Here is a 57,671-nt window from a genome sequence, read left to right as displayed (position 1 = left end):
TCCACTCCAGGTGGCTGCCCATCTGCCGCCACAGGCCCATCAGCGAGGTCAGACCGCCTGCCATGACCTCACCGAGCCGATCGTCGTTGCCGCCGCGGACCCAGGCGTCAGCCTGCCATCCCTCCGTGTAACCGGTCTCCATCGCGTAGGCGCCGAAACCGTGCCGCTCGGTCAGGTAGCGCAGGAGGCGGTGGCGCAGTTCGTAGGACTCGCGGTTGTAGTGCGCGCTCTCGCCGATCGCCACCACCCGCGCGTTCCCGATCGTCTCGTCCAGCCATTCCAGGTCGTCCAGTGCGGCGGCCGGATCGAGCGTGCACAGGGGGATCACCGCTGCGGCGCTGAGTCGGGCCGGCGGTGTGGTCGTGTGCGTGGTCATCGACACCCTCTCCATTTGTACCAAGTTTGGGAACAGTACCATCTATGGGAGAATTGGCCTGTGGATACGCTTGAGCTGATCTTGCATCCGGTCCGGCTGCGCATCATGTGGGCGCTGTCGGGTGGGCGCACCCGGACCACGTCCGACCTGTGCGAGAGCTTGCCCGATGTGCCTAAGACCACCCTGTACCGGCACGTCGGCATGCTCGCCGACGCCGGGCTGCTGGAAGTCGCCAGCGAGCAGCGGGTGCGCGGGATGATCGAGCGCCACTACCGCCTCCGGCGCGATGCCCTTCACATCGACCCCGACACGGCCCAGGCCATGTCGAACGAGGACCACCGTCACGGGTTCGCGGTGGCCATGGCGGCGCTGCTCGCCGAGTTCAACGCCTATCTCGATCGGCCGGGAGCCGATCCGGCCGCGGATCGGGTGGGGTATCGGCAGGGGATGTTGTGGCTCAGCCCGGAGGAAATGGAGGAGGTGGCGGGTGAGTTGCTGGAGGTGCTCAGAGCCCGGGCGGGGAACGGGCCCGCACCGAGGCGTCGACCGCATGTGATCAGCGCGATCTTCTTTCCGACTGAACAGCGGAACCAGGACGACGGGGGCTTGTGAACTCCGACGATCGAGCCTCGCTGGCCGATTCGTCCCTGGAGGCTAACCCCCGGTGAGCGGCCGCTGTTGCGTTTTCAGGCGCACATCCATCACATTCGCGCTGGTGAGCCAGAGGGGCGTTCGCGCGAAACGTGGACAGTCACGGGGATGATCGGGTGGCGGCGGTGTCACGCGAGTGTGGGCGGGTGCCAGGCGTGCTTGGCACCCGCCCACTGGCCGGAGCAGCCCTGCGCGAGCCGGTTCCGCTCTTACGCGGTCACCCGGGGGTGTCGGTCTTCGGGGGCTTTCTCCTTGTCCGCCGAGGTGGCGGGCTTGTTCTGCGGGCCGCGGACGGCGGTGTAGACGAACAAGACGCCCATGACGACGACACCTGCCCACATGGCCTGCTGCCAGCCCTCGACGAAGGACTGCCGGGCGGCATCGACCAGCGCCTGTGCATGGGAGCCGGCAGTGCTTGCGGCCTCGATGGCGTTGGCGACGCCCTGGCGTGCAGCGTCCGCCGCGTCGTGAGGGATGCCGCCGAGCCTGTCATCCATGGCGCTGCGGTAGCCGCTCGCCAGGAGGGCGCCGAGCAGGGCGACGCCGAGTGCGGTGCCGAACTCGCGGGTGATGTCGTTGAGCGCGGAGGCGACACCCTGCTTCTCCCGCGGCAGGGAGCTGGTGATGGCCTCGGTGGAGGGGGTCATCGACAGGCCCATGCCGATGCCCATGGCGAGCATGCCGGGCAGGATGGACAGGTAGCCGCCGTCGACGGAGACGATGCCGGCCATGAGGGCCAGGCCGGTGCCGAACAACGCGATTCCCGCCGCCATGGTGAAGCGGGCGCCGATACGCGCCGTCAGCGTGTGCGCCAAGCCGGAGGTCATCATCATCAGTACGGCCATGGGCATCAGCGCCAGGGTGGACAGCAGTCCCGACCAGCCGAGGACGGCCTGGAGGAACGGGAAGAGGACCACGAAGACACCCGCCTGGACACCGAAGACCGCCAGCAGCGTGATGGAGCCGCCGGCCAGGCCGCGCTCGCGGAAGAGGCGCACATCCAGCAGGGAGGCGTCCCCACGGCGCAGCTCCCAGGCCATGAAGAGGATCAGGGCCACCAGACCGACGACGAGACCGGCCAGGGTGACAGGGTCGCTCCAGCCGCGCTCCGGGCCTTCCTGCAAGACGAAGATGAGGCCTCCCACGGCGAGGACGGAGGTCACAGCGCCCACGGCGTCGAAGGGGTGCGCGGAGTGCTCGCGGGAGTTCGGCACGGACCGCATCATGCCGAGCGAGACGAGGACCAGGACGACAGGCAGCACGAACAGCCACCGCCAGTCCGCCACGTCCACGAGCAGGGCGGACAGGAACATGCCGATGATGCCGCCGCCTCCGGCGACGCCGGTCCACACGCCGATCGCCTTTCCGCGCTGCTCGTCGGGGAAGGTCGAGGTGATCACCGCAAGGGTGATCGGCATGATCATCGCCGCGCCCACGCCACTGAGCACCCGGGCGGCGATCATGACCTCGGATGACGGGGCCAGGCCCCCCAGCGCGTTGGCGGCCCCGAAGACGATCAGCCCGGTGACCAGCATGGGCTTGCGGCCCAGCCGGTCACCGATCGTGCCGAGCGGAAGCAGCAGAGCGGCCAGGGCGAGGGTGTAGATGTTGATGATCCACAGGATGGTGGTCTGTGAGGCGCCGAATTCGACAGCCATGTCTGGCTGGGCGACGTTCAGCCCGGTCACCGAGGCGATGACCGCCATCAACGCGATACAGACGGCGATCAGGATGGTGCGCAGTTGGCGCGCGTCCGGCGCGCCCCCGCCGCTTGCTTCGGCGGTTGCCCCCTGTGCGGGCTGGTGCGTGCTCATGAATTCCTCTCGAAAAGGCAGGTCAAAAGGGCAGGCGAGGTCCGCGCCACGATGAGCCGGGGAAGGCGCCTGCGTCCGCGGATGCGCCAGGAGGATGGCGCGCCCGGCGACGCGGGCCGATCGGGGCGCGGACGTCAGACGGTGACAGGACCGCCCTCGACGGCGGCGAGCGCCGTGTCGGTGTCCGCGGTGGCCGGCAGGGCGTTGACGCGGGAGCCGGCCACGGCACAGGCGCCCACCTGGGCGGTCAGGCCGGTGGCGTTGCCGGCCACCCACACCCCCGGCACGTCGGTGTGGGGCGCCGTGCCGTCCAGCACGACGTGGACGGTGTCGGCCGGCAGTATGTCGGTCGCATATGCGGAACTCCGCACAGACATGTCCTGGCCCCCTCTCCTTCGTGCATGGCCCCAGCCGATCCGGGCCGTCTGCATGCGACGATAACCTCGCATTGCATCGCGAGCATAAGATGTTGCCTATGAAGCAAGAAGATGGAGACCTGGACAGCCTCGTACGCAAACGCATCCGCGCCCTGCGAGTCGCTCAGGGCTGGTCCCTGGAGGAGCTGGCCACCCGCGCCCGGCTCAGCCAGTCCTCACTCAGCCGCATCGAGAACGGCCAGCGCCGCCTCGCGCTGGATCAGCTCGTCACCCTCGCCCGCGCCCTGGACACCACCCTCGACCAACTGGTCGAGACCGCCACCGACGACGTCGTCACCAGCCCGATGATCGACGGCGCCCACGGCCTGATGCGCTGGCCCATCAAGGGCGTCCCCGGCATGACCGTGATGCGCCAGCGCCTGACCGAGCCGCCGCCCGACAACCCCGCCCGCATGCGCGCCCACCCGGGCCGGGAATGGCTTGTCGTCCTGTCCGGTACGGCGGTCCTCATGCTGGGCCACCGCCGCTTCCGCCTTGAGGCCAACCAGGCCGCCGAATTCCCCACGATGATGCCGCACGCCATCGGCGCCGAAAGCGGGCCGTGCGAGATCATGGGCATCTTCGACCGCGACGCGCGGCGCGGCCACCAGCGCGAGGACGGCGACGCCCAAGGGCGCTGTGACTGATGGCGTGAAGGTGCCCGGCGCCGCCGAACCTCGCCCGGGCACCTGCAGCGCAATCCGTGGCGGCGCCGTCCAAGCGCTCTGCCCTCCAACGCCAGGCTGGAATTCCCCGGCGGGCACCGCCGCCGCTGCTGACGCCACACCTCGCGCGGCCGACCTCGATGGGCGTGGAAGGCGGCCGACGCGGACGCCTTCTCCGCCGAGGCGCGATCACGAACGTCAGCCGTGCCACGCCGCAGCGGAGGACTGCGCTTCAGGCGCCCGCCGGTCCGCTGTAGTCGGTGACGGCATATACCTGTAGGAGCCTGTCGACTCCGCGCAGGAAGGTCTCGCAGATCAGCACCGGGTCGAACAGGCAGCCGGCGGCCATGGCGCCGTCGCGCATCATCACGAAGTGGCGGGCGGCGGGCTCGGCGCCGGTCTTCTGGATCTTGGCCAGCAGTTCCGTGACGGTGTCCAGGAACCATTGGCGGTGGGCGAGCACGGCCTTGTGCACCGAGGACTCGGGGTCGGGATACTCGGCGGCGGCGTTGAGGAAGGCGCATCCCCGGAAGCCGGGAGACTGGATGCTCTGGGCGATCGACTTGCTGAGGGCCCGGATGGTGTCGGCGGGCGGCAGTCCGGCGGCGACGGCCGCGTCCGCCTGACCCCGCATGGCCCGGTCGACCTCGTTCAGGTAGGCGAGGACGAGGTCCTCCTTGCCGGGGAAGTGCCGGTAGAGGGTGGCCCGCGTCACCTGCGCTTCGGCGACGATGCGATCGATGCCGACGGCGTGGATGCCCTCTGCGTAGAAGAGCCGGGTGGCCGTGTTGAGCAGCCGGGACCGCGCTTCGGACGGCCGGGCTTCGGGTCGGACGGACATGCCGCCATCCTAGTAGGTAGAACGTTCGGTCTTGACAGTTTGAGCCACAGGTCGCCATGCTGTGGCGAGACAGAACGTTCGGTCTCGCGGGGAGGTCCAGCGGCGGCTCGTCGTGTTCACGTACGCACCAGTGGCCGCCGCGAGCAGGGCGTCGCGCAGCGCCATCGGCGCTGAACCGCTTTCCGCATCACCCATCCACTGAAAGGCTCATCATGAGCACCATCGCTGCTTCGCCCGGTATCTCCGGGACCGCGTCCGCACTGCGGCGGCTGTACTTCGTCCGGTTCGCGTTCGCCATCGTCTGGGCCCTCGCGATGTTCACGACCGCCTCGAACCTGGGCCCGGTCGCGATCACTCTGCTCGTGCTCTACCCGCTGTTCGACGTGGCCGCTGCCGTCATCGACGCCCGCGCGTCGCGCGCCACCGGATCACCTGCCCTGCTGTACGTGAACATCGCGGTCAGCCTGATCACCGCCATCGGCGTGGCCATCGCCTGCGCCTCCGGTATCCCGGCGGTGCTGCGCGTGTGGGGCGCTTGGGCGGTCGTGGCCGGGCTGGTCCAACTGATCGTGGGCGTCACTCGCCGCACGATGGGCGGCCAGTGGCCGATGATCATCAGCGGCGGCATCTCGGTACTCGCCGGTGCGTCGTTCATCGTCGGCGCCTCCGCGGACAACCCGACACTGATCAACGCGGCCGGCTACGCCATCCCCGGCGGCATCTTCTTCCTCATCTCGGCCTTCCGCCTCGGCCGCGCCGCGAAGGGGAACTGACATGGACGGTAGTACTTACGGCAACACGTACGACGTCGTCGTCCTCGGGGCCGGACCGGTCGGGGAGAACGCCGCCGACCGGGTGGTGCGGGGCGGGCTCAGCGCCGCCATCGTCGAGCGCGAGCTCGTCGGCGGGGAATGCTCCTACTGGGCCTGCATGCCGACCAAGGCGCTGCTGCGCAGCGCGGCGGCGTTGCGGGCGGCGCGCCAGGTGCCGGGAGCGCGCGAGGCGGTGACCGGCGGTCTCGACGCGGACGCCGTGCTGGGCCGCCGGGATTCCTTCGCCTCGCATTGGAAGGATGACGGCCAGGTCGGCTGGCTCGATTCGGCCGGGATCGCACTGCACCGCGGTCACGGCCGGATCGTGTCCGCGAACGTGGTCGAGGTGACCGGCGACGACGGCGTCCCGGTCACCTTGACGGCCCGCCATGCGGTCGTCATCGCGACCGGAAGCGGCGCGCTGCTGCCGGACGTTCCCGGCCTGCGCGAGGCCGCGCCGTGGACCAGCCGCGAGGCGGCCGCCGCGAGCGCGGTCCCCGCCCGGCTCGCGATCATCGGTGGCGGCGTGGTGGCGTCGGAGATGGCCACCGCCTTCGCCGCCCTGGGGTCCTCGGTGACGATGCTGGCCCGTGACGGTGTGCTGCCGCTGGCCGAGCCGTTCGCCGGCGAACGCGTCACCGAGTCGTTGCGGGAGGCCGGTGTGTCGGTACGCCTCGGCGCGGAGGCCGCATCGGTGCACCGCGACGAGGCCGGAACGGTGCACATCACGATGACCGACGGCGAACAGGTCGAGGCCGATGAGGTTCTGGTGGCGATCGGCCGGACACCGAACACCCAGGACATCGGTCTCGGCGCCGTCGGCCTGACGCCGGGCACCTGGCTGACGGTGGACGACACGCTGCGAGTGCTCGGGGAGGACGGGAGGCCGATCGGCGACGGGTGGCTGTATGCCGCCGGTGACGTCAACCGACGAGTGCTGCTGACCCACCAGGGCAAGTACCAGGGCCGCGCGGTCGGCGACGTCATCGTGGCGCGCGCGAAGGGCGAAGCGATCGAGGACGACCGCTGGGGCCGGCACGTGGCCACGGCCGACGAGCGCGCGGTGCCCCAGGTGGTCTTCACGGAACCGGAGATCGCGTCGGTGGGGCTGACCGCGGCCGCGGCCGAGGCCGCCGGGGTACGCATCCGCGTCCTCGACTACGACCTGGGCGCCGTCGCCGGGTCCGCCCTGCACGCCGACGGATACCGGGGACACGCCCGCATGGTCGTCGACGAGGACCGGAAAGTGATCGTCGGCTTCACGCTCGCCGGCCCGGACGTCGCAGAACTGCTGCACGCCGCGACGATCGCGATCGTCGGCGAGGTTCCGCTGGAGCGGCTGTGGCACGCGGTCCCGGCGTTCCCCACGGTCTCGGAGGTGTGGCTGCGGCTGCTGGAGGCGTACGGCCGCTGACCGCCGGGAGTGCGTGCCGTTCAACGCCCCAGTCAGTGCGAACTGGGGCGTTACCGGTAGCAGCAACGTCCCCGGTCACTGCGGCTCGTCAGGGCTCCAGGTCGGTCACTCCTTTGCCGCTCGCGATATCGAGTGGCACAGAGACCTGGTCGTGCACGATCAGCCAACCGCCGTCGATCTTCCGAAAGCAGAAAGTGCCCCGCACCCACATGCCGTTCGTCGCCGTCCCATTCCTCAGCGTGCCGCTGAGCCGGCCGAAGCCATGCCCGAAGGCCACATCGTCGCCCACGGTGACCGTCAGGTCGCGAACCTCGTAGGTCACATCCTCAAAGAGCGTGAACACCTTCGTCCAGTTGTTCAATTTCGCCGCTATCCCGACATGCCGCAGCGGCGGCTCGACGTCGAAGGACACGACGTCCGTCGCGTAAAGCCGCTTCAAGCCCTCAAGATCCTTGGCTCGGATTCCCGCGACCAACCTGTCGATGTGCTGCCTGATCTCGGCTTCGTCCGCCTCGCGTTGCGTTGCCATCGCCGCCCATCCCTTCCGTTCGCTCGGTGTCGAGTCGTGGTTTCTCACCGCTACGACGACACAGCACCTCGGAATGTCAGGCCGGTCACCACCTCCGGCCGCTTCCGCACCGGGCGGATACGCGGCGGCCGCGGGCACCGCCGCCGCAGGCTCGACCGCGGCGTCGCCCCGGCCGCCCTGGCGACCGGCAGCCGGGGCGACGCCGATCATGCGTGCCGGACCTCCTGGCGAGCGAAGCGAGGCCCTTTGCCGTTGCTTGCTGGTTTTTGGGGGTTAGTTGAGTTTGGGGATCATTGGCCGATCGCCTTTACTTTGTAGATTATGTCCGATTCTCCGGGATGCGCGGGAAGCGGGCGCGGAGGTCCGGCCGCAGGTACGCCGCCGGGGAGGCGATCGACAGGCCGCCGTCCACCGGCAGGGTGACGCCGGTGATGAAGGACGCGGCCGGGGAGGCCAGGAAGGCCACCGCCTCCCCCACGTCCCGGGGTGTGCCGGTGCGGCCCACCGGGTAGCCCTCGGCGGCGTTCTCCAGGTCCTCTCCCCCGATGAGGCCGGGGGCGACGACGTTGGCCCGGATGCCGCTCGCGCCGTACTCCAGCGCGATCTGGCGCATCAGGGCGTCCAGGCCGCCCTTGGCCGCCGCGTACGCGGGCAGGCCCGGGGCCGACAGGAAGGAGTTGACGGAGCCCACCGCCACCACGGCCCGGCGCAGGTGCGGCAGGGTGGCGCGGCACAGGTTGAAGGCGACGTCCAGGGTGGCGCGCAGGGCGGTGTGCCACTGCTCGTCGGTGGTCGCGGTGACCGGGGCCACCGGCATGGCGGCGGTGGCCAGGACCAGCACGTCCAGGCCGCCCAAGGTGTCCAGGGCCGTGGCCACCACCTCGCGGGCGCGCTCGGGGTCGGACAGGTCGGCGGTCTCGTAGCGGGTGTAGACGGGGTCGGCGCAGGGGGCCAGGCCGGCGCCGACGACGCGGTGGCCGTCGCGGGCCAGCGCCTCGGCGATGGCCAGGCCGATGGGGGACTCGCCCCCGGCGAGCAGGGCGGTCATCCGGCCGCCAGCTCGGGCAGGGCGGCCAGCACCTCGTCCAGGGCGGCCAGGCTGCCGGGGTCGAGCGGCTGGGCCGGGGAGCGTACGGTCGCCGTCTCGATCAGGCCGCGGCGTACCAGCACCTCCTTGTGCACCGCCCAGGCGATGCCGGGCTGCATGCCGAAGCGGATCAGCGGGAGCAGGCGGGCGAAGGCGTCCTGGGCCGTACGGCCTCGCTCCGGGGCCCTGAGTATCAGGGCGAGCAGGTCGGTGAACTCGCAGGCGGGCATGGTGCCGACGGCGCCCCGGGCGTACTCCTCCAGGCAGAACAGCGCGTTCTGGCCGCCGAAGACGGCGAAGTCGCCGCCGACCTTGGCGGCCACCGCGCCGACCTTGGGCGCCGTCGGCGGGGCCTCGACCTTGACGGAGGTGACGCCGTCCAGCTTGCTCAGCTCCACGATCAGCGACTCGGGCATGCTCACCCCGGTCGCGCCCGGCGCGTCCTGCACCATCACCTCGATGCCGCTGCGCGCGGCGATCTCGGCGTAGAAGTCCACGAGCTGCCCGGCCGTGGCCTTGACCAAGTACGGCGGCAGCACCATCAGCGCGTCCGCACCCCCGTCGCGGGCGGCGAGCGCCTGCTCCAGGGCCGTCGCGGTGCTGGTGGCGCCGACGCCGGCCACCACCGGGGCAGAGCCCGCCACCCGGCGCACCTCCGCCAGGATCCGCGCCCGCTCCTCGGTGGTGAGCGCGAAGCCCTCGCTCGCCATGCCGAACACCGCGACGCCGTCGGCCCCCGCGGTGAGCTGCCATTCGGTCAGCCGGCGCAGGCTCGGCAGGTCGAGCGCGCCGTCGGCGGCGAACGGCGTGGCGAGGATCGGGATAAGTCCGGACAGGGGCACTTATGACTCCTTCATCATCGTCGTGATCGTGTCGAGATCCACCTCCACGCCCAGCCCGGGGCCCGGCGGTAGCGGGAATCCGGCGGGGCCGCCCGGCAGCGGCGAGGTGAGGATCGTGTCTGCGACCTCGCAGGTGGTGGGCTGGTACTCGAAGAACGCCAGGTTGCCCAGGGCCGCGCTGACGTGCAGGCCGGCCGCCAGCGCCACGCCGAGCCCGGTTGAGTGGTGCGGCGCGACCGGCACGTGGTGGGCCGCGGCCAGCTCGGCGATGGCCATCAGCTCGGTGATCCCGGTACGCCCGACGTCCGGCTGCGCCAGCCCGAGCGCCCGGCGCGAGAGCCAGTGCGCGAACTCGTACCGGTTGCGCAGCGTCTCCCCCACCGCGATCGGCACCTCGGCCCGGCGCACCAGCTCCCGGTGCCCCTCCACGTCCTCCGGCTGCAGCGGCGCCTCCAGGAACAGGGCCCCGCGCTCGGCGAGCCCGCGCGCCAGCCGCGCCGCCGCGGGCACGTCGTAGACCCAGTGCGCGTCCACAGCCACCTTCAGCCCGGAGGCGGCCACCGCGTCCACCGTGGCCAGGTCCTCCTCCACTCCGTGGCCGAGGTGCAGCTTGACCATGCTCGCGCCCTTGGCCGCCCACTCCGCGGCCAGCGCGGCGCGCTCGGTGTCGGTGGGCCGCGGCAGGCCGCTGACGTACACCGGCACCTCGCGGGTGAAGGCCCCGCCCAGCAGCTCGGCCACGCCCAGACCGGTGATCTTGCCGGTGAGGTCCCACAGGGCGATGTCCACCGCGGCGAGGGCGTCGGCCTGGTGCCCGGTCAGGTGACCGCGTTCACGCATCAGCCCGGACAGCCGGTCCCACAGCGGGCGGACCCGGGTCGGGTCCTCGCCGATCAGCACCGGCGCGAGCAGCCGTTCCACGATCGCGGCCGGCACCTCGGGGGCGACCGGGGCCAGTGCCTCGCCCCATCCCGTGACGCCGTCGTCGCAGGTGATGGCCACGAGCAGGGTCTCGAACCTGGCGGAGTACAGGCTGCGCCAGGGCGGGCGGACGAAGTAGCCGTCCTCGCGCGCGGGCGTGCCCAGGTAGGCGGCGTCGTGCCGGATCTTCACCGGGAAACATCGCACTTGACTTATTTGCGACATGTGCGCCACGATCCCACATAGTGCAAGCCTATTGCAATGGAGACAGGATGGCTTCCGACCAGGGCAACAATCAGAGCGTAGAACGGGCAATCTCCGTGCTGCGGGCGTTCCTGACCGGCCGTCCCGAACTACGCGTGTCGGACGTCGCGAAGGCCACCGGGCTGGGCACCTCTACCGCCTCCCGCCTGCTCGCCACGCTGGAGACGCTGGAGTTCGTGGAACGCGACGAGGTGAGCGGCCTGTACCGGCTGGGCACCGCGCCGATCACGCTGGGCGGGGTGGCGCTGAACCAGAACCCGGTGCACCGCGAGGCGCGGCAGATCGCCCAGGACCTCGCCGCGGCGCTCGGGCTGGGGGTGAACGTGGCGATCCGGCAGGGCGACTCGATGTTCTACCTGGCCAACTTCGAGGGCAAGCTGGCGCCGCGCTCGTACGTGCTGACCGGCCAGCGCAAACCGCTGTACGCCACCGGCATCGGCAAGTGCCTGCTGCTCGGCCTGTCCGCCGAGGAGCGCCGGGCGCTGCTGCCCGCCATGCAGCCGTTCACCCCGCGCACCATCACCGCCCACGAGCGGCTGGACGAGGAACTGGCCACCGTGCAGGGCCGCGGCTACGCCACCGAGATCGAGGAGCTGGCCTTCGGCCGCGCCTGCGTGGCCGCGCCGATCCGCGACCGCTCCGGCGCGATCGTGGCCGCGATCTCCATCTCCGGGCCGCTGTCGGCGATCGACCTGCCCGCCCGCGAGGCCGAGCTGGGGCGCACCATCATCGAGAACGCCGACTCCATCAGCATCGGCCTGGGCTACGTCGGCCCCATGCACCTGATGGGCAGCCCGGCGTGAGGAAACTCAGCGACGGGCAGTTCGCCTGGTTACTGATGGCCCCCGGGGTGGCGCTGTTCCTCGCGATCATCGCCTACCCTCTCCTCTCCGCGCTGGTCACCGGGTTCTTCGAGCAGAGCCTGGTCCGCCCCGGCCGTGAGTTCGTCGGCCTGGCCAACTACGCCGACCTGCTGGGCGGCGACTTCTGGCCGGTGCTGCGCAACACCCTGGTGTTCACCCTCGGCGCGACCGTGATCCCGTTCGTGCTGGGGTACGCCCTGGCGCTGGCCCTGAACGCGGGCCTGCCCGGCTTCCTGCGCGGGCTGTTCCTGTTCCCCTGGGTGATCCCCGGCGTGGTCGTGTCGTTCCTGTGGCTGTGGATCTTCAACGCCAACTACGGCGTCCTCAACGGCGTGCTCGGCACCCAGATAAGCTGGCTCGGCCAGCCCGGCACCGCCATGGCCGCGGTGATCATCACCAAGACCTGGGCCAGCTTCCCGTGGATGATGGTCATGCTGCTGGCCGGCCTGCAGACCATGCCCAAGGAGCTGCACGAGGCCGCCGCGGTCGATGGCGCCGGCGCGATCCGCCGCTTCCGCTCGGTCACCGTGCCGCACATGAAGGGCATCGCCGCGATCGTGTTCCTGCTGGAGTTCATCTGGAACTTCCAGCACTTCGACACCATCTACGTGCTCACCGGCGGCGGCCCGGCGGGCGCGACCAAGACCTTCGCCGTCGCCGTCTACGACACCGCGTTCAAGGGCTTCGACCTCGGCCACGCCACCGCCCTGGGCGGGCTGTGGATGCTGCTGCTGCTCGTGCTCATGGTGTTCTACCTGCGTAAGGAGGCCAAGTGACGGCCACCCTCAGCGCGTCCATGCCGCGCGCCCGCACCCGGCGCGGCCGGCGGGTCAACCGCTCCCGCGCGGCCGCGTGGATCGCCGTCGCCGTCATCGGCTTCTTCGGCCTGGCCCCGGTGTACTGGCTGGTGGTCACCGCGCTCACGCCGGACGAGAAGGCCTTCAGCTTCCCGCCGTCGCTGATCCCGACCGAGATCACCTTCGAGCACTTCACCCGGCTGGCGGAGAACCGGCAACTGTTCGGCTACCTGCTCAACAGCGTCATCGTCTCGGTGATCACCGCGGTGCTGAGCGTGCTCGTCTCGGCGTACATGGCCTACGCGTTCTCCAAGTTCCGCTACCGCGGCCGCAGGTCGCTGATGCACCTGGTGCTCGCCTCGCAACTGTTCCCGCAGGCGCTGCTGCTGGTCACCCTGTACGCCGTCTTCAGCGCCTCCGGCCTGCTGGGCAGCTACACCGCGCTGATCCTGTCGTTCACCACCTTCACGCTGCCGTTGTGCGTGTGGATGCTCAAGGGGATCTTCGACACGGTGCCCTCCACCCTGATGGAGGCCGCCGCGATCGACGGCGCCTCCCGCTGGCGCACCCTGCACACGATCGCGCTGCCGCTGGCCGCGCCGGGCCTGATCGCCGCGGGCCTGTTCGCGTTCGTGCGGGCGTGGAACGACTTCATCTTCGCCCTCACCCTCGCCGACCCCGCGCGGCAGACGCTGCCGCCCGGGCTCGTGCACACCTACCTCGGGGAGTTCCAAACCGCCTGGCCAGACCTCATGGCCGCGTCGTTCGTGGTCTCGCTTCCGGTGATCGCGGCGTTCATGTTCCTGCAGCGATACCTGGTGGGCGGGCTCACGGCCGGCGCCGTCAAGGGATAGGAGAAGCAATGAACACACTCAACCGCCGGGACGCCCTGCGGCTGCTCGGACTGTCCACCCTCGGGGTGGCGGCGCTGGCGGCCTGCGCCCCCGACGCCTCCGGCGGGGGCGCCCCCCAGGGCGACACGGCAGCCAAGACCTTCGGCTTCACCTCCTGGTCGCTGAACGAGGAGGCGCAGAAGGCCGCGGTGCAGGCCATCGTGGACGACTACGCCAAGAAGAACGGCGTGACGATCACCCCGACGTCGTTCCCGTACAACGAGTACCTCAACCAGGTGACGCTGAAGCTGCGCGGCAACCAGCTCACCGGCGCCATTCAGCTCGACGTCGCGTGGCTGGGCGCGATGGCCGCGATGGGCAAGCTGCGCGACCTCGGCCCGGTGGCGGGCAAGGGCGGATACACCGATGTGGCGCTGGCCAGCGGCCAGGTCGGCGGCAAGCAGCTCGGGCTGCCCTGGACGACCGGCTCGATCGGGCTGATCGCCAACACCGAGCTGCTGGAGAAGGCCGGGGTGGACGGCATGCCGGCCACGGTGGAGGAGTTCGAGGCGGCGCTGCGCAAGATCGCCAAGCTGGACGGCGTGGTGCCGTACGCCGCCGCCACCAAGGCGGCCCAGCTCAAGGACATCCTGCCGTGGATGAGGACCTTCGGCAGCCCGCTGCTGGACGGCGAGGAGATCACGGTGGGCGACGAGCCCTCGGTGGCGGCCGTGGAGTGGTACAAGAAGCTCTTCGACGCCAAGCTGATCGCCCCCGACGTGGACCGCTTCGACGCCCGTGCGCTGTTCGCGCAGGGCAAGGCCGCCTTCTACGACGACGCGATCATCGCCCGCGGCGTGGTGGAGAGCCAGGCCCCGGACAAGACGCTGACAACCAAGATGGCGCCGCTGGCGCGGCCGGTGCTCAAGGCGGGCGACACGCCGCAGGCCCTGCTGTGGGGGCACGTGATCGCGGTGGTGGAGGGCGAGGGGGCCGACGCCGCCGCCGAATTCGCCTCCTTCGCCACCTCCGACACCGCCACGGTGGCGTCGTTCTTCGAGAAGGTGAAGCTGCCGCCGACCACCACCGCCGGCCTGGCCGACCCCAAGGTGGCGGGCGACACCTTCACCACCGAGTGGACCGAGAAGATCACCAAGACGGCGTCGGCCAACCCGTTCTGGCGCTACGCCGGCTACGCCCAGATCGAGACCGCCATCGCCGAGCAGGTGCAGGCGGTGCTGGTCGGCGACGCCTCGGCCAAGGACGCGCTGGCCAAGGCGGCCGAGACCGCCAAGGGCCTGCAGAAGTAGCGGGAGCGCCCGGCAGCGGGCACACCTCGCGGAACGGCATTTCCGCGGGCCCGCGCACGCCGGGCCGCTCCCGGCACCCCTGCCCGTCACGACAGCAGGCGCACGGTCCATGTTCGCACGCCCGTTCCGGGACGAAGCCCGGAACGGGCGTGCGCGCGTCAGCACGGCGGTGTCTCACCCATCAGCGCTGCGGTTCTCGCGCGTCACCGCAGCGGCGTCTCGCGCATCAGCAGGGCGCAGGCCAGGGCGAGCAGGCCCACCGGCGCCGCCCACGCGAACACCTCGCCGAACGCCGCCGTGTACGCCGCCTCCGTGCCCGCGCCGCCGTCCAGGTGAGCGGTGAGCCGCGCGGCCAGCAGGGCGCCGAGCGCGGAGACCCCGAAGGTGCCGCCCAGCGCCCGGCAGAAGACCACCAGCGCGCTCGCGGCGCCGAGCCGGGCCTCCGGCACGGCGGTCTGCACGGCCAGCAACAGCGGCTGCGCCGCCAGCCCGGCCCCCGCGCCGCCGGCCAGCATGGCGAGCACGAGCACCCACAGCGGCGCGCGTCCCGCGCCCGCGCCCATCAGCGCGAAGCCCAGTGCCAGCAGGGCGCAGCCGAGCACCAGGTACCGCTTCCACCGCCCCGTCGCGGCGGTCAGCCGCCCGGTCACGGTGGTGGCCACCAGCATCCCGGCGACCATCGGCAGCGTGAGCAGGCCGGCGACCGCCGGCGAGTGGCCGCGGGCGAGCTGGAAGTACTGGCCGAGCAGCACCGGCGCCGCGAACACCGCGGTCCCCACCGCCAGGCAGGCCACGCCCGCCGCCGCCACCGTACGGCCGGCGAGCAGGCGCACCGGCACCAGCGGATCGGCGGCCCGCGCCGCGTGCCGGGCGAACAGCACGGCCAGGACCAGGCCGCCGCCCGCCAGCGCGGCCGACTGCCACGACAGCCACGCGAAGCCGTCACCGGCCGCGCTCGCCCAGCCGACCAGCAGCCCGGCGGAACCGGTGACCAGGACCGCGCCCGCCAGGTCCACCGGCCCGCGGCGCGCGGGTGCGGGCAGCCGCGGCGCGCGGCCCAGCGCGAGCGCCGCCGCGGCGGCGAAGGGCAGGCCGATCAGGAAGCACCACCGCCAGCCGAGCCCGGGGGCCTCGGCGAGCAGGCCGCCGACCGGCGGGCCGGCCACCGTGCCCGCCGCCATGACCAGCGCGAAGTGCCCGTTGTACCGGCCGCGCTCACGCGGCCCGGCCGCCGCGGCCAGCATCACCTGGGCCATGGCGGTCACCCCGCCCGCGCCGATCCCCTGCACGGCCCGGCAGGCGACCAGCGTGAGCACGTCCGGGGCGGCGCCGCACAGCGCGGAGCCCGCGGCGAACACGGCCAGCGCGAGCAGCGTGAGCGCGCGCCTGCCCGCGCGGTCGGCCAGGCCGCCCCAGACCGGGATGCTCACCGTGCTCGCCAGCAGGTTGGCCGAGACCACCCACGTGTACGCCGCCTGCCCACCGCCCAGGTCGGCCACGACCCGCGGCAGCGCGACCGCCACGACCGTGCCGGACAGGATGCCGCAGAAAAGGCCGAGCATCAGCCCGCGTACCGTCCAGCGCAATTGCCGGGGCGTCACCTCCAGGGTGTCGGCACCCGAGGCCATGGCATTCCTTTCCCGTGCGTCCGTGACACATTTCCGCGCGATCCGCGCGCCGACCGCTCAGCAATTCGCACCCGAATTCCCGTCACAATACTTCGACGCGCAAGCATCAGTTGAACGGCGACCCTGGCCGACCTGCACATAAGTGATGGTCATCAAGATTTCACACAGCGGCCCTGCTCCCCAATCCCCGGCGTCGCGCGAATGACCGCCAGGTGAACCGGATATCACCCGGGCGGACCCGTCCTGCGCGAATCCGCGAAAGCGATGGTAAATGCGTCCGCCGGTGGCGGCGGCCACGCCCATTCCAGCATGACGATCATTGGTTATCGCACCGTGATAGGAAGACGGCGACCCACCCCCCGGTTCAGGAGGATCGCGAGAACGTGTCCGACCCGCAGCACCGCGGCCTGCCGCTCACCCCCGGTCAGTCGGCCGTGTGGTTCGGCCGGCAGCTCGATCCGCGCAGCCCTTCCTACAACCTCGGCCTCTACGTGGACATCCGGGGCCCGCTGGACGCCGGCCGGCTCGCCCGCGCCGTCGCCGCGGGCAGCGTGGAGACCGAGGCGCTGCACGTGCGGATCTCGGAGGTGGACGGCGAGCCCCGCCAATGGCCGGCGCCACCGGTCCCGCTCGAACTCGCCCGCCTGGATCTCAGCGGCGAACCCGACCCCGAGGCGGCCGCCCTGGACTGGATGCGCGCCGACATGGTCCGCCCCGCCGAGCCCGGCGCCCCGGCCGACGCCTTCGCGGCGCTGATCCGGCTCGCCGCCGAGCGCCACTGGTGGTACCTGCGCTGCCACCACCTGTTGCTGGACGCCTTCTCCGCCTCCGTCGTGATCCGCAGGACCGCCGCGCTCTACACCGCCGAGGCCGAGGGCATCCCGCCGGCCGCGGCGCCGCTCGGCCCGCTGCGCGTGCTGCTGGAGGAGGAGGCCGCCTACCGCTCCTCCCCCGCCTACGCCGCCGACCAGGCGTACTGGGAGGAGAGGTTCGCCGGGCACACCGAACCTGCCACCCTCGCCGGCCGGACCGCCCCGCCGTCGTGGGGCCATCACCGGGCGACGGCCGCGCTGGACGCGGACGTCGAGGCCGGGCTGCGCGCCGTGGCCCGCCGCGCCCGGTCGAGCTGGCCACGGGCCTTCACCGCGGCGGTCGCCGCGTACGTCCACCGCATGACCGGCGCGGCCGAGGTCGTGCTCGGCTTCCCGGTCGGGGTGCGCGAGAGCGCCGCGGCGCAGAACGCCCCCGGCATGGTCGCCAACATCGTCCCGCTGCGCCTGGCCGTGCGCGGGGACATGACGCTGGAGGAGCTGACGGGCGGCGCCGCGGCCGAGATCAAGGCCGCGCTGCGTCACCAGCGCTACCGGCAGGAGGAGCTGGGTCACCGGCTCCGGCTCACCGGCACGGGCCGCCGCCTGTACGGCCCGGTGGTCAACATCATGCCCTTCGACTACGAGCTGCGCTTCGGCCCCTCGCTCGGGACGATGCGCAACCTGTCCAACGGCCCGGTCCTGGACCTGTCGATCGCCTCCTACGGCGGCCACCCCCGCCGCCTGGGCACGATCGGGGTGGATGTGGACGCCAACCCCGCGCTCTACACCGCCGAGGAGGCGGCCGTCCACCTCGACCGCTTCCTGCACCTCACCGCGCGGCTGGTGAGCGGGGACACGCCGATCGGGCGGGCCGGGCTGCTGCTGCCCGGCGAGAGGGCCCGGGTGCTCACCCGCGGCGACTCCCTGGCCCCCAAGGACCGCGCCGACGTCGTCGCCCGCTTCCGGGAGATGGCCCGGCGGACCCCGGACGCCGAGGCGGTGGTGGTGCCCGGCGGGGCCCGGCTGACGTACGCCGAGCTGGAGGAGCGCTCCGACCGGCTGGCGCGGGCGCTGGCCGCGCGCGGCGCGGGTCCCGAACGGTACGTCGCGGTCGCGCTGCCACGCCGCGCCGAACTGGTGATCGCCCTGCTCGCGGTGCTCAAGACCGGCGCGGCCTACCTGCCGCTCGATCCCGGCTACCCGCGCGAGCGGCTGGCGTACATGATCGAAGACACCGCGCCGGTGCTGGCGCTGGCGGCCGGTGAGCACGCGGACGGGCTGCCCGGCGTCCCGGTCGTGCCCCTGGACGCCGACGGCGCCGCGGAGCCGCCGGCGGTCTCAGGGCCGGACGGGGCCGCGTACGTGATCTACACCTCGGGCTCGACCGGGCGGCCCAAGGGCGTGGTGGTCGGCCGGGGCAACCTGGCGAACCTGGTGGCCGACATGGCCGGGCGGCTCAAGCTCGGCCCGGCCGACCGGCTGCTCGCGGTGACCACGGTCGGCTTCGACATCGCGGCGCTGGAGCTGTTCGCCCCGCTCGTCACCGGGGGGACGGTGGTGCTGGGCGGGCGCGAGCTGGTGCACGACCCGGCGCGGCTGCGGCAGGTCATCGCGCGGGAGCGGATCTCGGTCATGCAGACCACCCCGAGCGCGTGGGGGCCGCTGGTGGCCGAGGCCGGGCAGGCGCTGCGCGGCGTGCGCGTCCTCGTCGGCGGGGAGGCGGTCTCCGCCGAGCTGGCCCGCGCGCTGGCCGGGGCGGCGGCCTCGGCGACCAACGTGTACGGGCCGACGGAGACCACGGTGTGGTCCACCGCCGCGCCGCTGTCGCCGGAGGAGCCGGGCACGCCGCCGATCGGCACGCCCATCGCCGGCACCCGGGCGTACGTGCTGGACGCGGAGCTGCGCCCGGTGCCGCCGGGCGTGGCGGGCGAGCTGTACCTGGGCGGCGACGGCGTGGCGCGCGGCTACCTGCGCCGGCCCGGCCTGACCGCCGAGCGGTTCGTCGCCGACCCCTACGGCCCGCCCGGCAGCCGCATGTACCGCACCGGCGACCTGGCCCGGCTGCGGGCCGACGGCCGGCTGGACTACCTCGGCCGCACCGACCACCAGGTCAAGATCCGCGGGGTGCGGATCGAGCCGGGCGAGATCGAGGCCGCGCTGGAGGCGCTCCCGGAGGTCGCACGGGCCGTCGTGGCCGCACGCCCGGCGGGCGGCGACGCCCTGCGCCTGGTCGCCTACCTCATCCCGGCGCCGGGCTGCGCCCTGGACGCGGAGGAGCTGCGGGTGCGGCTGGGACGGTCGCTGCCCGCCCACCTGGTGCCCGCCGCGTTCGTCACGCTTGAGGCGCTGCCGATGACGGCCAACGGCAAGGTGGACCGCAAGGCGCTGCCCGACCCCGGCTTCGCCTCCGCGGGCGGGCGCGGCCCGCGCACCCCGCAGGAGGAGGTGCTGTGCCGGGTGTTCGCCGACGTGCTCGGCCTGCCCGAGGTGGGCGCGGAGGACAACTTCTTCGCGCTCGGCGGCGACAGCGTGCTGTCGTTCCGGCTCGTCACCCTGGCCCGCGCGCACGGCCTGGCCGTCACCCCGCGCGACCTGTTCGCCAACCCGGCTCCGGCCGCCCTGGCGGCCGTCGCCGCCGCGGCCGGCGACGCCCCCGTGACGCAGGACGCCGGGCCGCCGCCCGCGCCGCCGGAGGTCCTGGCCCGGCTGCGCGCGGCGTACCCGGACGTGGAGGACGTGCTGCCGCTCTCGCCGATCCAGGAGGGCCTGCTCTTCCACACCCTGTACGAGGAGGGCGCGGCCCCCGACGCGTACGCCGCGCAGCTCCGGCTCGACTTCACCGGCCCGCTGGACGCGGAGCGGCTGCGCGCGGCCTGGCGGGCGGTCCTGGCCCGCCACCCCAACCTGCGCGTCGCCTTCGTCCCCGGCCCCGGGGACGGCGACGGTGCTCTCGTCCAGATCGTGGTCCGGGGCGCGGAGACGCCGTGGCGGACGGTGGAGGCGAGCGGGCCGCAGGAGCTGGAACGCCTGGCGGAGGCGGAGCGGTCCGGCCGGTTCGACCTCGCCCGCGCCCCGCTGATGCGGATCGTGCTCGCCCGCCTCGGCGAAGGGCGCCACTGCCTGCTGTTCACCCACCATCACCTGCTGCTGGACGGCTGGTCGATGCCTCTGCTCGCCGCCGAGCTGTTCGCCGTCTACGGCGAGGGGGCCATGGCGGAGCGCCCGCCCGCCGGGGAGTACCGCGCGTACCTGGGGTGGCTGGGCCGCCAGGACCGCCCGGCCGCCCGCCGGGCGTGGCAGGAGGCGCTGGCCGGGCTCGACGGGCCCACGCTCCTGGCCCCGCACACCGACGCCGGACCCGGCGGCATGGTGACCGCCGAGCTGCCGCCGGAGGTCACCGGGCGGCTGTCGGCCGCGGCGCGCGGTCGCGGGCTGACCCTCAACACGGTGGTGCAGGGCGCGTGGGCGCTGCTGCTGGGCGCGCTCACCGGCCGCGACGACGTGGTGTTCGAGGCCCCGGTCGCCGCCCGGCCCGCCGACCTGCCGGGCGCGGAGTCGGCCGTCGGGCTGCTCCTCGACACGCTCCCCGTACGCGCCCGGTTCCGGCCGGACGAGCCGGTCTCCCGCTTCCTCGGCCGCCTCCAGGAGGAACAGGCCGCGCTGCTGCCCCACCGCCACCTGGGCCTGGCCGAGATCCGCCGCCTGGCCGGGCCCGGCGCGGCCGGCGACACGATGGTCGTCTTCCAGAACTACCCGCTCGACCCCGCCGCGATCCGTCCCGGGGGCGGGCTGGAGCTGACCGGCGCGGCGTACCGGATCGACACGCACTACCCGTTCAAGCTGAGCGTGCACCCCGGGCCGGCGCTGCGGCTGGAGCTGGTCCACCGCGCGGCGGCCACCGGCCGGGGCGGGCCGGTCGCGATCCTGCGCCGGCTGGTCCGGCTGCTGTCGGCCATGGCCGAGGACCTGGACGCGCCCGTGGTGCGGGCCGGCGTGCTGGACCCGGAGGAGCGCGATCTGCTGCTCGGCTCCTGGCAGGGCGCCCCGGCCCGGCCCGCCGGCACCACGATCACCGCCCTCATCGAGGAGCAGGCCGCCCGCGCCCCGGCCGCGACCGCCGTGGTCTGCCAGGACCGGCGGCTCACCTACGCCGAGCTGAACGCGCGCGCCAACCGGCTGGCCCGGCTGCTCCTCGCCCGCGGCGCGGGCCCGGAGCGCAGCGTCGCCGTCGCGGTGCCGAGGTCCGCCGAGCTGGTGGTCGCGTTGCTCGCGGTGCTCAAGACCGGCGCGGCGTACGTGCCGGTGGACCCGGCGTACCCGGCCGCCAGGATCGCGCACATGCTCGCCGACGCCGCCCCCGTCCTGCTGCTGACCACCGCCGGAGCGGCGCTGCCGGAGGTGGCCGGCGGGCCGGAACGCCTGCTGGTGGAGGACCTGGACCACGGCGGTCACGACGGCGGCGACCTGCGCGACGAGGAGCGGATCACACCGCTCACGCCCGCCCACCCGGCGTACGTCATCTACACCTCGGGCTCCACCGGCCTGCCCAAGGGCGTCGTGACCCCGCACCGCGGGGTGGCCGCCTACCTGGCCTACCTCACCGGCACCGCCGGGCTCGGCCAGGACGACGTGGTGCTCAACCTGGCCTCGATCTCCTTCGACCCGTCGGTGCGCGACATCTTCGGCACCCTGGCCGCGGGCGGCAGGCTCGTCATGGTGCCGCAGGCGCAGGCCGGCGACGCGGGCGCGCTGGTGCGCACCATGCGCCGCGAGGGGGTCACCGCGCTGCTGTCGGCCGTGCCGTCCCTGCTGGCCGTGCTCGCCGAGGAGGCCGCCGCGCTGCCCGAGCCCGAGCGGCCCTCGCTGCGCCTGGTCATGACCTGCGGCGAGGCGCTGACCCGCGCCCACCTGACCGACGTGGCGGCGCTCGGCCCGTGCCGGGTGGTGAACCAGTACGGCCCGACCGAGGGCACCATGACCGCGACGCGGCAGCCGGTGGCCGAGGACGGCGCGGAGCGGGACGGGCGGTTCCTGATCGGCCGCCCGATCCCGGGCGCGCGCTGCCACGTGCTGGACCCCTGGCTCCGCCTGGTCCCGCCCGGCACGCCGGGCGAGCTGTACCTGGCCGGGCCCGGTGTCACCCGCGGGTACGCCGGGCAGCCGGGCCGCACCGCCGAGCGGTTCGTCCCCGACCCGTACGGGCCGCCCGGCAGCCGCATGTACCGGACCGGCGACCTGGCCCGCTGGACGCCCGACGGCCGCCTTGAGTACCTGGGCCGCGCCGACCGGCAGCTCAAGATCCGCGGCCACCGGGTGGAGCCGGGCGAGGTCGAGGCCGTGCTGGAACGGCACCCGCGGGTGACGCGGGCGGCCGTCGCCGCGGCGGGCGACCGGCTGATCGCCTACGTGGTTGCCGGGCCGGGCCCGGAGCCGGGCGAGGAGGTCCTGCGCGCGCACGCCGCCGCGGCGCTGCCCGGCCACATGGTCCCCGCCGCCTTCGTGCGACTGGAGCGGATGCCGCTGACGCCCAGCGGCAAGGTGGACCGGGCCGCGCTGCCCGCGCTGCCTGCGCTGCCTGCGCTGGCCGCCGGGGGCGGCGACGGGCGGACGCCGCGCACCCCGCTGGAGGACGTGCTGTGCGGCATGTACGCCGCGCTGCTCGGCGTGCCGCACGTCGCCCCCGGCGACGACTTCTTCGCCCTCGGCGGGCACTCGCTGCTGGCCACCCGCCTGGTCACCAGGGTCCGCGCCGCGCTCGGCGCCGACCTGCCCGTGCGCGCCGTCTTCGACGCGCCCACCCCCGCCGCCCTGGCCCGGCGGGTCGCGGCGGCGGGCGGCGCCTCCCGCCCGCGACCGGCCCCGGTCCCCCGCGCCGGCAGGCCGCAGCGGGTCCCGCTCTCGGCCGCGCAGCGGCGGCTGTGGTTCCTGCACCGGCTGGAGGAGGGGGCCTCGGCCGCCTACCACGTGCGGGTCGTGCTGCGTCTGCGCGGGGTGCTGGACATCGACGCGCTGCGCGCCGCCCTCGCCGACGTCACGGCCAGGCACGAGATCCTGCGCACCGTCTATCCGGACGCCGACGGCGTGCCGTACCAGGTCGTGCTGCCGGAGGCGATGCCGGACCTCGAACCCGTGCCGGTGACCGAGGCCGGGGCCGAGGCGGCGGTGGAGGCGCAGGTGCGCCGCGGCTTCGACCTGGCCACCGAGATCCCGCTGCGGGCCGCGCTGTTCGCGCTCGCGCCCGAGGACCACGTGCTGGCGCTGGTGGTGCACCACATCGCCGCCGACGGCTGGTCGCTGGGCCCGCTCGCCACCGACCTGGCCACCGCCTACGGGGCGCGGCGCGCCGGCCGGGCCCCGGAGTGGGAGCCGCTGCCGGTGCAGTACGCCGACTACGCGCTGTGGCAGCGCGACGCGGAGCGGGGGCTGGAGGCGCAGGCGGCGTACTGGCGCGAGCGGCTGGCCGGACTGCCCGACCGCATCCCCCTGCCCGCCGACCGCTCCGGCCGCGGCGGGACGGCGGGCGGCATGCTGACCTTCACCATCCCGGCGCACGTGCACGCCGGGCTGGCCGCGGTGGCCCGCGCCCGCGCCGCCACCGTGTTCATGGCGCTGCGCGCCGGGCTGGCCGCGCTGCTGACCCGCCTCGGCGCGGGCACGGACATCCCGCTGGGCACCGCCGTCGCGGGCCGCTCGGACGAGGCGCTGGACGAGCTGGTCGGCTGCTTCGTCAACACGCTCGTGCTGCGCACCGACACCTCCGGCGACCCCGCCTTCGGCGAGCTGCTGCACCGCGTGCGGGAGAGCGACCTGAGCGCGTACGCGCACCAGGACGTGCCTTTCGACCGCGTGGTGGACGCCCTGGGCGTCCGCCGCACCCTGGACCGGCACCCGCTGTTCCAGGTGATGCTGGCCGGGCGGCCCGAGCCCGCGTCGGTGGAGCTGCCCGGCCTGGACGTCGAGCTGCTGCGGGCCGGCACCGGGGCGGCCCGCTTCGACCTGTCCTTCAACGTGGCCGAACTCCGCACCCCTCAGGGCGAGCCGGGCGGCATCGAAGGGCGGCTGGAGTACAACGCCGCGATGTTCGACCCGGCCACCGCCGAGCGGCTGGTCGGGCAGTGGGTCGCGCTGCTGGCCGCCTTCGCCGCCGACCCCGGCCGCCGCGTGCACGCCGTCGATCTCCTCGGCGCCGAGGAGCGCCGCCTGGTCGTCGAGGAGTGGAACGACACGGCGGCCGAGGTCCCGCCGGGGACGGTGCCGGAGCTGATCGCGGCCCAGGCGGCGCGGACGCCGCACGCCGAGGCGGTGGTCTTCGAGGGCGAGCGGTGGACCTACGCCGAGCTGGACGCCCGGGTGGCGGCGCTGGCCGGGTGGCTGCGCGAGCGCGGCGCCGGCCCGGAGACCCGCGTGGCGGTGATGATCCCGCGTTCGGCCGGCCTGGTCGTGGCGGTGCTGGCGGTGCTGCGGGCCGGGGCCGCGTACGTGCCCGTGGCCCCGGGCCTGCCGGACGAGCGGATCGCGACCCTGCTCGGCGACGTCCGGCCGGTGTGCGTGCTGACCTCGGCCGAGGCGTCCGGCCCGCCGCTGCCGCCGCAGGCCGTGGACCCGCGCCACCCCGCGTACGTGCTGCACACCTCCGGCTCGACCGGCAGGCCCAAGGGCGTGGTGGTCGAGCACCGGGCGGTGGCCGCCCGGCTGTGGGGGATGCAGCGGGACTTCGCCCTGGCCCCCGGCGACCGGGTGCTGCACAAGACGCCGGCCGGGTTCGACGTGTCGGTGTGGGAGCTGCTGTGGCCGCTGATGGCGGGGGCGACGCTGGTGGTGGCCCGCCCGGACGGGCACCGCGACCCCGCCTACCTGGCCGGGCTGATCCGCCGGGAGCGGATCACCACGGTGCACTTCGTGCCGCCGATGCTGCGCGCCTTCCTGGAGGAGCCGGCCGCGGCCGGGTGCTCCGGGCTGCGCCGGGTGCTCGTCGGCGGTGAGGCGCTCACGCCGGACCTGGCGCGCCGCTTCCGCGCCGCGCTGCCCGAGGTGCCGCTGCACCACCTGTACGGCCCCACCGAGGCGACCATCGACGTCACGCACTGGCCGTGCCCGCCGGAGGTGACCGGCCCCATCCCGATCGGCCGGCCGGTGGCCAACACCCGCACGTACGTGCTGGACGCCGGCCTGCGCCCGGTGCCGCCGGGCGCCACCGGCGAACTCTACCTGGCCGGGATCCAGCTCGCCCGCGGCTACCTCGACCGGCCCGGCCTGACCGCCGAACGCTTCGTCGCCGACCCCTACGGCCCGCCCGGGAGTCGCATGTACCGCACCGGCGACCTGGCCCGCTGGACCCGTGACGGCCTGCTGGAGTTCCGGGGCCGCGCCGACGACCAGGTCAAGGTGGGCGGCGTGCGCATCGAGCCCGGCGAGATCGAGGCCGCACTCGGGGCATGCGAGGGTGTGGCGGCGGCGGCCGTGACCGCCCGCGACACCGCGGCCGGAGGCCGGGTGCTGACCGGGTACGTCGTGGGCGAGCCGGGCCGCACCCCGCCGGACCCCGCCCTGGTCCGCCGGGCGCTCGTCGCGCGGTTGCCGGAGTACCTGGTCCCCGCCGAGATCATGGTGCTCGACGCGCTCCCGGTCACGGCCAACGGCAAACTGGACCGGGCCGCGCTGCCCGCCCCCGCCACTCCCGCGCCGGCCGCCCTGCGCGCGCCGCGCACCTCCCGCGAGGAGACGCTCGCCCGGGTGTTCGCCGAGGTGCTCGGGCTGGACCGGGTGGGCGTGGACGACGGCTTCTTCGCCCTGGGCGGCGACAGCGTGATGTCGATCCAGCTCGTCAGCCGCGCCCGCCGCGCCGGGCTGGTGTTCACCCCCAAGGACGTCTTCGAGCACCAGACGGTGGCCGGGCTCGCCGCGGTGTGCGCCGAGCCGGACGCCGCGCCCGCCCACGAGGACGACGGGACCGGCCCGGTCGCGCTCACCCCGATCATGCACCGGCTGCGCGAGCGCGGCGGCCCGATGTCCGGCTTCCACCAGTCGGTGCTGCTGGACCTGCCGGGCCTGGAGGAGGAGGCGCTGACCGCCGCGGTGCGCACGCTCCTGGACCACCACGACGCGCTGCGGCTGCGCCTGACCCGCGCCGCGGGCGGCCTGGTGTGGAGCCTCAACGTCGCCGAGCGCGGCTCGGTGCCGCCGGCCGTGCGGCGGGCCACCGGGAGCGTGGCCGAGGAGACCGCCGCGGCCGTCTCCCGGCTCGACCCGGAGGCCGGGGTCATGCTGCAAGTGGTGTGGTGGCCGGACCGGCTGCTGGTCGTGGCCCACCATCTGGCGATCGACGGCGTGTCGTGGCGGATTCTGCTGCCGGACCTGACCGACGCGCTGGCGGGTCTGCCGCCCGCGCCCGTCCCGGTGTCGTTCCGGCGCTGGGCGCGCACGCTCGGCGAGCGGGCCCAGGAGGCGGGCGACGCGCTGCCGTACTGGATGGAGCTGCTGGCCGAGCCGGAGCCGCCGCTGGGATCGCGGGCGCTGGACCCGGCGCGCGACACCGTGGCGACCGCGCGCCGCTTCACCCTGACGGTCCCCGCCGTGGACCCGGCGCGGTTCCACGCCACCGCGGACGACGTGCTGCTCGCCGCGCTCGCCGCGGCCGTGGGCCGCTGGCGCGGGCGGCCCACCGTCCTGGTGGAGTTGGAGGGGCACGGCCGCGACGGCGAGCTGGACGTCTCGCGTACGGTCGGCTGGTTCACCACCGCGCATCCGGTGCGGCTGGAGACCACCGAGCCGGTGAAGGCGGTCAAGGAGCGGCTGCGCGCGATGCCGGCCGCCGAGACGTACGGGCTCCTGCGCTACCTGAACCCGCAGACCGGACCGCTGCTCGCCGCCGCCCCCGCACGCCCGCAGCTCGGCTTCAACCACCTGGGCCGGATCACCGGCGGCGCGACCGCCGCCGCCGGGATCGACCCCGGGGCGCCGCTGCTGCACGCGCTGGGCCTGACCACCGTCGAGTCCGGCGGCGCGCTGCACGCCACCTGGTCCTACGCCGGGGAGGTCTTCACCGAGGACGAGGTGCGCGAGCTGGCCGGGCACTGGGCCGACGCCCTGGCCGAGATCGCCGAGCAGCCCGGCGGCCACAGCCCTTCCGACTTCCCCCTCGTCACCCTGACGCAGGCCGAGGTGGACCGGCTGGAAGCCGCCTACCCCGGCCTGGAGGACGTGCTCCCGCTCACCCCGCTCCAGGGCGGGCTGCTGTTCCACACGCTCGGCGACGACGCCGGGGAGGTCTACACCCCGCGGCTCCGGCTGGAGCTCACCGGCCCGCTGGACGAGAAGGCGATGCGCGCGGCGTGGGAGACGCTGCTGCGCAGGCACGCCAACCTGCGCGCCGCGTTCGTGGAGGCCGGCGGGGTCCCGGTGCAGGTGATCGGCGACGCCGAGCCGCCCTGGCGGGCCCCCGCCCGGTTCGACCCGGCGCGCCCGCCCTTGCTGAGCGTGGAGCTGGAACGGCTGGGCCCGGACCGGCACCGGCTCACCTTCACCCACCACCACGTCCTGCTCGACGGCTGGTCGATCCCGGTGCTGGCCCGCGAGCTGTTCGCCCTGTACGCCGGCGACCCCCTCCCCCCGGTCACCCCCTACCGCGACTACCTGCGCTGGCTCGCCCGCCAGGACGCGAGCACGGCCCGCGCCGCCTGGGCCGAGGCCCTGGAGGGCGTGCGCGAGCCCACCCTCCTCGCGCCCGGCAACCGGTCCACGCCTCCAGGGGGCGGCGGCCAGGTGACCGCCGAGGCGCCGCCCGGACTGGACGCCTGGGCCAGGGAGCGCGGCCTGACCCTCAACACGGTGGTGCAGGGCGCGTGGGCGCTGCTGCTGGCCCGGCTCACCGGCCGCGACGACGTGGTCTTCGGCGCGACCGTCTCCGGCCGCCCGGCCGAGGTGCCGGGCGTGGAGTCGATGGTGGGCCTGTTCATCAACACCGTGCCCGTACGCGTGCGGGTCGGCGAGACGACGCCGCTTGAGGACCTGCTGCGCGCCGTACAGGACGAGCAGGCCCGCCTGCTCGCCCACCAGCACCTCGGGCTCGGCGAGATCCACCGCCTGACCGGGCTGCCCGAGCTGTTCGACACGGCGGTGATCTTCGAGAACTATCCGATCGACCCCGGCGCCGCCTTCCCGGCCCGAACCGGGCTGACCATCTCCGGGGTCGAGTCGCGGGAGGCGGCCCACTACCCGCTGCTGCTGGTCGCCGGCCGGCACGAGGGCGCGCTGCGGCTGCGCCTGGCGTACACCGCGATCCCGGAACGGCAGGCGCGCGAGCTGGCCGGCCGCCTGACCCGCCTGCTGAAGACGCTGATGCGCGATCCGCGGCTGCCGGCCGGCGCCGTGAGCGTGCTGAGCGAGGCCGAGCGCACGCGGGTGCTGACGCACTGGGGCGCCGGTCCCGCCCCCGAGCCCGCCCTGTCGCTGCCGGAGGCGTTCGCCCGCCAGGCCGCCCGTACGCCCACCGCCGCCGCCGTCCGCTGGGACGCCGGCACCTGGACCTACCGGGAGCTGGACGAGCGGGCGACCCGGCTGGCCCGCAGGCTGGCCCGGCACGGCGTGCGCCCCGGGGACCGGGTGGCCCTGCTGCTGGACCGCTCGCCCGAGGTCGTCGCGGCGGTGCTCGCGGTGGTCAAGGCGGGCGCGGCCTACGTGCCGCTGGACCCGGCGTTCCCCCGCGCGCGCCTGGCCGCGATGCTGGCCGCGGCGGGCGCGCACGTGGTGCTCGCCGACCGCCAGGCCGACCTGCCCGCGGTCACGATCCTCGACGTCCGGGAAGCGGCCGAGGAGCCGGAGGCGACGCCGCCGTACCCGCACCCGGACGAGACGGCCTACGTGATGTTCACCTCCGGCTCCACCGGGGAGCCGAAGGGCGTGGCGGCCACGCACCGCGACGTGGTGAGCCTGGCCGCCGACCGGCGCTGGTCCGCCCTGGCCCCGGAGCGGATGCTGATGCACTCGCCCTACGGCTTCGACCCGGCCACCTGCGAGCTGTGGGCGCCGCTGCTGAACGGCGGCGCCGTCGTGGTCGCGCCGCCCGGCGAGTTGGACGTGCCCACGCTCGCCGGCGTCGTGCGCCGCCACCAGGTCACCACGCTGCTGCTCACGGCGGGCCTGTTCCGGGTGGTCGCCGAGGAGGACCCGGGCTGCCTGTCGGCCGTGCGCGAGGTGCTGACCGGCGGCGACGTGATCCCGGCCCCGGCGGTGCGCCGGGTGCTCGCGCACTGCCCCGGCGTCACGGTCACCGACGCCTACGGGCCCACCGAGATCACCGTCTTCGCCACCGCGCACTCCATGACCGCCCCGGACCAGGTGCCGGACCCGGTGCCGATCGGCACGCCGCGCCAGGGCATGCGCGTCTACGTGCTGGACCGGGGGCTGCGGCCGCTGCCGCCGGGGCGTACCGGCGAGCTGTACGTGGCCGGGGAGGCGGTGGCCACCGGCTACGCCGGCGCCCCGGCCGCGACCGCCGAGCGGTTCGTCGCCGACCCCTACGGCCCGCCCGGGGCCCGCATGTACCGCACCGGCGACCTGGCCCGCTGGCGGCAGGACGGGGTGCTGGAGTTCGCCGGCCGGGCCGACGACCAGGTCAAGGTGAACGGGTTCCGGATCGAGCCCGGCGAGGTGGAGGCCGTGCTGTCCGCGCAGGACGGCGTGGCCGACGCGGTCGTGGTCGCGGTGCCGGTTCCGCCGGGCGGCAAGCGGCTGGCCGGCTACCTGGTGCCCGAGCCCGGTACGGCGCTGGACCTGGAGGCCGTGCGGGAGCGCGCCGCCGCGCTCCTGCCCGCCTACATGGTCCCCGCGACGCTGGTCGAGCTGCCCGGCCTGCCGCTCACCCGGCACGGCAAGGTGGACAAGGCCGCCCTGCCGGTCCCGGACGCCGCCGGGCCCGCCGGCGGCGGCGAGCCGCGCACGCCCCTGGAGCGGACGCTGTGCGGCCTGTTCGCCGAGGTGCTGGGCGTCGAACGGGTCGGGGTGGAGGACGGCTTCTTCGCCCTGGGCGGCGACAGCATCATGTCGATCCAGCTCGTCAGCCGCGCCCGCCGCGCCGGGCTGGTGTTCACGCCCCGCGACGTCTTCGAGCGGCAGACGGTCGCCGCGCTCGCCGGCGTGTGCCGGGAAGCGGCCGAGCCCGCCGCCGGCGCCGGGCGGGACGCCGGCCGGGAGGCGGGCCCGGTGGAGCTGACCCCGATCATGCACTTCGCCTGCGAACGCGGCCCGATCACCGGCTTCTACCAGGCGCTCACCCTGGACATCCCGCAGGAGGTGACCCAAGAGGCGCTGACCGGCGCGGTGCAGGCCCTGCTGGACCGGCACGACGCGCTGCGCATGCGGCTCTCCCTCGACCGGCGGGCGGAGATCCTGGAGCGGGTGGACGCCCGCCTCCTGGTCCGCCGCGGCCCGGCCGCCGACCCCGCGGCGGTCGCGGCCGGGCTGTCCCCGCACGACGGCGTGATGGCGCAGGTGGAGTGGACGCCCGGCCGGGTCCTGGTGGCGATCCACCACCTGGCGGTGGACGGCGTGTCCTGGCGCATCCTGGCCGAGGACCTGCGCGACGCGCTGGCCGGGCGGGAACCGGCCCCGGTGCCGGTGTCGTTCCGCCGCTGGGCCCGCGAGCTGCGCGAACGGGCGGAGCGGGCGCGCGGGGAGCTGCCGTACTGGCTGGAGCTGCTGGCCGAGCCGGAGCCGCCGCTGGGCGCGCGGGCGCTGGACCCTGCCCGCGACACCGTGGCCACTGCGCGCCGCCTCACGCTGACCGTCCCGGCGCCCGACCCGGCCGCCTTCCACGCCAGGCCCGACGATCTGCTGCTGGCCGCGCTCGCGACCGCGCTGCGCCGCCGGCGCGGGCTGAGGCGGGTGCTGGTGGACGTGGAGGGCCACGGCCGCGACCTGGAGGAGCTGGACACCTCGCGCACGGTCGGCTGGTTCACCAAGATGTACCCGGTCCGGCTGGACACCGCGGAAGACGTCAGGCAGGTCAAGGAGCGGCTGCGCGCCGTTCCCGGCCAGGGCCTCGGCTACGGGCTGCTGCGCTACCTCGACCCGGACGCCGGGCCGCGGCTCGCGGCGGCGCCGGGACGCCCGCAGATCGGCTTCAACCACCTCGGCCGGATCGGCGCCGCAGACGGCGCACCGGCCGCCGGGAGCGACCCGGGCACGCCGCTGGTCCACGCGCTGAGCCTGACCACGCTCATCGCCGGGGGCGAGCTGCGCGCCACCTGGTCCTACGCCGGGGAGATCCTCACCGAGGACGAGGTGCGCGAGCTGGCCGGGCACTGGGCCGGCGCGCTCGCCGAGATCGCCAAACAGCCCGGCGGGCACACCCCCTCCGACTTCCCGCTGGTGAGGCTGACCCAGGGCGAGGTGGATCGGCTGGAGGCCGCCTACCCCGGCGTGCAGGACGTGCTCCCGCTCACCCCGCTCCAGGAAGGGCTGCTGTTCCACTCCGTCTACGACCGCGACTCCGCCGGCGTCTACACCCCGCAGCTCCGGCTCGACGTGACCGGGCCGCTGGAGGAGGACGCGCTGCGCCGGGCCTTCGCGGAGCTGCTGCGGCGGCACGCGGCGCTGCGGGCGGCCTACCCGCACGAGCTGACCGGCACGCCGGTGCAGGTGATCGTGCCCGAGGCCGAGCTGCCGTGGCGCGGCGCCGACCTGAGCGGGCTCGCCGGCCCCGAGCGGGAGGCCGCGCTGGCCCGGCTCGCCGCCGAGGAGCGCGCCGAGCCGTTCGACCCGGCCCGCCCGCCGCTCATGCGCCTGGCGCTGGCCCGGCTCGGCGACGACCGGCACCGGGTGATCCTCACCCACCACCACATCGTGGTGGACGGCTGGTCGATGCCGGTGCTGGCCCGCGAGCTGTTCGCCCTGTACGCCGGCGACACGCCGCCGCCCGCCCCGCCGTACCGCGACCACCTGCGCTGGCTGGCCACCCGCGACCGCGGCCAGGCCCGCGCGGCGTGGACCCGCGCCCTGGACGGGTGCGGCGAGCCCACGCTGCTGGCCCCCGGCGCACCGGCCGGCGCGCACCCCCAGCGGCACCTCACCGTCGAGGTGCCCGCCGCGCTCAGCCGGGCCCTGCACACGCTCGGGCGCGGCCACGGCATGACCATGAACACGATCGTGCAGGCCGCGTGGGGGCTGCTGCTGGCCCGGCTCACCGGCCGCGACGACGTGATCTTCGGCGCCACCGTCTCCGGCCGCCCGGCCGAGGTGCCTGGCGTGGAGTCGATGGTGGGCCTGTTCATCAACACCGTGCCCGTACGCGTGCGCGTGCCCGAGCACGAGCCGTTGTCCGGCCTGCTGCGGCGACTGCAGCAGGAGCAGGCCGCGCTGCTGGCCCACCAGCACCTCGGGCTCGCCGAGATCAACCGGCTCGCCGGGCACAACGGGCACACCGGGCTGTTCGACACGCTGGTGGTCTTCGAGAACTACCCCGTGGACCAGCGGGCGGGCGCACCCGGCGGCGACGGCCCGGCCATCACCGGCGCCGAGATCACCGACTCCACGCACTACCCGCTCACGCTCGCCGCCGGCACCCGCGAGGACGCGCTGTGGCTGCGGCTGCACTACCGGCCCGGCCTGTTCGACGAGGAGGCCGTACGCGGGTACGCCGCCCGCCTGCTCACCGTGCTGCGCGCCCTGGCCGAGCGGCCCGAGCTGCCCGCCGGCGCCCTGGACCTGCTCGGCCCCGCCGAGCGCCACCGGATGCTGCACGAGTGGAACGCCCCGGGGTCGGACAAGCCGGGGCCGAGCGTGCCGGAGGTGTTCGCCCGCCAGGCCGCCCGGACCCCGGACGCGGTCGCGGTGCGCTGGGACGGCGGCGCGTGGACCTACCGGGAGCTCGACGAGCGGGCCGACCGGCTGGCGCACGCCCTGATCGAGACCGGCGTCCGCCCCGAGGACCGGGTCGCGCTGCTGCTGGACCGCTCGCCGCAGGTCGTCGCCGCGATCCTGGCCGTGCTCAAGGCGGGCGGGGTCTACGTGCCGCTGGAGCGCCGCCTGCCGGCCGAGCGGCTGCGCGCCATGCTGCGCCAGGCGGGCGCGCGGGTGCTGATCGCCGCCCCCGGCACCGGGCAGGACCTGGGCGCCGCGCACGTCCTGCCCCCGGACGTCCCCGGCCCGGCCCCGGCCGTACGGGTGCCGCTGCGGCCGGACGGCGCGGCGTACGTGATGTTCACCTCCGGCTCGACCGGCGAGCCGAAGGGGGTGGAGATCACCCACCGGGGCGTGCTCAGCCTGGCCGCCGACCGCCGCTGGGGCGGCGAGCCCGCCCGGGTGCTCATGCACTCGCCCTACGGCTTCGACCCCTCCACCTACGAGCTGTGGATGCCGCTGCTGAACGGCGGCTGCGTCGTGGTCGCGCCGCCCGGCGAGCTGGACGTGGCCGCCATCGGCCGGATGGTGCGCGAACACGGCGTCACCTCGCTGCTGCTGACCGCGGGCCTGTTCCGGGTCGTCGCCGAGGAGGACCCCGCCTGCCTGGGGACCGCCCGCGAGGTGCTGACCGGCGGCGACGTGGTGACCTCGGCGTCGGTGCGCCGGGTGCTGGACGCCTGCCCCGGCACCGTCGTCACCGACATCTACGGCCCCACCGAGATCACCCTGTTCTGCACCGAGCACGCCATGCGCGACTCCGGCCAGGTGCCCGGCAGCGTGCCCATCGGCCGGGCCCGCGACGGCATGCGCGCCTACGTGCTGGACCGCGGGCTGCGCCTGGTCCCGCCCGGCACCGACGGGGAGCTGTACATCGCCGGGGAGGCGCTGGCACGCGGCTACCTGGATCGGCCCGGCTTCACCGCCGAGCGGTTCGTCGCCGACCCCTACGGCCCGCCCGGCGCCCGCATGTACCGCACCGGCGACCTGGCCCGCTGGACCCCGGACGGCCTGCTGGAGTTCCTGGGCCGGGTGGACGACCAGGTGAAGATCCGCGGGTTCCGGATCGAGCCCGGCGAGGTCGAGGCCGCGCTGGGCGCGCAGGACGGCGTGGCCGACGCGGTGGTGCTGGTGCACCCGACCCCCTCCGGCGGCAAGGCGCTGGCCGGGTACGTGGTGCCCGAGCCGGGCGCCGCGCCCGATCCCGCCGGGATGCGGGCGGCGCTCGCGGCCCGGCTGCCGGAGTACATGGTGCCCGCCCAGATCATGGTGCTCGACCGGCTCCCGGTCACGCCCAACGGCAAGGTGGACCGCGCCGCGCTGCCGCTCCCCGGCCTCGCCGCTCCCGCCGCGAGCGGCGGCGAGCCGCGCACGGCGGTGGAGGAGACGCTGTGCGGCCTGTTCGCCGAGGTCCTGGGCGTGGCGCGGGTGGGCGTGCGGGACGGGTTCTTCGCCCTGGGCGGCGACAGCATCATGTCGATCCAGCTCGTCAGCCGCGCCCGCCGCGCCGGGCTGAGGCTCACCCCGCGCGACGTCTTCGAGCGGCGGACCGTGGCCGCGCTCGCCGCCGTGTGCGGCCGGGCCGACGAGACGCCCGCCGGACCCGGCGACGACCCCGCCGGGCCGGTGGCACTCACCCCGATCATGCACTGGGCGCGCGAGCGCGGCCCGATCGACGGGTTCTACCAGTCGGTGACCTCCGCAATCCCGCCCGAGGTGACCGAGGAGGACCTGATCGCCGCGGTCCAGGCGCTGCTGGACCGGCACGAGGCGCTGCGCATGCGGCTGTCGCCGGACTGGGAGCCGGAGATCCTGGAGCGGGTCGATGCCCGCCCGCTGGTCGGCCGGGGTCCCGTGGACGACCCCGCGGCGGTCGCGGCCGGGCTCTCACCGTGGGACGGCGTGATGCTGCGGGTGGCGTGGTCGCCGGGCCGGGTGCTCGCCGTCGCGCACCACCTGGCCGTGGACGGGGTGTCCTGGCGCATCCTGCTCGCGGACCTGGCCGACGCGCTGGCCGGCAAGGACCTCGCCCCGGTGCCGGTCTCCTACCGGCGCTGGGCGGGGACACTGGGCCGGCGCGCCGCGGCGGCGCGGGACGCGCTGCCGTACTGGCTGGAGCTGCTGGGCGAGGCCGAGCCGCCGCTGGGATCGCGGGCGCTGGACCCGGCCCGCGACACCGTGGCCACGGCCCGCCGCTTCACCGTCACGGTCCCGGCGGTGGACCCCGCGCGCTTCCACGCCACCGCCGGTGAGGTGCTGCTGGCCGCGCTCGCGACCGCGGCCGGCCGCTGGCGCGGCCTGCCGAGCGTGCTGGTGGACGTGGAGGGCCACGGCCGGGACGGGGAGCTGGACCTCTCCCGTACGGTCGGCTGGTTCACCACCGTGCACCCGGTGCGGCTGCACACCGGCGAGCCGGTCAAAGCGGTCAAGGAACGGCTGCGCGCCATGCCGCCGCCCGAGACCCACGGCCTGCTGCGCTACCTGGACCCGCAGGCCGGGCCGCTGCTCGCGGCGGCCCCGGGACGCCCGCAGATCGGCTTCAACCACCTCGGCCGCGTGGCCGCCTCCGCCGCCGCGGACACCACGCTCGGCGGCGGCTCGGCCCCGGAGGCGCCCCTGGCCCACGTGCTGGAGCTGACCACGATCACCGTCGGCGACGAGCTGCGCGCCACCTGGTCCTGGGCTGACGGCCTGCTGGCGGAGGACGAGGTGCGCGAGCTGGCCGGACACTGGAGCGACGCGCTGGCCGAGATCGCCGGGCAGCCCGGCGGTCACACCCCCTCCGACTTCCCGCTGGTGAGGCTGAGCCAGGCCGAGGTGGACCGGCTGGAGGCGGCCTACCCGGGCCTGGAGGACGTGCTGCCGCTCGCCCCGCTCCAGGAGGGCCTGCTGTTCCACGCCCTCGTGGACGACGCCGGCGTCTACACGCCCCGGCTGACCCTGGACCTGGAGGGCCCGCTGGAGGAGGAGGCGATGCGGCGGGCCTGGCGGGCGCTGCTGCGCCGGCACACCAACCTGCGCGCCGCCTTCGTGCACGACCTGGAGGGCGGCCCGGCCCAGGTCATCGCCGACGCCGAGGTGCCCTGGCGGCGGGTGGACCGGTTCGACCCCGCGCGCCCGCCGCTGCTCAGCGTGGAGCTGGAGCGGCTGGGCCCCGACCGGCACCGGCTCACCTTCACCCACCACCACATCCTGCTCGACGGCTGGTCCGTCCCGGTCCTGGCCCGCGAGCTGTTCGCCCTGTACGCCGGCACGCCCCTGCCCCCGCCCACCCCCTACCGCGACTACCTGCGCTGGCTCGCCGCCCAGGACCAGGACGCCGCCCGCGCCGCGTGGGCGGACGCGCTCGACGGGCTCGCCCAGCCCACCCTGCTGGCCCCCGGCGGCGCGGCGGCGGCCACCGCGCAGGAGCACGTGACCGCCGAGGTGCCCGCCGCGGTCGCCGAGGCGCTGCGGGAACTCGGCCGCGAGCACGACCTGACCGTCAACACCGTCGTGCAGGGAGCGTGGGCGCTGCTGCTGGCCCGGCTCATTGGCCGCGACGACGTGGTCTTCGGCGCGACGGTCTCCGGCCGCCCCGCGGACGTGCCCGGCGTGGAGTCCATGATCGGGCTGTTCATCAACACCGTGCCGGTACGGGTGGCCTTCGACCCGGCCGCCACCGTCGCCGGCACGCTGCGCCGGCTCCAGGACGAGCAGGCCCGGCTGCTGGCCCACCAGCACCTCGGGCTCGGCGAGATCCACCGGCTCGCCGGATGGCAGCGCCTGTTCGACACCCTGGTGGTCTTCGAGAACTACCCGGTGGAACGGGCCGCGCCCGGCGCCGTGGGACTGCGGGTGACCGGATCGGCGGGCTGGGACGCCACCCACTACCCGCTCAGCCTGATCGTGCTGCAGGACGGCGGCCTCACGCTGCGGCTGGGCTACCAGCCCGACGCCTTCGACGCCGGCACCGCGGCGGGCATCCTCGCCCGCCTCAACCGGGTGCTGGCCGCCTTCGCCGCCTATCCCGGCCGCGTCGTCCACACCATCGACGCCCTCGCCGCCGAGGAGCGCCGCCTGGTCGTCCAGGAGTGGAACGACACGGCGGTGGAGGTCCCGCCGGGGACGGTGCCGGAGCTGATCGCGGCCCAGGCGGCGCGGACGCCGCACGCCGAGGCGGTGGTCTTCGAGGGCGAGCGGTGGACCTACGCCGAGCTGGACGCCCGGGTGGCGGCGCTGGCCGGGTGGCTGCGCGAGCGCGGCGCCGGCCCGGAGACCCGCGTGGCGGTGATGATCCCGCGTTCGGCCGGCCTGGTCGTGGCGGTGCTGGCGGTGCTGCGGGCCGGGGCCGCGTACGTGCCCATGGAGCCGGGCCTGCCGGACGAGCGGGTCAAGACCCTGCTCGCCGAGACCGGCCCGGTGTGCGTGCTCACCTCCGCCGAAGCGGCCGGCGACCCGCTGCCGCCGCAGGCCGTGGACCCGCGCCACCCCGCGTACGTGATCCACACCTCCGGCTCCACCGGGCGGCCCAAGGGCGTGGTCGTCGACCACAGGGCCCTGGCGAACCGGCTGCGCTGGACGCAGGCCCGGTTCGGGCTGGAGCCCGGGGACCGGGTGCTGCACAAGACCCCGATCGGGTTCGACGTGTCGGTGTGGGAGCTGCTGTGGCCGCTGATGGCGGGGGCGACGCTGGTGGTGGCCCGCCCGGACGGGCACCGCGACCCCGCCTACCTGGCCGGGCTGATCCGCCGGGAACGGATCACCACGGTGCACTTCGTGCCGCCGATGCTGCGCGCCTTCCTGGAGGACCCGGCCGCGGCCGGGTGCTCCGGGCTGCGCCGGGTGCTGTGCAGCGGCGAGGCGCTCCCCGCCGACCTGGCCCGCCGCTTCCACGAGGTGCTGCCGGGCGTGCCGCTGCACAACCTGTACGGCCCCACCGAGGCCGCGATCGACGTCACGCACTGGCCGTGCGACCCCGGCGAGCCGGGCCCGGTGCCGATCGGCCGGCCGGTGGCCAACACCCGCACGTACGTGCTGGACGCCGGCCTGCGCCCGGTGCCGCCGGGCGCCACCGGCGAACTCTACCTGGCCGGGGTCCAGCTCGCCCGCGGCTACCTCGACCGGCCCGGCCTGACCGCCGAACGCTTCGTCGCCGACCCCTACGGCCCGCCCGGGAGTCGCATGTACCGCACCGGCGACCTGGCCCGCTGGACCCGCGACGGCGCACTGGAATACCTGGGCCGCACCGACCAGCAGGTCAAGGTGCGCGGCATGCGCGTCGAGCCCGGCGAGATCGAGGCCACGCTGCTCGCCCACCCGGACGTCACGGCGGCGGCCGTCGTCCTGCGCGAAGAGGTCCTCCTCGCCTACGTCGTCACCCGGCCCGGAGCCGCGGACCCCGCCACACTGCGCGCGTACGCGGCGGGCCGCCTGCCCGAGCACATGGTCCCCGCCGCCGTGGTGCCGCTCGCCGCGCTCCCGCTGACCCGCAACGGCAAACTGGACCGGGCCGCGCTGCCCGTGCCCACCTTCGCCGCCTCCCCCGGCCGCCCGCCCCACGACGAGACGGAGGCCGAGCTGTGCGCCGTCTTCGCCGGCGTGCTCGGCCTGGACCGCGTCGGCCCCGACGACGGCTTCTTCGACCTGGGCGGCCACTCGCTGCTCGCGGTGCGGCTGACCGGCCGCATACGCGCCCGCTTCGGCGCCGACCTACAGGTCCGCGACCTGTTCGAGGCCGGCACCCCCGCCGCCCTGGCCCGGCGGCTGCGCCTCGGCGTCCGCAGCGCCGGCGCCGGCCTGGAGGTGCTGCTGCCCCTGCACCCGGCGGGCCGGCTCGCCCCGCTGTTCTGCGTGCACCCGGCGGCCGGGCTGAGCTGGACCTACGCCGGCCTCGCCGGGCCGCTCGGCGGCGACCGCCCCGTCTACGGGCTGCAGGCCAGAGGGCTGGCCCGCGAGGAGGAGCCGGCCGGCTCCATCGGCGAGATGGCCGAGGACTACCTGGCGCAGATCCGCCGCGTCCAGCCCGCCGGGCCGTACCACCTGCTCGGCTGGTCCTTCGGCGGACTGGTGGCGCACGAGATGGCGGTGCGGCTGCGCGAGCGCGGCGAGCACGTGGCCCTGCTCGCCCTGCTCGACGCCTACCCGCCCGCCCCCGACGCCCGCGACGCCCGCGTTGCCCCCGGCGACGCTGGCGACGCCGCCGACGCCGCCCCCTCGCTCGCCGCGCTGCTGCGCCACCTCGGCCACGACCCCGTCCCCGAACGGGTGGGGCCGGAGGAGGCGTCGGCCATCCTGCGCCGCGACGGCTCCCCGCTCGCCGGCATCGACCCCCACGCCCTGGAGGCGCTGCCTGCCGCGGCGGCCAACCACGCCCGCCTCATGCGCGGCCACGTCCCCCGCCGCTACGACGGCGACGCCCTGCTGTTCACCGCCACCCGCGGGGCGCACGGCGAGCCGGAGAGCTGGCGCCCGTACGTGGCGGGCGCCCTGGCCGTCCACCCCGTCGAGTGCGCCCACCACGACATGACCCGCCCCCGCCCCATCGCCGAGATCGGCCGCGTCCTGGCCGAGCGACTGACAGGAGCATCACAGTGACCAGCGCCACCAACCCCTTCGAGGACCCCGACGCCCAGTACCTCGTACTGGTCAACGAGGAGAACCAGCACTCCCTGTGGCCGGCCTTCGCCGAGGTGCCCGCCGGATGGACCGTGGCGCTCCCCGCCACCGGCCGCCGGGAGTGCCTGGACTACATCGAGGCCAACTGGACCGACATGCGCCCCAAGAGCCTGGCCGACGCCATGGCCGCCGCCTCCGGGCTGCGGCTCAGCCACGTCGAGATGTACGTCGCCGACGCCGCCGCGGCGGCCGCCGCCTTCACCGAGGGCTACGGCTTCCGCCTGTACGCCCGCGCCGCCCGCACCGGGCCCGAGGGCGCGTCCCGGTCGCTGGCCGTGCGCCAGGGCGGCATCGTCCTGGTGCTGACCGAGGCCCGCGACGAGCGGCACCCGGCGGCGGCGTACGTGGCGCGGCACGGCGACGGCGTGGCCGACATCGCCCTGACCGGCCCCGACGTGCGCGCCGCCCACGCCGACGCGGTCGCCCGCGGCGCCGTCCCGCTGGCCGAGCCCGCCGAGCACGACGGATACGTGCTGGCCGCCGTGGCCTCCGGCTTCGACGACGTCCGCCACACCCTCGTCCAGCCCCCCGCCGGGGCCGCGCTGCCGCTGCCCGGCTTCGAGATCGTCCCCTCCGCCCCCATCGCCGTGGACACCGGCCTGACCGTGCTGGACCACATCGCCGTGAGCGTACGCACCGGCGAGCTGGCCGCGAGCACCGAGTACTACGAGCGGGTCTTCGGCTACCACGGCGTGTACGAGGAGCTGATGATCCAGGGCAGCGAGGCCATGGACTCCAAGGCCGTGCGCAGCCCGGCCGGCGACGTCACCTTCACCGTCCTGGCGCCCAGCCCGGACCACGACGCCGGCCACATCGGCGACTTCCTGGAGCGGCACGGCAGCGGGGGCGTGCACCACCTGGCCTTCGCCACCCCCGACATCGTCACCAGCGTCGCCCGCCTCACCGAGCGCGGCGTGGAGTTCCTGTCCACCCCCGACACCTACTACGAGCGCCTGCGCGACCGCCTGGCCCTCACCCGCCACTCCGTGGACGACCTGCGCGCCTCCGGCATCCTGGCCGACGAGGACCACGCCGGGCAGCTCTACCAGATCTTCACCCGCACCACCCACCCGCGCCGCACCCTGTTCTTCGAGATCATCGAGCGGGTCGGCGCCGACACCTTCGGCGGCGGCAACGTCAGGGCCCTGTACGAGGCCGTCCAGGCGGAGAAGGCCACCAGTGGGGCCGCCGCCGGCCGGCCCGTCGCCGGAGCGCCCGCCCGGTGACGGCCGACCTGTCCGCCCTGCTCACCCCCGCCGACGCCGAGGCGGCGGCGGGGGCGGTCCTGCCGCCCGGCGTCGAGCGGTTCGTCAACGGGGGATCGGGCGACGAGCTCACCCTGCGCGCCAACCGGGCCGCCTTCGACCGCATCCACATCACGCCCCGGGCCCTGGTGGACGTCTCACGGACCGGCACCCAGACCCGCCTGCTCGGCCGGCCCGCCGCGATGCCGGTCGCGGTCGCCCCCATGGCCTACCAGCGGGCCGTCCACCCCGGCGGCGAGCTCGCCACCGCCCGCGCCGCACGCGAGCACGGCATCCCCTTCACCGCCACCACCTTCAGCAGCGTGCCGATCGAGGAGATCGCCGCCGTCGGCGCCGAGACCTGGTTCCAGCTCTACTGGCTGCGCGACCGCGCCCGCACCAAGGACCTCCTCCAGCGCGCCGAAGCGGCCGGGTGCACCGCCCTGATGCTCACCGTCGACACCCCCCGGATGGCCCGCCGCCGGGCCGACCTGCGCAGCGGCTTCACCCTGCCCCCCGGCGTGACCGCCGCGCACTTCACCGCCGACCCGGCCCGCCACGCCGGCCCCGGCGCCAGCGCGGTCGCCGAGCACGCCTCGGCCGCCATCGACCCCTCCCTGAGCTGGCAGGACCTGGACTGGCTGCGCGAGCACACCGCCCTGCCCCTGATCCTCAAGGGCCTGCTGCACCCCGCCGACGCCGGCCGCGCCCTGCGCGCGGGCGCGCAGGCCATAGTGGTCTCCAACCACGGCGGCCGCCAGCTCGACGGCGCCCCGCCCGCCATCGACGCCCTGCCCGCCATCGCCGAGGCGACGGCCGGCCGCGGCGAACTGCTGCTGGACAGCGGCGTACGCACCGGGACCGACGTCCTGAAGGCCCTGACCCGCGGCGCCACCGGAGTCCTGCTGGGTCGCCCCGCCCTGTGGGGCCTGGCCCTGGCCGGAGCCGAAGGCGTCTCCCGCATCCTCGGCCTCCTGCGCGAGGAACTGACCGAGGCCCTCGCCCTGTCCGGCCACCCCACCCCCACCGCCGCCAGGTGCCCGGACGACCACTGACCCCCGGTCGTCACCCCCTCCCCGCCTCCGCTCCCCGCCTCTGCGCGCCGAGAGCACCCCATTGCCGCCTCAACGCGTCGGTGCTACGTTCCATGTGTCAGATAATTCTTACACATGGAGGAATCACATGACGCAGTCCCGGACGCGGCCGGTCACCATGAGGGCGATCCGCTACACCGCCTACGGCCCGCCCGAGGCGCTGGCCGTCCAGGACGTGCCACGGCCCGGCATCGGCGATGACGAGGTGCTGATCCGGGTGCGGGCCGCCTCGGTCAACCCCGGCGACCTGCACTACATGCGCGGCACGCCCTACGTCTTCCGGCTGCAGGCCGGGCCCGTCCGGCCCCGCGCCCACGGGCTGGGCGGCGACCTGGCCGGGCAGGTCGAACAGGTCGGCCGGAACGTCACGGGGCTGCGACCCGGCGACGAGGTGTTCGGCTGCGGCACCGGCACGCTGGCCGAGTACGTCGCCGTCCGCCATGACGCCGCGCTGGCGCGCAAGCCGGCCGGGCTGAGCTTCGAGCAGGCGGCGGCCGTGCCCACCGCGGCCGTCACCGCCCTGCGCGCCTGCCGCGGCGTACGGGCCGGGCAGAAAGTGCTGATCAACGGCGCCGCCGGCGGCGTGGGCACCTTCGCGGTGCAGATCGCCAAGGCGCGCGGCGCCGAGGTGACCGGCGTGTGCGGCCCCGCCAACGTCGAGACCGTCCGCTCGATCGGCGCCGACCACGTCGTGGACTACACCCGGCAGGACTTCACCCGCGACGGGCCGCGCTACGACCTCCTGCTGGACAACGTGGGCAACCGCACGCTCGCGGAGTGCAGGCGCACCCTCGCCCCCGGCGGCGCGCTGGTCCCGAACAGCGGCACGGGCGGCCGCTGGTTCGGCCCCCTCGGCCGCATCCTGCGAGCACGGCTGCTCGCGCCGGTCACCCGCCACCGGGTGGTCAACTTCATCGCGATCCCCACCCGCGACGACCTGACCGCCCTGTGCGAGCTGATCGAGGCCGGACAGCTCACCCCGGTCATCGGCGCCACCTACCCGCTCGACCAGGCCGCCGCGGCCATGGCCCACCTGGAGACCGGCCACGCCCGCGGCAAGATCGTCGTCACCGTGTGACCGTCTCGCCCCCCAGCAGGCCGCGGATGCGCCGCCCGCAGTCCGCCAACCGGGCGCCGTCGCGCGGGTCGGCCACCGCCACGACCTCCCTGATCCGGCCCGGCCCGCCCGTCATCACCGCCACCCTCCCGGCGAGGCAGACCGCCTCCTCCACGTCGTGGGTGACCAGGACGACGGTCGTGCCGGTCTTCTCCCACACGCGCCGCAGATCCTCCCGCACCGACTCCCGGGTGGACGCGTCCAGACCGGCGAACGGCTCGTCCAGCAGCAGCACGTCCGGACCGAAGGCCAGGCTGCGGGCGATGGCCACCCGCAGCCGCATCCCCTCCGGCAGCTCGTGCGGGTAGCGCTCCGCGACGCCACCCGCCCCCACCAGCTCCAGATGGCGCCGGGCAGGCCCCTCCCGCTCGCCCCCCGGCACCGACCTGGCCTCCAGCCCGAGCTCCACGTTGCCCAGCGCCGTACGCCACGGGAGCAGCGCGTACTGCTGGAACGCCACCCCCCGCTCCAGGCCCGAGCCCCGCGGCGGCTCTCCGTCGATCAGGATCTCGCCGCTCGTCGGCGCGTTCACCCCCGCGATCAGGTCCAGCAGGGTGGACTTGCCGCAGCCGCTCGGGCCGACCAGCGCCAGGAACTCCCCCTCGCGCACGTCCAGGTCCACCCGCTCCAGCGCGGTGACCGCCGTCCCCTCCTCCCGGAACACCATGCCGACACCGTGCAGGCCGACCTTCACCCCTCCGCTCATGCCGCAGAACCTAGGCGGAAAACCCCACTAAGTCAACTTTTCCTACCAATTAAAAGGGTTGAGTCCGTCCTCTCCTCCGCCCCGCAGATCGCCCTCACCCTGCGCGCCGTCGCCGGCCCTGGGCGTCCCGATGGAGCGCCAGGCCGACCTCAAGGGGACCCGCTCGATGGAGGTGCTGACGGAGGTGATCCACCGGGTGACCGGCCAGGACTTCCGGCAGGCACTGCGGGGCCGGGTGCTCGACCCCCTGGGCCCGGACCGGCTGGAGTGTGATGCGGTGGCCCATGGTGGCCTCGGGGACGAGCACCCAGTGCGCCGAGGTGGCGTGGTATTCGCAGCGGCTTCCCGGCGGCCATTCCAGCCACCACGCCCCCATCTCGGCGGCCCGCTCTCCCGGGAGGCGATGGCGTCACGGGAGATGACGGCGGCCGGGAAGCCACAGGCGTGCGGCAGCACCGGGCCGAGCAGCGCATCCAGGCCGGCGGCTCCCCTTCCGCATGCCCGCCCCCGCCGAGCACCTCGCCGCCGTGCCGCACGCCCTCCACCTCATCTGGAGATGACCGCCGCCGCTCCTCTGCGAACCGTCCGCCGGCCTCCAGTTGGTGGGCGAGGTCGGCCAGGTGCGCGCCCCACTCACGGCCCGTGCCCGGCGCCGCCGCGGCGGTGGCGGCCTGGTGCCCGCGAGTGCTACCGGCAGGCGGCACAGCGGGTGACGAGCCCGCCGCAGCAGGACTATCTCGTCGCTGAGGCTGTTAGGTTGTCGCGACTCTGAGTGATCACCAACCCGGCGCCTTTACAAAGTATGGCAAATTCGGACATGTCGGGATCGGCGAGGTCAGTTCTCCGTCATCGCCGCCAGGCGCCGGGTCAGGCCGGTGTTCCTGCGCCGGTCGAGCCTGCGCACCGCCAGCTCCAGCGCCTCGCGCTGCCCCACCAGCACCACCCACGCCTTCGCCCGCGTCACCAGGGTGTACAGCAGCCGGCGGCGCAGCATCACTCCCCCGGCCTCGGCCACGATCGGCGCCACCACGAACGGGTACTCGCTGCCCTGTGAGCGGTGCACGCTGATCGCGTAGGCGTGGGTCAGCTCGTCCAGCTCGCCGAAGGAGTACGACACGCTCTCCCCGTCGTCGGTGCGCAGCTCCACCACGCGCTCCTGCACGTCCACCGCCGTGACCGTGGCGATCTCGCCGTTGAAGACGCCCTTGTCGTAGTTGTTGCGTATCGGCATCACCCGGTCGCCCACCCGGAACACCGCGGGCCCCGACCAGTGCTCGGCGACCCCCTCGCGCGCCGGGTTGAGCCGCTCCTGCAGCCTGCGCCCGAGCTCGGCGGTGCCGGTGGCGCCCTTGCGCATCGGGCACAGCACCTGCACCTGCTCGCGCGGCACGCCCTGCTTGCGCGGGATCGCCTCGGTCGCCAGGTGCACCACCCGGTCGGCCACCTTCTCGGGGTCGTCCAGCTCCTCGAACCAGAACCCGCCGCCGCCCGGCAGCACCGGCAGCTCGCCCGCCCGGATGCGGTGCGCCGTGCGGACGATCCCGCTGTCCTGCGCCTGCCGGAACACGTGGGTCAGCCGCACCCGCGGGATCTCGGCCACCCGCAGCAGGTCGGTCAGCACGTTGCCCGGCCCGATGCTGGGAAGCTGGTCGGCGTCGCCCACCAGAAGCAGATGACTGCCGTCGGGGATCGCCGCGGCCAGGCGCGTGGCCAGGTGCAGGTCCAGCATGGACGCCTCATCGACCACCACCATGTCGGCCGTGGCCGGGGTCTGCTGGAACAGCGTGCCCTCCTCCGGATCGGGCCGGTGGGCGAGCATGCGGTGCACGGTCATCGCCGGCATGCCGGTCAGCTCGGCCAGCCGCTTGGCGGCCTTGCCGGTGGGCGCGGTCAGGGTCACCGACCCGCCCATCGCGCGCACCGTGGTGGCGATGGCGCGCACGGTGTGGCTCTTGCCGCAGCCCGGCCCGCCGGTCAGGATCGACACGGTGCTGGTCAGCGCCAGGTTGACGGCCGCGCGCTGGTCCTCGTGCAGGCTCTCGTCCTCGGCGTAGCCGCGCATGGGCAGGGTGGAGCGGGCGCGGCGCAGCCGGTCCAGGTGCGAGGCCAGGGCGACCTCGCGGGCGTGCAGCTCCTTGGCGTAGACGACCAGGCGGCCGGAGTCGCCGGGGTGCTCCGGCGAGGACTCCACGACCACCCGCCGCTCGGCCACCAGGGAGTCGATGGCGCGCCGGATCAGCCCCTCCTCGGGCCCGATCAGCTCGGAGACCATCGCCACCAGCGCGGGCAGCGGCAGGTAGCAGTGCCCGTCGCGGGCCGCGGCGACCTCCAGCCGGTCGGCGATCGCCGCCTCGATCCGCTGCGGGCTGTGCTCGGGCACCCCGGAGCGCAGCGCGATCCGGTCGGCGGTGTGGAAGGCGATGCCCTTGACCCGGCCGATCAGCCGGTACGGGTCGGAGGCGAGCACCTCGCGGGCGTCCTTGCCGAACGCCTGGTAGATCTTGGCGGCGAGCAGCGGGCTGATGCCGAAGCCCTGCAGCACCACCATCAGCCCGGCGATCTCCTTCTGCTCCGCCCACGCCTGGACGATCTGCCCCTGCCGGACGGCGCCGATGTTGTCGACCTCGGTCAGCCGCTCGGGCGCGGTGTCGATGATCGTCAGGGTCTGCTCGCCGAAGTGGCCGACGATGGCGTTGGCCAGCCGCGGCCCGATGCCGCGCACCAGGCCGGAGCCGAGATAGAGCGCGATGGCCCGCACGGTGGAGGGCGCCACCCGCTCGCAGCTCCGCACCATCAGCCGCCCGCCGTGGCGCGGGTGCTCGTCCCACTCCCCCGCCAGCTTCAGGGTCTCGCCCGGCTGCGCGCCGGCCAGCGCGCGGCCCGCGGCGACGAACCCGGGCCGGTCGTCGGCGCTCATGCGGGCGATGGTGTAGTCGTCCTCGCGGACGTACACCAGCCGCTCGACGGACGCCTCGACCTCCGTCAGGCACGCCTCCGGCTTCGCGGCCACGGTCACCGTACGCTCTCCAGGATCATGCGCAGCACCTCTTCGCAGGACCCTAGCGCCGGCCCCCGACAGTACGCGGGACCGCGCGGCATGATGGAGCGCATGACACCGGACATCCTGTACCGCCCGGCGCTGGACGCGGCGCGGGCGCTGCGCCGCGGGGAGGTCTCCTCACGGGAACTGACCGAGGCGCTGTTCGCCCGGATCGACGCGGTGAATCCGGGGCTGAACGCGGTGGTGGAGCAGCGCCGCGAGCAGGCGCTGCGCGAGGCCGCGGCGGCGGACGAGGCGCTGGCGCGCGGTGAGGAGCCCGGCCCGCTCCACGGTGTCCCGATCACGGTCAAGGAGTGCTTCGACGTGGCCGGGATGCGCACCACCTGGGGAAACCCGGCCTTCGCCGATCACGTGGCCGCCTGCGACGCCACGGTGGTGCGGCGGCTGCGCCGCGCCGGCGCGGTCGTGGCGGGCAAGACGAACGTGGCGTTCATGCTCGGCGACTTCGCCCAGACCGCCAACGACCTGTACGGCGCGACCGCCAACCCGTGGGATCCCGCCCGCACCCCCGGCGGCTCCAGCGGCGGTTCGGCCGCCGCGGTGGCCGCCGGGCTGAGCTTCCTGGACTACGGGACCGACCTGGCCGGCTCGATCCGCATCCCGGCGGCGTTCTGCGGCGTGTACGGGCTGCGGCCGAGCGCCGGCATCACCCCGCTGGGCGGGCTCCAGCCGCCGGGCCCGCCCGCCGGCCCGAGCGAGATGGCGTACCTGACCTCGGTGGGCCCGCTCGGGCGCTCGCCCCGGGACCTGCGGGCCGCGCTGGCCGCCACGGCGGGGCCGCAGGGCCCGGCGGCGCTGGCGTACGAGTGGCGCCTGCCCGCGCCGCGCCGGGTGCGGCTCGCGGGCCTGCGGGCGGGGTTCGTCCTGGACCACCCGCACGTCCCGGTGACCGGCGAGGTCGGCGCGGCGCTCTCGGACGCGGTGGACGCGCTCGCCCGCGCGGGCGCGAGCGTGACCGAGGGGTGGCCCGAGGGCCTGGACCCGGTGGGCGACGCCGAGTCGTTCGGCTTCCACCTGAACCTGTTCTTCGCCTACCAGCAGCCCGGCGCCGAGGGCGGCGGCTCGCTGGCCGAGGCGCTGGGGCAGGAGCGGCGGCGCATGGCCGTCCGCGCCGCGTGGACCCGCTACTTCGGCGACTTCGACGTCTTCCTGTGCCCGGTCAACTTCACCGCGGCCTTCCCGCACGACGACCGGCCGTTCGGGGAGCGCGTGATCGACACGCCGGAGGGCGGGCGGCCGTACTCGGCCCAGCCGTTCTGGACCGCGCACGCCGCGCTGGCCGGGCTCCCGGCCGTCTCGGCGCCGATCGGGCGCACCGAGGCGGGGCTCCCGGTCGCCGCCCAGATCATCGGCCCCCTGTACGAGGACGACACCGCGATCACCTTCGCCGAACTGCTGGCCGACGTCACGGGCGGCTACGAGCCCCCGCCGACCCCGGACGACCGCTGGGCGGTGCAGCACACCGGCTCCCGTCCCTGACTTGAGGGGTGACCGTGAAGTACATGCTGATGATCTACGGCAACCACGCCAACTGGGACACCTGGACCCGCGACGACTACGCCGCGCTCGAACAGGCTCACGGCGCCCTGATCGCCGAGCTGACCGCGTCCGGCGAGCTGATCGCGACCGAGGGGCTGACCACGGCCGGCGCCAAGGTGGTGCGGGTGCGCGACGGCGTGCCCGCGGTGACCGACGGTCCCTACTCCGAGGCCAAGGAGATGCTCGCGGGCTACTACCTCATCGAGTGCGACAGCGTCGAGCGCGCCACCGAGATCGCCGCCCGCCTCCCCGAGGCCGCCTCATCGCTGATCGAGGTCCGCCGCATCATGGACACGGCCGAGATCTACGGCGCGTAGCCGGGTGACGGTAGAGTCACACCGCGCGGCGCACGCCGCGACCGGAGAAGGAGAGGCACCCTGAACGCGCGCGTGATCCACCGACCCGCCCCGGCGCCCGGACCGGCATCGTGACCCCCGGCATCGACGTTCCCGACCGGCGCGGGCGCACCGGGCTGGACCAGGCCGGGCGCGACCTCACGGGCAACCCCCGGGTCAAGGTGCGCGACGTGCGGCTGCTGTCCAGCGACTGGTACGTGCTGCGCACGACCACCTTCGACTACCAGCACGCCGACGGCCACTGGAGCGTCCAGCAGCGCGAGACCTACGACCGCGGCAACGGCGCCACCGTCCTGCTGTACGACTCCGCCCGCCGCACCGTCCTGCTGACCCGCCAGTTCCGCTTCCCGGCCTACGTCAACGGCCATCCCGACGGCATGCTGCTCGAAACCGCCGCCGGGCTGCTCGACGACGAGGCCCCCGAGGCGGCCATCCGGCGCGAGGCCGCCGAGGAGACCGGCCACGTCGTCGGCGAGGTGGAGCACGTCTTCACCGTCTACATGAGCCCCGGCTCGGTCACCGAGCGCCTGCACTTCTACGCCGCCCCCTACAACGCCGCCACCCGCACCGGGCGGGGGGGCGGGGTCGCCGAGGAGGGCGAGGACATCGAGGTCGTCGAACTCGACTTCGACCACGCCCTCGACCTGGTCCGCACCGGCGAGATCGCCGACGCCAAGACCGTCATGCTGCTGCAGTGGGCCGCCCTCGACGGCCCCTTCGCCCGCCGATGACCACGCGGAACGACCACCAGGAGGACGGTGTGACCCCGAACACCCCGGCGAGGCCGCAGGAGCGGGCGCACGCCGACGCGGTGGACGCCTTCATCGCCGCGGCCAACTCCGACGACCCGGCGCGGCGGGCCGACCTGCTCAGCCGCGCGCTCGCGCCGGGCGTGGTGTTCTGGGGCCCGCTCGGCCGCGGCGTGGGCCGCGACGCCGTGGAGGACTTCATCACCGAAGTGGTGCAGAGCTATCGGGCGGGCGGGTGCCGGCTGGTGCGTACGACCTCGGTCGACGCGCCGCACGAGTGGGCCCGGTTCGGCTGGCGCTTCGAGGCGCCCGACGGCGGCACCGTACTGTCGGGCACGGACATGGTGCACGTCACGCCGGCCGGCGACATCGACGAGATCGTGGTATTCGCCGGCCCGCTGCACTGAGCGGGCGGCTCGGCCACGCGCGGCGTCAGGTGTCGCGGCGGCGGTCGAGGTGGACGGCGACCGCGAGCGGCACCACGGCGTACGCCGCCATGACCGCCAGGGCCGCGGCGGGCGGGAGCGAGGAGCCGTACACGGAGTTCGGGTTGCCGGTTCCGGCGAGCTGCCCGGCCAGCGCCCCGGGCAGGACCGAGCCCACCCACTCGTGCCAGGGCTCGGGCAGGTTGTTCACCACGATGGGCAGCACGTACCACAGGCCGGCCAGCGTCGAGAGCGCCCCGGGCGTGGAGCGCAGGATCGCCCCCAGGCCCAGCCCGAACAGGGCGAACACCGCCACCATGAGGCCCATGGCCAGGATGTGCGGAAGCTGCTCGGCGATGCTCTGCGCGGACTGGCCGCGGATCGGCCGCCCGGCCACGATCAGCTTCTCCAGCGCGGCGGTGCCGAGCACGGTCACCTGCCCGGTCACCAGCGCGACCGCGCCGACCACCGCGGCCTTGGCGGCGAGCACCCGGCGCCGGTCGGGGATCGCGGCGTACGTGGCGCGGATCATGCCGGTGGCGTGCTCGGAGGTGATCGCCAGCATGCCGAGCACCGCCATCGCGAGCGAGGCCACCATCTCGACGAGCGGCCCCATCGGCGACAGCGCCGAGCGGGCCCGCCCCTCCGGCGGCAGCGAGTCGTAGGTCACGACGAAGTACACCACCAGCAGCAGCGCCGCGCCGCACAGGGCGAGCACCACGGCCAGGATCACCGGTGTGGAACGCACCGTGCGCAGCTTGATCCACTCGGCCGCCAGCGCGTCGCTCATCGTACGGCCTCCGCCCTGCGCCCGGCGCCGTACTCGACGTCGCCCGCGGTCAGCTCCATGTAGGTCTCCTCCAGTGAGGCGGTTCGGGTGCGCACCTCGTGCACCGGGATGCCGTGCCCGGCGGCGAGCTCGCCGATCGCCACCGCGTCCAGCCCGCTCACCGTCAGGCCGCCCTCGGGGGCGGCGGTCACGCTCGCGCCCGCCGCGGTCAGCACCCCGGCGAGCTCGGCCTCGCGGGAGGAGCGCACGAGCACGCCGCGCTGGTACCGGGCGGCCAGCTCGCGCACGGTGGTGTCGGCGATCAGCCGCCCGCGGCCGACGATCACGATGCGCTCGGCGGTCAGCTCCATCTCGCTCATCAGGTGGCTGGAGAGCAGGATCGTGCGCCCCTCGGCCGCCAGCGAGCGCAGCAGCTCCCTGATCCAGCGCACGCCGTCGGGGTCCAGCCCGTTGACCGGCTCGTCGAGCAGCAGCACCCCGGGGTCGCCGAGCAGCGCGGCGGCGATCCCCAGGCGCTGGCGCATGCCCAGGGAGAAGCCGCCGATCCGCTTGCGCGCGACCCCGGCCAGGCCCACCCGCTCCAGCAGCTCCGTCACGCGCCGCCGGTCGATGCCGTTGCTGCGGGCCAGCCAGCGCAGGTGGTCGAGCGCGGTGCGCCCGCCGTGCACCGCGCCCGCGTCCAGCAGCGCGCCCACCTCGTGCAGGGGGCGGCGCATGCTCGTGTACGGCCGCCCGTTGATCAGGGCCTGTCCGGCGGTGGGCACGTCCAGGCCGAGCAGCACGCGCATGGTGGTGGACTTGCCCGCCCCGTTCGGGCCGAGGAAGCCGGTCACGTGCCCCGGCTCGACCCGGAAGGACAGACGGTCCACGGCCAGGGCGTCGCCGTAGCGTTTGGTCAGTTCTCGTACCTCGATCACGGGACACGACGCTCCCGCATCCGGCCGCGCCGCCGCTTCGGAGCAGCGGGCGAAATCGGCGCTCCGCCCGGGGACGTACGCGGGCCGGGCCACGAGGGGCGGGGTCATCCCGGAGGATGACCGCCCTCGGTCGGAGGCGCCCGCGCCGCCCCGCCCGGTACCGTCGTCAGGTGCGGGACGCGACAGCAGGACGGCCGCCGGGGCGGGGTACGGCGGCGGACGACACGACTCCGGATCTCATCACGCCCCCGCGTCCTCTCCTCGCCCGGCGCCTGACCTGGCGGGAACTGGTCGCGCTGGACGCCGCCGGCGCGGTGGCCTACACGCTCGCGCTGCTCGCCACGATCCGCGCGGCGCCGGGCCTGCCGGACTGGGCGACGCCGCTGATCGTGGCGGCGCTGGGGCCGCCGCTGGCCGTGCGCCGGCTGTGGCCGCGCCCGGTGTTCGCGGTGGTGCTCGCCGCCTCGGGGGTGGCGCTCTGGCACGGCCTCATCGGCGATCCGCTCATCGCCGCGGCCTTCGCCCTGTACGCCGTGGCGCTCGACGCGCCGCGCCGCCGCCGCGAGCCCACCCTGCTCATCGGGGCGGTGAGCCTGGGCATCGTGCTGGTCGGGAGCGTCGGGGTCGGCACCCGGGCCCCCGGTCCGCCGGAGGCGCCCGTGCCGCAGGGACCGGCAGTTGCCCTGCTCGGCCTGGCCGTGCTCGGCGGCACCTGGACGGTCGGGCGGGCGGTGCGGGAGCGGCGGGCGTACGCGGCGCGGGCGGCCGAGCAGCTCGCCTACCGGGCGGTGACCGAGGAGCGGCTGCGCATCGCCCGCGAGCTGCACGACGTGGTGTCCCACACGCTGAGCCTGATCGGGGTCAAGGCGGCCATCGCCAACCACGTCGCCGACTCCCGGCCCGAGGAGGTGCGCGACGCGCTGCGCGTCATCGAGACCACCAGCCGCGAGGCGCTGACCGAGATGCGGCACATGCTCGGCATCCTGCGGGCCGGCGCCACGGCCCCCGCCGCGGGGCCCGAGCCCGAGCTGGGCCCGCAGCCGGGCCTGGCCGGCCTGGCGGAGCTGGCCGAGCGGGCGGCGCAGGCGGGAGTGCGCGTGGAGATGGACGTGCGCGGGGCCGCCGGGCTGCCGGAGGGGGTGGAGCTGACGGTCTACCGTATCGTGCAGGAGGCGGTCACCAACGTCGTACGGCACGCCGCACCGGCCCGGTGCCACGTGCTGATCGACGGCGGCGAGGAGGGGATGACGATCGTGGTGCGCGACGACGGGCCCGGCGAGCGCAGGCTGCCCGCGGCCCCGCCCGGCCACGGGCTGATCGGCATGCGCGAGCGGGTCGCGATGTACGGCGGCTCGTTCGCCGCGGGCCCCCACCCCGAGGGCGGCTTCCAGGTCACCGCCACCCTCCCCCGCGACGCCGTGGCCCCGGCACGGTGAGCGCGCCGGTACGGGTCCTGGTCGCCGACGACCAGGCGCTGCTGCGCGGCAGCTTCCGGGTGCTCATCGAGACCGCGCCCGACCTGGTCACGGTCGGCGAGGCCGGCACCGGGGCGCAGGCCGTGGAACTGGCCGCGCGGGAGCGGCCCGACGTGGTGCTGATGGACGTGCGCATGCCCGAGATGGACGGCATCGAGGCGACCAGGCGCATCTGCGCGACCCCGGGGGCCGCCCAGGTGCTGATCCTGACCACCTTCGACCTCGACGAGTACGTCTACGCCGGGCTGCGCGCCGGGGCCAGCGGGTTCCTGCTGAAGAACACCCCGCCGGCCGACCTGCTGTCGGCGATCCGGGTGGTCGCGGCGGGCGAGGCGCTGCTCGCGCCGAGCGTCACCCGCCGCCTGATCGCCGAGTTCGCCGGGCGTCCCGGGCCCGCCAGGCCCCCGGCACGCGAGCTGGACGGCGTGACCGACCGCGAGCGCGAGGTGCTGATCCTGATCGCCCGCGGCCTGTCCAACGCCGAGATCGCGGCCCATCTGAACCTGAGCGCTGCCACGGTCAAGACCCACGTCGGCCACCTGCTCGCCAAGCTGGCCGCGCGCGACCGCGCCCAGCTCGTGATCGTCGCCTACGAGACCGGCCTGGTGCGACCGGCCGCGCGCTGACCGCTCACCGGCCGTTCAGCAGCAGGTCTCGGACGCACCGCACGGACCCGCGTCCGCCCCGGCCGGCGCGCGATCACCACCGGCTGCGTCTCCGGCTGCGTCTCCGGCTGTGTCTCCGGCTGCGTTTCCGGCTCCGGCTGCGTCTCCGGCCGCGTCGCCGGTGTCCGGGACGGCGGACAGCAGCCGGCGCGGGCCCGGCCCCTGGGCGCGCAGGCGGTCGTACGGGTTGGCCAGCGCGCATCGGTCGATGGACAGGCATCCGCAGCCCACGCAGTCGGTGAACTCGTCACGAAGCTGCTGGAGATGCCGGATGCGCTGGTCCAGCTCGGCCCGCCAGCGCAGCGACAGCCGCTCCCAGTCGGCCCGGCCGGGCACCCGCCGGTCGGGCAGCTCGGCCAGCGCCGCGCCGATCTCGGCCAGCGGGATGCCGACCCGCTGCGCGATCCGGATCAGCGCGACCCGGCGCAGGGTGTCACGCCGGTAGCGGCGCTGGTTGCCCGCGGTGCGGCGGCTGAAGATCAGGCCCTGGCGCTCGTAGAAGTGCAGCGCGGAGACCGCCACCCCACTGCGTGCGGCGAGCTGGCCCACCGTCAGCTCCTTCTGGTCCCACGACGCCTCGTCCACCGCACCCCTCCCCGACCTGAACGTTGGTTAAGGTTCTACCGTCCGCCGCGCCGCATGGTCAAGGCATGAAATATCGTGATCCGTGGGAACGATGCGCGGCTGAGGAGGTCGCCGGCCATGTACGACCACGAGGAGCACGCCGGGCACGGCGTGCCGGACGAGGACGACCGGGTGGAGCGCTTCACCAAGGAGGAGGAGGCGTTCCTCCGCTTCGTCCGCTTCGGCGAGCTGCCCGCCCGCGTGCTGCCCGCCGACATGGTCGAGCTGGTGGAGACCGGCACACCCGGCGAGCCCCCGCCCCTCTTCGACCCCTCCCTGTGGGGCGGAGCGGGCCCCGCCTCGTAGGCCGGCGCGTCGCAAGCCGGGCGCGGCGGCCGCGCACCTGCCCAGCCTGGATGTCGCCTTCAACCGCGCCCTGGCCGCCTGCCTCGCCACGGTGCCGTAGCGGGTCAGTCCTCCTCCGCCAGGTCGCGTTCGTAGGCGAGCATCGTGTCGACGAACATGCGGCGTTGCTCGGGGGTGAGCGGGCCGAGGGCGCGGCGCCAGGCGGTGGCGCCGCGGGCCAGCCAGGCGTCGATGGCGGGGCGGCGCTCGTCGGGGATGCTCACGATGGTGCGCCTGCGGTCGGCCTCGTCCTCGCGGCGCTCCAGCACGCCGCGCCGGCTGAGGTCGCCCACCATGAGGCTGACCGTGGCCGGGGCGACCTCCAGCCGACAGGCCAGTTCGTTGACCGTCATCGGGCCGTCGAACAGCAGCAGGGCGAGCAGGGACAAGTGGCGCGGCGCCAGGTTGAGCGGGCGCAGCTCCTCGGGCACGGGGGCGCGCTTGATCCGCCCGACCATGCGCGGCATCAGCAGCAGGAGGGTGCGGATGCCCTCCTCCAGGCCCAGGCCGCCGCTCTCGCCTGCCGCCGCCGGTTCACCATGCTCGGTTGACATGCCCACTCGCGTCCCAATAGCTTTGTCGTGCCAATTACTTTGCTTGCAAAGCAAATCAGTCTCCATGTTTGCACGCAGGATACCCACGGGGGATGCGATGAGCGACGGCGGCGAGCGGAGCTTCAACGAGAACGTGATCGCGGAGTTCCGGGCCAACGGCGGCAGGCTTGGCGGGATGTTCGCGGGCAAGCCCCTGCTCCTGCTGACCACCCGGGGCGCGCGCAGCGGGCGGCCGCACACGACCCCGGTGGTCTACCTGGCCGACGGCCCGCGCCTGCTGATCTTCGCCAGCAACGCCGGCCGCCCCGCGCACCCGCAGTGGTACGTCAACCTCCTCGCCGACCCCAAGGTACGCGTCGAGGTCGGCGAGGAGGCGTACGACGCGGTGGCCCGCGAGATCACCGGCCCGGAGCGGGACGAGCTGTACGCGCGGCAGGTGGCCCGCGACCCGGCCTTCGGCGCCTACCAGGAGGCCACCGACAGGGTGATCCCGGTGGTGGCGCTGGAACGGGCGCCGTGAGGCGGAGTCAGCGGGTGCCCCGGTGGAACAGCGGCCGCTCGCGGGAGCGCGCGACCGCCTCGAACCCGTACTCCAGCATCTCGGCCTCGTAGCGGGCCTTGGCCACGGCGAGCGGGGTGCCCTCGTGGACGACCTCGGCCAGGGCGTGCCGCAGCAGCCAGGCGTCGCGCAGCGTGGTGTTGGCGCCCTCGCCCCGCGCCGGGGACATCGCGTGCGCCGCGTCGCCCAGCAGAGTGACGGTGTCGGACTTCCACTGCGGCAGCGGCCGGGCCGAGTGCAGGCCGACCGGGAACGTGGCCGCGACATCGGCCTCGCGCACGATCCGGATCGCGGCGGGGTGCCAGCCGTCGCGCTCCAGCGTCTCCAGGGCCAGCCGGTGCAGGCTCTCGCCGTCGGCGCGGCGGAAGCGCTCGCCCTCCAGTTCGGGCGCGCCGCTCCAGCCGCGCATGGACCAGGCCAGGTAGTGGGGGATCGGCGTGAGCCGCGCGTACGGCGCGTGCGCCGCGACGGCCGCGCCGGTGTCACCGGCGGCGCGGCAGGTGACGGCGCCGAAGGTGACGCCGCCGGGACCGGACATGACGTTGAAGGTGTCCACCAGCTCCTCGGGGAGCCAGTGCAGCGTCTCCTCGGTGAGCGGGCTCCGGCCGTAGATCATCCGCCCCATGTCGTCCACCACGGCATCGGGGACGAGCTGCGCGCGTACGGCGGAGTTGACGCCCTCGGCGCCGACGAGCAGGTCGCCGGTGGCGGTGGTGCCGTCGGCGAAGTGCGCCGTCACCCGGCCGTCGCCGGTCTCCTCATAGCGCAGCAGGGTCTTGCCGAAGTGGACGATGTCGTCCAGGCCGGCGAGCAGGATCTCGCGCAGGGTCAGCCGGTTGACGCCGAATTGCCGGTCCGGGACGGGCTCGGGCAGCGGTTTGGCGAACCTCGGGGCGAGCCGGTGGTCGGTGACGACGAGCCGGGTCGCGGGCCGCAGCGCGGTGGCCAGGCACAGCGCGAACAGCTCGGCGGGCAGGCAGTCGCGCAGCGCCTCGGCGCCGTCGTCCTGGATGGTCAGGCGCCAGCCCTGACCGCGGAAGTAGACCGACTCGTCACGGTCGTAGACCGCGACGTCGATCCCGGACCTTCTCAGGCCCTGCGCCAGGCAGAGGCCGCCGACGCCGGCGCCGGCGATGAGCACGTGCAGGGGTCGCTTGGGTGGCATGTACGTCCTTTCACATGGGATGACCTTTCGCCGAGCGGCCTTCGGCGACATGGCATCGGACACGCGCGCAGAGGCGTGGACGGACGCGTGGACATGGGCTGACGAAGTTCGGCTCGACCATGGGGCCGAGGCTAACAAATCACTGTCGTGACAGCAACAGGCCGGACAGCTATTCCCGGTACCATGCTGGCATGGATCCACGAGCAAGCCACGACGGGGCGTCATTCGGGGCGGTGCTGGGCGCGGGCGCGCTGGTCCAGCAGGTCGCGCGGGAGCTGCGCACGGCGGTGGAGGCCAGCCTCGCGCCGTACGGCGTGACCTCCCAGCAGGCCGCCCTGCTGCTGAACGCCGCCCGCGGCCAGACCAGCCCGAACCAGCTCGCCCCGCTGCTGGGCACCGACACCGCCGGGATGACCAGGCTGCTGGACCGGATGGAGGCCAAGGGCCTGGTGCGCCGCACCCGCCATCCCGGCGACCGGCGCGCGGTGGTCATCGAGGTGACCGAGGAGGGCAAGGCGCTCGCACCCACCCTGGCACCGATCTTCGGCCGGGCCACGATGCGGCTGCTCGACGGGTTCGACGAGCAGGAGGTGGCACAGCTCACCGGCCTGCTCACCCGGATGCTGCGCAACCTGCGCGGCGACGGATGAGCGGCTGGCCAGGCCCCCGGCATCAGACCGGGCGCATCAGACGGGGCACTCAGACCGCGCGCATCGGACGCGCGCATCGCACCGCGCATCAGGCCGTGCGCATCGCACCGCGCGCATCGCACCGCGCGCATCGCACCGCGCGCATCGCACCGCGCGCATCGCACCGCGCGCATCGCACCGCGCGCATCGCACCGCGCGCATCGCACC

The 57,671-nt window shown here is 74.8% G+C and carries 36 protein-coding genes and 2 pseudogenes (1 of these 38 only partly in view); 22 read left to right on the top strand and 16 right to left on the bottom strand.

The window, feature by feature from the left end; genetic code table 11:
• A protein-coding gene (locus HNP84_RS46090; RefSeq protein WP_185056460.1) for an erythromycin esterase family protein crosses the window boundary here: on the bottom strand, positions 1-376 show its start. The gene continues 962 nt to the left of window position 1, outside the view; only the first 376 of its 1,338 coding nucleotides appear in the window; the start codon lies at positions 374-376; its stop codon lies beyond the left edge, outside the window.
• Between the two features lie 60 nt (positions 377-436).
• Between HNP84_RS46090 and HNP84_RS46085 the strand changes: the two genes are divergently transcribed.
• Positions 437-988 carry a helix-turn-helix domain-containing protein gene (locus HNP84_RS46085; RefSeq protein ID WP_185056459.1) on the top strand — a complete coding sequence of 184 codons (552 nt, stop codon included), beginning with the start codon at positions 437-439 and terminating at the stop codon, positions 986-988.
• A 248-nt stretch (positions 989-1,236) separates the two neighbouring features.
• On the opposite strand, the gene HNP84_RS46080 is transcribed toward HNP84_RS46085, so the two are convergent.
• On the bottom strand, positions 1,237-2,841 hold the full coding sequence (locus tag HNP84_RS46080) for an MFS transporter (RefSeq protein ID WP_185056458.1): 1,605 nt from the start codon (positions 2,839-2,841) through the stop codon (positions 1,237-1,239).
• 134 nt (positions 2,842-2,975) lie between these two features.
• Positions 2,976-3,218 carry a hypothetical protein gene (locus HNP84_RS46075; RefSeq protein ID WP_221337620.1) on the bottom strand — a complete coding sequence of 81 codons (243 nt, stop codon included), beginning with the start codon at positions 3,216-3,218 and terminating at the stop codon, positions 2,976-2,978.
• A 98-nt stretch (positions 3,219-3,316) separates the two neighbouring features.
• On the opposite strand from HNP84_RS46075, the gene HNP84_RS46070 reads away from it, so the two are divergent.
• Positions 3,317-3,904 carry a helix-turn-helix domain-containing protein gene (locus HNP84_RS46070; RefSeq protein ID WP_221337607.1) on the top strand — a complete coding sequence of 196 codons (588 nt, stop codon included), beginning with the start codon at positions 3,317-3,319 and terminating at the stop codon, positions 3,902-3,904.
• Between the two features lie 250 nt (positions 3,905-4,154).
• Here HNP84_RS46070 and HNP84_RS46065 read toward each other — a convergent pair whose 3' ends face one another.
• Positions 4,155-4,763 (bottom strand): TetR/AcrR family transcriptional regulator, encoded by a 609-nt coding sequence (locus HNP84_RS46065; protein ID WP_185056456.1) that lies wholly within the window; start codon positions 4,761-4,763, stop codon positions 4,155-4,157.
• 212 nt (positions 4,764-4,975) lie between these two features.
• On the opposite strand from HNP84_RS46065, the gene HNP84_RS46060 reads away from it, so the two are divergent.
• On the top strand, positions 4,976-5,536 hold the full coding sequence (locus tag HNP84_RS46060; protein ID WP_185056455.1) for a hypothetical protein: 561 nt from the start codon (positions 4,976-4,978) through the stop codon (positions 5,534-5,536).
• Position 5,537: 1 nt separating this feature from the next.
• Positions 5,538-6,989 carry a dihydrolipoyl dehydrogenase family protein gene (locus HNP84_RS46055; RefSeq protein ID WP_185056454.1) on the top strand — a complete coding sequence of 484 codons (1,452 nt, stop codon included), beginning with the start codon at positions 5,538-5,540 and terminating at the stop codon, positions 6,987-6,989.
• Positions 6,990-7,077: 88 nt separating this feature from the next.
• Here HNP84_RS46055 and HNP84_RS46050 read toward each other — a convergent pair whose 3' ends face one another.
• The 4 genes from HNP84_RS46050 to HNP84_RS46035 form a co-directional block, all read right to left on the bottom strand.
• Positions 7,078-7,728, bottom strand: a complete 651-nt coding sequence (locus tag HNP84_RS46050) for a YybH family protein (protein WP_246519486.1) — start codon at positions 7,726-7,728, stop codon at positions 7,078-7,080.
• Positions 7,729-7,837: 109 nt separating this feature from the next.
• Complete coding sequence (locus HNP84_RS46045; RefSeq protein ID WP_185056453.1) at positions 7,838-8,566, bottom strand: SDR family NAD(P)-dependent oxidoreductase; 729 nt, start codon at positions 8,564-8,566, stop codon at positions 7,838-7,840.
• The gene (locus HNP84_RS46040; protein WP_185056452.1) at positions 8,563-9,447 is read right to left on the bottom strand and encodes a dihydrodipicolinate synthase family protein; all 885 of its coding nucleotides are present in this window, start codon (positions 9,445-9,447) and stop codon (positions 8,563-8,565) included. Before HNP84_RS46040 ends, HNP84_RS46045 begins: the two co-directional genes overlap by 4 nt.
• Positions 9,448-10,560 carry a mandelate racemase/muconate lactonizing enzyme family protein gene (locus HNP84_RS46035; protein ID WP_221337606.1) on the bottom strand — a complete coding sequence of 371 codons (1,113 nt, stop codon included), beginning with the start codon at positions 10,558-10,560 and terminating at the stop codon, positions 9,448-9,450.
• Between the two features lie 80 nt (positions 10,561-10,640).
• Here HNP84_RS46035 and HNP84_RS46030 point away from each other — a divergent pair, with 80 nt between their 5' ends.
• The 4 genes from HNP84_RS46030 to HNP84_RS46015 are packed head-to-tail and all read left to right on the top strand — an operon-like array spanning position 10,641 to position 14,435.
• Positions 10,641-11,435, top strand: a complete 795-nt coding sequence (locus tag HNP84_RS46030; protein WP_185056450.1) for an IclR family transcriptional regulator — start codon at positions 10,641-10,643, stop codon at positions 11,433-11,435.
• Positions 11,432-12,271: a carbohydrate ABC transporter permease gene (locus HNP84_RS46025; RefSeq protein ID WP_221337605.1), complete on the top strand. Its 840-nt coding sequence runs from the start codon at positions 11,432-11,434 to the stop codon at positions 12,269-12,271. Before HNP84_RS46030 ends, HNP84_RS46025 begins: the two co-directional genes overlap by 4 nt.
• Positions 12,268-13,146 carry a carbohydrate ABC transporter permease gene (locus HNP84_RS54385; protein WP_221337604.1) on the top strand — a complete coding sequence of 293 codons (879 nt, stop codon included), beginning with the start codon at positions 12,268-12,270 and terminating at the stop codon, positions 13,144-13,146. The genes HNP84_RS46025 and HNP84_RS54385 overlap by 4 nt, the downstream gene beginning before the upstream one ends.
• Before the next feature lie 8 nt (positions 13,147-13,154).
• A complete protein-coding gene (locus HNP84_RS46015) occupies positions 13,155-14,435 on the top strand; it encodes an ABC transporter substrate-binding protein (protein ID WP_185056449.1) in 1,281 nt (426 codons plus the stop codon).
• Positions 14,436-14,638: 203 nt separating this feature from the next.
• Here the strand turns inward: HNP84_RS46015 and HNP84_RS46010 are convergent, their stop codons facing one another.
• Complete coding sequence (locus tag HNP84_RS46010) at positions 14,639-16,063, bottom strand: MFS transporter (RefSeq protein WP_185056448.1); 1,425 nt, start codon at positions 16,061-16,063, stop codon at positions 14,639-14,641.
• Between the two features lie 383 nt (positions 16,064-16,446).
• Between HNP84_RS46010 and HNP84_RS46005 the strand changes: the two genes are divergently transcribed.
• The 5 genes and pseudogenes from HNP84_RS46005 to HNP84_RS45985 all read left to right on the top strand — a co-directional run bounded on the left by HNP84_RS46005 (position 16,447) and on the right by HNP84_RS45985 (position 42,845).
• On the top strand, positions 16,447-39,348 hold the full coding sequence (locus HNP84_RS46005) for a non-ribosomal peptide synthase/polyketide synthase (protein WP_185056447.1): 22,902 nt from the start codon (positions 16,447-16,449) through the stop codon (positions 39,346-39,348).
• A pseudogene (locus HNP84_RS54380) lies at positions 39,345-39,554 on the top strand (MbtH family protein); the annotation flags it as partial. The gene HNP84_RS46005 and the pseudogene HNP84_RS54380, both read left to right, overlap by 4 nt.
• Complete coding sequence (hppD, locus tag HNP84_RS45995) at positions 39,552-40,655, top strand: 4-hydroxyphenylpyruvate dioxygenase (RefSeq protein ID WP_281396499.1); 1,104 nt, start codon at positions 39,552-39,554, stop codon at positions 40,653-40,655. The pseudogene HNP84_RS54380 and the gene hppD, both read left to right, overlap by 3 nt.
• Entirely contained in the window at positions 40,652-41,728 is a 1,077-nt protein-coding gene (locus HNP84_RS45990) for an alpha-hydroxy acid oxidase (RefSeq protein WP_185056446.1), read from the top strand. The genes hppD and HNP84_RS45990 overlap by 4 nt, the downstream gene beginning before the upstream one ends.
• 127 nt (positions 41,729-41,855) lie before the next feature.
• A complete protein-coding gene (locus tag HNP84_RS45985; RefSeq protein WP_246519485.1) occupies positions 41,856-42,845 on the top strand; it encodes an NAD(P)-dependent alcohol dehydrogenase in 990 nt (329 codons plus the stop codon).
• Here the strand turns inward: HNP84_RS45985 and HNP84_RS45980 are convergent.
• The gene (locus HNP84_RS45980; RefSeq protein ID WP_185056445.1) at positions 42,835-43,590 is read right to left on the bottom strand and encodes an ABC transporter ATP-binding protein; all 756 of its coding nucleotides are present in this window, start codon (positions 43,588-43,590) and stop codon (positions 42,835-42,837) included. The genes HNP84_RS45985 and HNP84_RS45980 overlap by 11 nt on opposite strands.
• Before the next feature lie 835 nt (positions 43,591-44,425).
• Positions 44,426-46,606 carry an SF1B family DNA helicase RecD2 gene (gene recD2, locus HNP84_RS45975; RefSeq protein ID WP_312927211.1) on the bottom strand — a complete coding sequence of 727 codons (2,181 nt, stop codon included), beginning with the start codon at positions 46,604-46,606 and terminating at the stop codon, positions 44,426-44,428.
• A 93-nt stretch (positions 46,607-46,699) separates the two neighbouring features.
• On the opposite strand from recD2, the gene HNP84_RS45970 reads away from it, so the two are divergent.
• The 4 genes from HNP84_RS45970 to HNP84_RS45955 all read left to right on the top strand — a co-directional run bounded on the left by HNP84_RS45970 (position 46,700) and on the right by HNP84_RS45955 (position 49,702).
• Positions 46,700-48,130, top strand: a complete 1,431-nt coding sequence (locus tag HNP84_RS45970) for an amidase family protein (RefSeq protein ID WP_185056444.1) — start codon at positions 46,700-46,702, stop codon at positions 48,128-48,130.
• A gap of 23 nt (positions 48,131-48,153) precedes the next feature.
• Positions 48,154-48,507: a YciI family protein gene (locus HNP84_RS45965; RefSeq protein ID WP_185056478.1), complete on the top strand. Its 354-nt coding sequence runs from the start codon at positions 48,154-48,156 to the stop codon at positions 48,505-48,507.
• A 110-nt stretch (positions 48,508-48,617) separates the two neighbouring features.
• A complete protein-coding gene (locus HNP84_RS45960) occupies positions 48,618-49,277 on the top strand; it encodes an NUDIX domain-containing protein (protein ID WP_185056443.1) in 660 nt (219 codons plus the stop codon).
• 29 nt (positions 49,278-49,306) lie between these two features.
• On the top strand, positions 49,307-49,702 hold the full coding sequence (locus HNP84_RS45955; RefSeq protein ID WP_185056442.1) for a nuclear transport factor 2 family protein: 396 nt from the start codon (positions 49,307-49,309) through the stop codon (positions 49,700-49,702).
• A 25-nt stretch (positions 49,703-49,727) separates the two neighbouring features.
• Here the strand turns inward: HNP84_RS45955 and HNP84_RS45950 are convergent, their stop codons facing one another.
• Positions 49,728-50,510 (bottom strand): ABC transporter permease, encoded by a 783-nt coding sequence (locus HNP84_RS45950; RefSeq protein ID WP_185056441.1) that lies wholly within the window; start codon positions 50,508-50,510, stop codon positions 49,728-49,730.
• Positions 50,507-51,427: an ABC transporter ATP-binding protein gene (locus HNP84_RS45945; protein ID WP_185056440.1), complete on the bottom strand. Its 921-nt coding sequence runs from the start codon at positions 51,425-51,427 to the stop codon at positions 50,507-50,509. The genes HNP84_RS45950 and HNP84_RS45945 overlap by 4 nt, the downstream gene beginning before the upstream one ends.
• Before the next feature lie 170 nt (positions 51,428-51,597).
• Here HNP84_RS45945 and HNP84_RS45940 point away from each other — a divergent pair, with 170 nt between their 5' ends.
• Both HNP84_RS45940 and HNP84_RS45935 read left to right on the top strand, forming a co-directional pair.
• Complete coding sequence (locus HNP84_RS45940) at positions 51,598-52,863, top strand: sensor histidine kinase (RefSeq protein WP_221337602.1); 1,266 nt, start codon at positions 51,598-51,600, stop codon at positions 52,861-52,863.
• A complete protein-coding gene (locus HNP84_RS45935) occupies positions 52,860-53,528 on the top strand; it encodes a response regulator (protein ID WP_185056438.1) in 669 nt (222 codons plus the stop codon). The genes HNP84_RS45940 and HNP84_RS45935 overlap by 4 nt, the downstream gene beginning before the upstream one ends.
• Positions 53,529-53,699: 171 nt before the next feature.
• Here HNP84_RS45935 and soxR read toward each other — a convergent pair.
• Positions 53,700-54,152 (bottom strand): annotated as a pseudogene (gene soxR / locus HNP84_RS45930) (redox-sensitive transcriptional activator SoxR); the annotation flags it as partial.
• 117 nt (positions 54,153-54,269) lie between these two features.
• On the opposite strand from soxR, the gene HNP84_RS45925 reads away from it, so the two are divergent.
• The gene (locus HNP84_RS45925; protein WP_185056437.1) at positions 54,270-54,497 is read left to right on the top strand and encodes a hypothetical protein; all 228 of its coding nucleotides are present in this window, start codon (positions 54,270-54,272) and stop codon (positions 54,495-54,497) included.
• 104 nt (positions 54,498-54,601) lie between these two features.
• Here the strand turns inward: HNP84_RS45925 and HNP84_RS45920 are convergent, their stop codons facing one another.
• On the bottom strand, positions 54,602-55,090 hold the full coding sequence (locus HNP84_RS45920) for a MarR family transcriptional regulator (protein WP_185056436.1): 489 nt from the start codon (positions 55,088-55,090) through the stop codon (positions 54,602-54,604).
• 97 nt (positions 55,091-55,187) lie between these two features.
• Between HNP84_RS45920 and HNP84_RS45915 the strand changes: the two genes are divergently transcribed.
• Positions 55,188-55,610: a nitroreductase family deazaflavin-dependent oxidoreductase gene (locus HNP84_RS45915; protein ID WP_185056435.1), complete on the top strand. Its 423-nt coding sequence runs from the start codon at positions 55,188-55,190 to the stop codon at positions 55,608-55,610.
• Positions 55,611-55,617: 7 nt separating this feature from the next.
• On the opposite strand, the gene HNP84_RS54375 is transcribed toward HNP84_RS45915, so the two are convergent.
• Positions 55,618-56,814, bottom strand: a complete 1,197-nt coding sequence (locus tag HNP84_RS54375; RefSeq protein ID WP_185056434.1) for an FAD-dependent oxidoreductase — start codon at positions 56,812-56,814, stop codon at positions 55,618-55,620.
• 191 nt (positions 56,815-57,005) lie between these two features.
• Here HNP84_RS54375 and HNP84_RS45905 point away from each other — a divergent pair, with 191 nt between their 5' ends.
• Positions 57,006-57,464 carry a MarR family winged helix-turn-helix transcriptional regulator gene (locus tag HNP84_RS45905; RefSeq protein ID WP_185056433.1) on the top strand — a complete coding sequence of 153 codons (459 nt, stop codon included), beginning with the start codon at positions 57,006-57,008 and terminating at the stop codon, positions 57,462-57,464.
• Positions 57,465-57,671: the final 207 nt, after the last annotated feature.

Origin of the sequence: Thermocatellispora tengchongensis (assembly GCF_014202315.1) — a bacterium.
In the GTDB taxonomy this organism is placed as follows: Bacteria; Actinomycetota; Actinomycetes; order Streptosporangiales; family Streptosporangiaceae; genus Thermocatellispora; species Thermocatellispora tengchongensis.
This window is presented reverse-complemented; position numbering and strand designations above follow the sequence as displayed.

Coding starts and splice junctions, on each gene's coding strand:
- HNP84_RS46080 (WP_185056458.1), bottom strand. CDS start 2,841: ATGAGCACGCACCAGCCCGCACAGGGGGCAACCGCCGAAGCAAGCGGC.
- HNP84_RS46075 (WP_221337620.1), bottom strand. CDS start 3,218: ATGTCTGTGCGGAGTTCCGCATATGCGACCGACATACTGCCGGCCGAC.
- HNP84_RS46070 (WP_221337607.1), top strand. CDS start 3,317: ATGAAGCAAGAAGATGGAGACCTGGACAGCCTCGTACGCAAACGCATC.
- HNP84_RS46065 (WP_185056456.1), bottom strand. CDS start 4,763: ATGTCCGTCCGACCCGAAGCCCGGCCGTCCGAAGCGCGGTCCCGGCTG.
- HNP84_RS46060 (WP_185056455.1), top strand. CDS start 4,976: ATGAGCACCATCGCTGCTTCGCCCGGTATCTCCGGGACCGCGTCCGCA.
- HNP84_RS46055 (WP_185056454.1), top strand. CDS start 5,538: ATGGACGGTAGTACTTACGGCAACACGTACGACGTCGTCGTCCTCGGG.
- HNP84_RS46050 (WP_246519486.1), bottom strand. CDS start 7,728: ATGATCGGCGTCGCCCCGGCTGCCGGTCGCCAGGGCGGCCGGGGCGAC.
- HNP84_RS46045 (WP_185056453.1), bottom strand. CDS start 8,566: ATGACCGCCCTGCTCGCCGGGGGCGAGTCCCCCATCGGCCTGGCCATC.
- HNP84_RS46030 (WP_185056450.1), top strand. CDS start 10,641: ATGGCTTCCGACCAGGGCAACAATCAGAGCGTAGAACGGGCAATCTCC.
- HNP84_RS46015 (WP_185056449.1), top strand. CDS start 13,155: ATGAACACACTCAACCGCCGGGACGCCCTGCGGCTGCTCGGACTGTCC.
- HNP84_RS46010 (WP_185056448.1), bottom strand. CDS start 16,063: ATGGCCTCGGGTGCCGACACCCTGGAGGTGACGCCCCGGCAATTGCGC.
- hppD (WP_281396499.1), top strand. CDS start 39,552: ATGGCCGCCGCCTCCGGGCTGCGGCTCAGCCACGTCGAGATGTACGTC.
- HNP84_RS45985 (WP_246519485.1), top strand. CDS start 41,856: ATGACGCAGTCCCGGACGCGGCCGGTCACCATGAGGGCGATCCGCTAC.
- HNP84_RS45980 (WP_185056445.1), bottom strand. CDS start 43,590: ATGAGCGGAGGGGTGAAGGTCGGCCTGCACGGTGTCGGCATGGTGTTC.
- HNP84_RS45970 (WP_185056444.1), top strand. CDS start 46,700: ATGACACCGGACATCCTGTACCGCCCGGCGCTGGACGCGGCGCGGGCG.
- HNP84_RS45965 (WP_185056478.1), top strand. CDS start 48,154: ATGCTGATGATCTACGGCAACCACGCCAACTGGGACACCTGGACCCGC.
- HNP84_RS45950 (WP_185056441.1), bottom strand. CDS start 50,510: ATGAGCGACGCGCTGGCGGCCGAGTGGATCAAGCTGCGCACGGTGCGT.
- HNP84_RS45925 (WP_185056437.1), top strand. CDS start 54,270: ATGTACGACCACGAGGAGCACGCCGGGCACGGCGTGCCGGACGAGGAC.
- HNP84_RS45920 (WP_185056436.1), bottom strand. CDS start 55,090: ATGTCAACCGAGCATGGTGAACCGGCGGCGGCAGGCGAGAGCGGCGGC.
- HNP84_RS45915 (WP_185056435.1), top strand. CDS start 55,188: ATGAGCGACGGCGGCGAGCGGAGCTTCAACGAGAACGTGATCGCGGAG.
- HNP84_RS54375 (WP_185056434.1), bottom strand. CDS start 56,814: ATGCCACCCAAGCGACCCCTGCACGTGCTCATCGCCGGCGCCGGCGTC.
- HNP84_RS45905 (WP_185056433.1), top strand. CDS start 57,006: ATGGATCCACGAGCAAGCCACGACGGGGCGTCATTCGGGGCGGTGCTG.